This window comes from Methanogenium sp. MK-MG, assembly GCF_009914725.1.
GTDB lineage: Archaea > Halobacteriota > Methanomicrobia > Methanomicrobiales > Methanomicrobiaceae > Methanogenium.
In genome coordinates this window covers 1-57,671 of sequence record NZ_JAAAWJ010000003.1, presented here as the reverse complement: position 1 = coordinate 57,671, position 57,671 = coordinate 1, and the positions used below count along the sequence as shown (strand labels likewise).

At 48.1% G+C, this 57,671-nt stretch carries 57 protein-coding genes, 2 tRNA genes and 2 pseudogenes (1 of these 61 running past the window's edge); 41 read left to right on the top strand and 20 right to left on the bottom strand.

The window, feature by feature from the left end:
• The 3 genes from MKMG_RS00980 to MKMG_RS00970 form a co-directional block, all read left to right on the top strand.
• Window positions 1–427: the 3' portion of a thiamine pyrophosphate-dependent enzyme gene (locus MKMG_RS00980; protein WP_165074528.1), read on the top strand. The gene continues 422 nt to the left of window position 1, outside the view; 427 of the gene's 849 nt are visible here — the last part of the coding sequence; its start codon lies off the left edge, out of view; its stop codon occupies window positions 425–427.
• 78 nt (window positions 428–505) lie between these two features.
• Entirely contained in the window at window positions 506–1,024 is a 519-nt protein-coding gene (locus MKMG_RS00975) for a ferritin (protein ID WP_216842856.1), read from the top strand.
• A gap of 139 nt (window positions 1,025–1,163) precedes the next feature.
• Window positions 1,164–1,667, top strand: a complete 504-nt coding sequence (locus MKMG_RS00970; RefSeq protein WP_165074526.1) for a pyruvoyl-dependent arginine decarboxylase — start codon at window positions 1,164–1,166, stop codon at window positions 1,665–1,667.
• A 321-nt stretch (window positions 1,668–1,988) separates the two neighbouring features.
• Here the strand turns inward: MKMG_RS00970 and proS are convergent, their stop codons facing one another.
• From proS to MKMG_RS00955, 3 genes are all read right to left on the bottom strand, one after another.
• A complete protein-coding gene (gene proS / locus MKMG_RS00965; RefSeq protein ID WP_165074524.1) occupies window positions 1,989–3,422 on the bottom strand; it encodes a proline--tRNA ligase in 1,434 nt (477 codons plus the stop codon).
• A gap of 113 nt (window positions 3,423–3,535) precedes the next feature.
• Window positions 3,536–4,000, bottom strand: coding sequence for a stage II sporulation protein M (locus MKMG_RS00960; protein ID WP_165074522.1), 465 nt, complete (start codon window positions 3,998–4,000; stop codon window positions 3,536–3,538).
• On the bottom strand, window positions 3,993–4,838 hold the full coding sequence (locus MKMG_RS00955; RefSeq protein WP_165074520.1) for a DUF63 family protein: 846 nt from the start codon (window positions 4,836–4,838) through the stop codon (window positions 3,993–3,995). The genes MKMG_RS00960 and MKMG_RS00955 overlap by 8 nt, the downstream gene beginning before the upstream one ends.
• 13 nt (window positions 4,839–4,851) lie before the next feature.
• Between MKMG_RS00955 and MKMG_RS00950 the strand changes: the two genes are divergently transcribed.
• Together MKMG_RS00950 and MKMG_RS00945 are read left to right on the top strand one after the other, a co-directional pair.
• Entirely contained in the window at window positions 4,852–5,931 is a 1,080-nt protein-coding gene (locus MKMG_RS00950) for an NAD(P)-dependent glycerol-1-phosphate dehydrogenase (protein ID WP_165074518.1), read from the top strand.
• Window position 5,932: 1 nt separating this feature from the next.
• Entirely contained in the window at window positions 5,933–6,388 is a 456-nt protein-coding gene (locus MKMG_RS00945) for a UPF0179 family protein (RefSeq protein ID WP_165074516.1), read from the top strand.
• Here the strand turns inward: MKMG_RS00945 and MKMG_RS00940 are convergent, their stop codons facing one another.
• The gene (locus tag MKMG_RS00940) at window positions 6,389–7,276 is read right to left on the bottom strand and encodes an ADP-ribosylglycohydrolase family protein (protein ID WP_254059032.1); all 888 of its coding nucleotides are present in this window, start codon (window positions 7,274–7,276) and stop codon (window positions 6,389–6,391) included.
• Window positions 7,277–7,329: 53 nt separating this feature from the next.
• Between MKMG_RS00940 and MKMG_RS00935 the strand changes: the two genes are divergently transcribed.
• From MKMG_RS00935 to MKMG_RS00885, 11 genes are all read left to right on the top strand, one after another.
• On the top strand, window positions 7,330–7,596 hold the full coding sequence (locus tag MKMG_RS00935; protein WP_165074512.1) for a UPF0058 family protein: 267 nt from the start codon (window positions 7,330–7,332) through the stop codon (window positions 7,594–7,596).
• 5 nt (window positions 7,597–7,601) lie between these two features.
• Entirely contained in the window at window positions 7,602–9,185 is a 1,584-nt protein-coding gene (locus tag MKMG_RS00930; RefSeq protein WP_165074510.1) for a tRNA uridine(34) 5-carboxymethylaminomethyl modification radical SAM/GNAT enzyme Elp3, read from the top strand.
• Window positions 9,182–10,333 (top strand): DNA primase catalytic subunit PriS, encoded by a 1,152-nt coding sequence (priS, locus tag MKMG_RS00925; protein ID WP_165074508.1) that lies wholly within the window; start codon window positions 9,182–9,184, stop codon window positions 10,331–10,333. The genes MKMG_RS00930 and priS overlap by 4 nt, the downstream gene beginning before the upstream one ends.
• A gap of 29 nt (window positions 10,334–10,362) precedes the next feature.
• Window positions 10,363–11,034, top strand: coding sequence for a DNA replication complex GINS family protein (locus MKMG_RS00920; RefSeq protein ID WP_165074506.1), 672 nt, complete (start codon window positions 10,363–10,365; stop codon window positions 11,032–11,034).
• 37 nt (window positions 11,035–11,071) lie between these two features.
• The gene (locus MKMG_RS00915; protein ID WP_165074504.1) at window positions 11,072–11,350 is read left to right on the top strand and encodes a 50S ribosomal protein L44e; all 279 of its coding nucleotides are present in this window, start codon (window positions 11,072–11,074) and stop codon (window positions 11,348–11,350) included.
• A gap of 5 nt (window positions 11,351–11,355) precedes the next feature.
• A complete protein-coding gene (locus tag MKMG_RS00910) occupies window positions 11,356–11,547 on the top strand; it encodes a 30S ribosomal protein S27e (RefSeq protein ID WP_165074502.1) in 192 nt (63 codons plus the stop codon).
• 4 nt (window positions 11,548–11,551) lie between these two features.
• Complete coding sequence (locus MKMG_RS00905) at window positions 11,552–12,337, top strand: translation initiation factor IF-2 subunit alpha (protein WP_165074500.1); 786 nt, start codon at window positions 11,552–11,554, stop codon at window positions 12,335–12,337.
• Window positions 12,337–12,492 (top strand): RNA-protein complex protein Nop10, encoded by a 156-nt coding sequence (locus MKMG_RS00900; RefSeq protein WP_165074498.1) that lies wholly within the window; start codon window positions 12,337–12,339, stop codon window positions 12,490–12,492. Before MKMG_RS00905 ends, MKMG_RS00900 begins: the two co-directional genes overlap by 1 nt.
• Entirely contained in the window at window positions 12,485–13,231 is a 747-nt protein-coding gene (locus tag MKMG_RS00895; protein ID WP_165074496.1) for a proteasome assembly chaperone family protein, read from the top strand. The genes MKMG_RS00900 and MKMG_RS00895 overlap by 8 nt, the downstream gene beginning before the upstream one ends.
• 276 nt (window positions 13,232–13,507) lie before the next feature.
• Complete coding sequence (locus tag MKMG_RS00890; RefSeq protein ID WP_165074542.1) at window positions 13,508–13,687, top strand: 4Fe-4S binding protein; 180 nt, start codon at window positions 13,508–13,510, stop codon at window positions 13,685–13,687.
• Window positions 13,677–14,870, top strand: a complete 1,194-nt coding sequence (locus MKMG_RS00885; RefSeq protein WP_165074494.1) for an NAD(P)/FAD-dependent oxidoreductase — start codon at window positions 13,677–13,679, stop codon at window positions 14,868–14,870. Before MKMG_RS00890 ends, MKMG_RS00885 begins: the two co-directional genes overlap by 11 nt.
• Here MKMG_RS00885 and MKMG_RS00880 read toward each other — a convergent pair.
• Window positions 14,862–15,527, bottom strand: coding sequence for a TrkA family potassium uptake protein (locus MKMG_RS00880; RefSeq protein WP_165074493.1), 666 nt, complete (start codon window positions 15,525–15,527; stop codon window positions 14,862–14,864). The two genes, MKMG_RS00885 and MKMG_RS00880, sit on opposite strands and share 9 nt — an antisense overlap.
• A 50-nt stretch (window positions 15,528–15,577) precedes the next feature.
• Here MKMG_RS00880 and rnhB point away from each other — a divergent pair, with 50 nt between their 5' ends.
• From rnhB to MKMG_RS00865, 3 genes are all read left to right on the top strand, one after another.
• Window positions 15,578–16,222, top strand: coding sequence for a ribonuclease HII (rnhB, locus tag MKMG_RS00875; RefSeq protein ID WP_371415181.1), 645 nt, complete (start codon window positions 15,578–15,580; stop codon window positions 16,220–16,222).
• Between the two features lie 57 nt (window positions 16,223–16,279).
• A complete protein-coding gene (locus MKMG_RS00870; protein ID WP_165074490.1) occupies window positions 16,280–17,578 on the top strand; it encodes a site-2 protease family protein in 1,299 nt (432 codons plus the stop codon).
• Window positions 17,579–17,715: 137 nt separating this feature from the next.
• Window positions 17,716–18,444: a lipopolysaccharide assembly protein LapB gene (locus tag MKMG_RS00865; RefSeq protein WP_165074488.1), complete on the top strand. Its 729-nt coding sequence runs from the start codon at window positions 17,716–17,718 to the stop codon at window positions 18,442–18,444.
• A gap of 9 nt (window positions 18,445–18,453) precedes the next feature.
• On the opposite strand, the gene MKMG_RS00860 is transcribed toward MKMG_RS00865, so the two are convergent.
• The 6 genes from MKMG_RS00860 to MKMG_RS00835 form a co-directional block, all read right to left on the bottom strand.
• A complete protein-coding gene (locus tag MKMG_RS00860; RefSeq protein ID WP_165074486.1) occupies window positions 18,454–19,314 on the bottom strand; it encodes a DUF89 domain-containing protein in 861 nt (286 codons plus the stop codon).
• 21 nt (window positions 19,315–19,335) lie between these two features.
• Window positions 19,336–19,410: transfer RNA gene (locus MKMG_RS00855), tRNA-Pro, on the bottom strand.
• A 50-nt stretch (window positions 19,411–19,460) separates the two neighbouring features.
• Entirely contained in the window at window positions 19,461–19,667 is a 207-nt protein-coding gene (locus MKMG_RS00850) for a hypothetical protein (RefSeq protein WP_165074484.1), read from the bottom strand.
• Entirely contained in the window at window positions 19,664–20,455 is a 792-nt protein-coding gene (minD, locus tag MKMG_RS00845) for a cell division ATPase MinD (RefSeq protein ID WP_165074482.1), read from the bottom strand. Before minD ends, MKMG_RS00850 begins: the two co-directional genes overlap by 4 nt.
• A gap of 167 nt (window positions 20,456–20,622) precedes the next feature.
• Complete coding sequence (locus tag MKMG_RS00840) at window positions 20,623–21,183, bottom strand: hypothetical protein (RefSeq protein ID WP_165074480.1); 561 nt, start codon at window positions 21,181–21,183, stop codon at window positions 20,623–20,625.
• Window positions 21,176–22,339 (bottom strand): hypothetical protein, encoded by a 1,164-nt coding sequence (locus MKMG_RS00835; protein ID WP_165074478.1) that lies wholly within the window; start codon window positions 22,337–22,339, stop codon window positions 21,176–21,178. The genes MKMG_RS00840 and MKMG_RS00835 overlap by 8 nt, the downstream gene beginning before the upstream one ends.
• A gap of 237 nt (window positions 22,340–22,576) precedes the next feature.
• Between MKMG_RS00835 and MKMG_RS00830 the strand changes: the two genes are divergently transcribed.
• Window positions 22,577–22,894, top strand: a complete 318-nt coding sequence (locus tag MKMG_RS00830; protein WP_165074476.1) for a roadblock/LC7 domain-containing protein — start codon at window positions 22,577–22,579, stop codon at window positions 22,892–22,894.
• 2 nt (window positions 22,895–22,896) lie between these two features.
• A complete protein-coding gene (locus MKMG_RS00825) occupies window positions 22,897–23,526 on the top strand; it encodes a response regulator (protein ID WP_165074474.1) in 630 nt (209 codons plus the stop codon).
• A gap of 13 nt (window positions 23,527–23,539) precedes the next feature.
• Here the strand turns inward: MKMG_RS00825 and MKMG_RS00820 are convergent, their stop codons facing one another.
• Complete coding sequence (locus MKMG_RS00820) at window positions 23,540–23,968, bottom strand: phosphate-starvation-inducible PsiE family protein (protein ID WP_165074472.1); 429 nt, start codon at window positions 23,966–23,968, stop codon at window positions 23,540–23,542.
• A gap of 189 nt (window positions 23,969–24,157) precedes the next feature.
• On the opposite strand from MKMG_RS00820, the gene MKMG_RS00815 reads away from it, so the two are divergent.
• From MKMG_RS00815 to MKMG_RS00780, 8 genes are all read left to right on the top strand, one after another.
• Window positions 24,158–24,231 (top strand) — tRNA-Lys (locus MKMG_RS00815).
• A gap of 87 nt (window positions 24,232–24,318) precedes the next feature.
• A complete protein-coding gene (locus MKMG_RS00810) occupies window positions 24,319–24,573 on the top strand; it encodes a DNA-directed RNA polymerase subunit H (RefSeq protein WP_165074470.1) in 255 nt (84 codons plus the stop codon).
• Between the two features lie 11 nt (window positions 24,574–24,584).
• Window positions 24,585–26,153, top strand: coding sequence for a DNA-directed RNA polymerase subunit B'' (locus tag MKMG_RS00805; protein WP_371415180.1), 1,569 nt, complete (start codon window positions 24,585–24,587; stop codon window positions 26,151–26,153).
• On the top strand, window positions 26,150–27,976 hold the full coding sequence (gene rpoB / locus MKMG_RS00800; protein WP_165074468.1) for a DNA-directed RNA polymerase subunit B: 1,827 nt from the start codon (window positions 26,150–26,152) through the stop codon (window positions 27,974–27,976). Before MKMG_RS00805 ends, rpoB begins: the two co-directional genes overlap by 4 nt.
• 13 nt (window positions 27,977–27,989) lie before the next feature.
• A complete protein-coding gene (locus MKMG_RS00795; RefSeq protein ID WP_165074466.1) occupies window positions 27,990–30,632 on the top strand; it encodes a DNA-directed RNA polymerase subunit A' in 2,643 nt (880 codons plus the stop codon).
• On the top strand, window positions 30,632–31,795 hold the full coding sequence (rpoA2, locus tag MKMG_RS00790; RefSeq protein ID WP_165074464.1) for a DNA-directed RNA polymerase subunit A'': 1,164 nt from the start codon (window positions 30,632–30,634) through the stop codon (window positions 31,793–31,795). Before MKMG_RS00795 ends, rpoA2 begins: the two co-directional genes overlap by 1 nt.
• Window positions 31,796–31,805: 10 nt before the next feature.
• The gene (locus tag MKMG_RS00785) at window positions 31,806–32,096 is read left to right on the top strand and encodes a 50S ribosomal protein L30e (RefSeq protein WP_165074462.1); all 291 of its coding nucleotides are present in this window, start codon (window positions 31,806–31,808) and stop codon (window positions 32,094–32,096) included.
• A 1-nt stretch (window position 32,097) separates the two neighbouring features.
• Window positions 32,098–32,547: a NusA-like transcription termination signal-binding factor gene (locus tag MKMG_RS00780; RefSeq protein ID WP_165074460.1), complete on the top strand. Its 450-nt coding sequence runs from the start codon at window positions 32,098–32,100 to the stop codon at window positions 32,545–32,547.
• 164 nt (window positions 32,548–32,711) lie between these two features.
• On the opposite strand, the gene MKMG_RS00775 is transcribed toward MKMG_RS00780, so the two are convergent.
• Genes MKMG_RS00775 through MKMG_RS00765 form a run of 3 tightly spaced genes read right to left on the bottom strand, consistent with a single transcriptional unit; the run spans window position 32,712 to window position 36,252 of the window.
• Window positions 32,712–33,752, bottom strand: a complete 1,041-nt coding sequence (locus tag MKMG_RS00775) for a DUF1786 domain-containing protein (protein ID WP_165074458.1) — start codon at window positions 33,750–33,752, stop codon at window positions 32,712–32,714.
• A 27-nt stretch (window positions 33,753–33,779) separates the two neighbouring features.
• Complete coding sequence (nrdD, locus tag MKMG_RS00770; RefSeq protein WP_165074456.1) at window positions 33,780–35,981, bottom strand: anaerobic ribonucleoside-triphosphate reductase; 2,202 nt, start codon at window positions 35,979–35,981, stop codon at window positions 33,780–33,782.
• A 1-nt stretch (window position 35,982) separates the two neighbouring features.
• Entirely contained in the window at window positions 35,983–36,252 is a 270-nt protein-coding gene (locus MKMG_RS00765) for a glutaredoxin domain-containing protein (protein ID WP_165074454.1), read from the bottom strand.
• 122 nt (window positions 36,253–36,374) lie between these two features.
• Between MKMG_RS00765 and thpR the strand changes: the two genes are divergently transcribed.
• The 6 genes from thpR to MKMG_RS00735 all read left to right on the top strand — a co-directional run bounded on the left by thpR (window position 36,375) and on the right by MKMG_RS00735 (window position 42,500).
• Window positions 36,375–36,920, top strand: a complete 546-nt coding sequence (gene thpR, locus MKMG_RS00760; protein WP_165074452.1) for an RNA 2',3'-cyclic phosphodiesterase — start codon at window positions 36,375–36,377, stop codon at window positions 36,918–36,920.
• Entirely contained in the window at window positions 36,917–38,287 is a 1,371-nt protein-coding gene (gene cca, locus MKMG_RS00755; protein WP_165074450.1) for a CCA tRNA nucleotidyltransferase, read from the top strand. Before thpR ends, cca begins: the two co-directional genes overlap by 4 nt.
• A 129-nt stretch (window positions 38,288–38,416) precedes the next feature.
• Window positions 38,417–39,424, top strand: coding sequence for a phosphate uptake regulator PhoU (locus MKMG_RS00750; RefSeq protein ID WP_165074448.1), 1,008 nt, complete (start codon window positions 38,417–38,419; stop codon window positions 39,422–39,424).
• A gap of 105 nt (window positions 39,425–39,529) precedes the next feature.
• The gene (gene glnA / locus MKMG_RS00745; RefSeq protein ID WP_371415182.1) at window positions 39,530–40,858 is read left to right on the top strand and encodes a type I glutamate--ammonia ligase; all 1,329 of its coding nucleotides are present in this window, start codon (window positions 39,530–39,532) and stop codon (window positions 40,856–40,858) included.
• Window positions 40,859–40,979: 121 nt separating this feature from the next.
• The gene (locus MKMG_RS00740) at window positions 40,980–42,176 is read left to right on the top strand and encodes an ammonium transporter (RefSeq protein WP_165074444.1); all 1,197 of its coding nucleotides are present in this window, start codon (window positions 40,980–40,982) and stop codon (window positions 42,174–42,176) included.
• 3 nt (window positions 42,177–42,179) lie between these two features.
• Complete coding sequence (locus MKMG_RS00735; RefSeq protein ID WP_165074442.1) at window positions 42,180–42,500, top strand: P-II family nitrogen regulator; 321 nt, start codon at window positions 42,180–42,182, stop codon at window positions 42,498–42,500.
• A gap of 241 nt (window positions 42,501–42,741) precedes the next feature.
• Here MKMG_RS00735 and MKMG_RS00730 read toward each other — a convergent pair whose 3' ends face one another.
• Complete coding sequence (locus MKMG_RS00730) at window positions 42,742–44,334, bottom strand: FMN-binding glutamate synthase family protein (RefSeq protein WP_165074440.1); 1,593 nt, start codon at window positions 44,332–44,334, stop codon at window positions 42,742–42,744.
• A gap of 400 nt (window positions 44,335–44,734) precedes the next feature.
• Between MKMG_RS00730 and MKMG_RS00725 the strand changes: the two genes are divergently transcribed.
• Window positions 44,735–45,697 carry a DUF128 domain-containing protein gene (locus MKMG_RS00725; RefSeq protein ID WP_165074438.1) on the top strand — a complete coding sequence of 321 codons (963 nt, stop codon included), beginning with the start codon at window positions 44,735–44,737 and terminating at the stop codon, window positions 45,695–45,697.
• A gap of 181 nt (window positions 45,698–45,878) precedes the next feature.
• Complete coding sequence (locus tag MKMG_RS00720) at window positions 45,879–47,015, top strand: YhcG family protein (RefSeq protein WP_165074436.1); 1,137 nt, start codon at window positions 45,879–45,881, stop codon at window positions 47,013–47,015.
• 360 nt (window positions 47,016–47,375) lie between these two features.
• On the opposite strand, the gene MKMG_RS00715 is transcribed toward MKMG_RS00720, so the two are convergent.
• The 4 genes and pseudogenes from MKMG_RS00715 to MKMG_RS00700 all read right to left on the bottom strand — a co-directional run.
• On the bottom strand, window positions 47,376–48,695 hold the full coding sequence (locus tag MKMG_RS00715) for a tetratricopeptide repeat protein (RefSeq protein WP_165074434.1): 1,320 nt from the start codon (window positions 48,693–48,695) through the stop codon (window positions 47,376–47,378).
• Window position 48,696: 1 nt separating this feature from the next.
• A complete protein-coding gene (locus MKMG_RS00710) occupies window positions 48,697–50,049 on the bottom strand; it encodes an AAA family ATPase (RefSeq protein ID WP_165074432.1) in 1,353 nt (450 codons plus the stop codon).
• A 464-nt stretch (window positions 50,050–50,513) separates the two neighbouring features.
• On the bottom strand, window positions 50,514–52,526 hold the full coding sequence (locus MKMG_RS00705) for a hypothetical protein (protein WP_165074430.1): 2,013 nt from the start codon (window positions 52,524–52,526) through the stop codon (window positions 50,514–50,516).
• Window positions 52,527–53,117: 591 nt separating this feature from the next.
• Window positions 53,118–53,241 (bottom strand): annotated as a pseudogene (locus tag MKMG_RS00700) (IS5/IS1182 family transposase); the annotation flags it as partial.
• Between the two features lie 165 nt (window positions 53,242–53,406).
• Here MKMG_RS00700 and MKMG_RS00695 point away from each other — a divergent pair.
• The 4 genes and pseudogenes from MKMG_RS00695 to MKMG_RS00680 form a co-directional block, all read left to right on the top strand.
• Window positions 53,407–54,750, top strand: coding sequence for a PEGA domain-containing protein (locus MKMG_RS00695; RefSeq protein WP_165074428.1), 1,344 nt, complete (start codon window positions 53,407–53,409; stop codon window positions 54,748–54,750).
• 883 nt (window positions 54,751–55,633) lie between these two features.
• On the top strand, window positions 55,634–56,275 hold the full coding sequence (locus tag MKMG_RS00690) for a hypothetical protein (RefSeq protein ID WP_165074424.1): 642 nt from the start codon (window positions 55,634–55,636) through the stop codon (window positions 56,273–56,275).
• The gene (locus MKMG_RS00685) at window positions 56,265–56,621 is read left to right on the top strand and encodes a hypothetical protein (protein WP_165074426.1); all 357 of its coding nucleotides are present in this window, start codon (window positions 56,265–56,267) and stop codon (window positions 56,619–56,621) included. The genes MKMG_RS00690 and MKMG_RS00685 overlap by 11 nt, the downstream gene beginning before the upstream one ends.
• Before the next feature lie 38 nt (window positions 56,622–56,659).
• A pseudogene (locus MKMG_RS00680) lies at window positions 56,660–57,671 on the top strand (hypothetical protein); the annotation flags it as partial.

Sequence of the window (57,671 nt, the reverse complement as noted above, 5' to 3'; positions counted from 1 at the left end):
CAAATCAAACCCGTATGATACGGGTGAGATTGCATTTAATCCACCCGAACTGCTTCTTTCAGCCGGCTGCAGTTTCGTTGCACGGGGTTATTCCCGGCGGGGGAAAGAACTAACCGGGCTCATTTATGCTGGCATATCCCATTCCGGGTTTTCATATATTGACATCCTCCAGACCTGTAGAAGTTATATGGATAAAACAGAAGAGTATGACAGGCAGGTGTATGTGCCTGTTAACCATCATCCTGAAGACTTCGATGCAGCCTGCCGTCTTGTGCGGGAATACCGGTATGACGATTCCGGAAAGATTGCTCTTGGCATAATATTTCAGGAAAAACGGGACACATTCCATGCAGGGACCCCTCACCTGCAGCAGAAATATGCGGATAAAAAATCCTTTGTCATGCGCTTCATCAACGGGCGCAGGTGACCCCCGTCCATCCATAGTTTTTTTATATTGCACATTGTTAATGGGCAGTGTTGAGGTTGAACGAGGTGATGAAAAATAATGAATGGAAAAATTCTTGACGCAATCAATGAGCAGATAAAATGGGAACTGTATTCCTCCTATCTTTATCTTTCCATGTCAGCCTGGTATGATTCTGTCGGGCTGCGTGGTTTTGCAAACTGGGAACGGATTCAGGCAATGGAAGAGCGTGACCATGCAATGAAATTCTATGATTATGTCCTTTCCCGTGGCGGAATCATAGAACTTCAGGCTATTGACGCCCCGCCTTCCCTGTGGGAATCTCCTGAAAAGGCTTTTGAATATCAGTATGAGCATGAACAGTCAGTCACAGCAAAGATCAATAATCTTGTTGAGATTGCGCAGGAGGAGCATGATCATGCGACATATAATCTGCTTCAGTGGTTTGTGGACGAACAGGTTGAGGAGGAGGAGAACGCACGCACCATTCTTGAACAACTGAATATGACCAGTGATGAAACGGGAATGAGTATCCTCTTTATGGTCGATAAGGATCTTGCCGCGAGGGTATATCATCCGCCTGTGTCACAGGCGGAGTAAATCCACAGTTATACCCATCTCTGTTATTTTTTGGTTGATGAAAATAATGATCCATACCATCTGGAAATAATTCATCTGTCTCTTCAATTTCCTTTAAGTGAGCGCACAGCCATACGTATATACTTATCTGGTGGAGAATATGAGCGATAGATTTGTACCAAAACGTGTATTTTTTACCTGTGGTGCCGGCCGGAGTCCGGATGAACTGACTTCATTTGAGATGGCATTGCGGGACGCATCGATTGAATGCTATAATATTGTCACAGTCAGTTCAATACTCCCCCCGAAATGCAGAATCATATCAAAAGAGGAGGCGCTTCCGGATATGCATGCGGGCAGTATTGTTTTCACGGTGTTTTCGCGCCTCTCTTCAAATGAACCTCACCGGAGAATTTCAGCATCCATCGGGGTGGCAATTCCCGAGGATATGGAATCTCACTGGGGATACTTTACCGAGCATCATTCATTTGGCCAGGGGCCGGAACAGGCAGGAAGATATGCGGAGAAACTGGCAAAGGACATGTTTGGCAGTATATCCGAGAGTGCACTTAAGCAGACCATAAATGTGACAAAGAGTGCAGTCGTTGGTGATGACGGAGACTGGACATCCGTCATTGCAGCGGCCGTATTTCTGATGGACTGAAATCCGCCCGTCAGGAAATAAATAACTATATAACCCGGTTTTTCGTTTTTTACCCTAATCGGCGTGCATTTATGCATGCAACATACGTTATTAAATACTATAGGATGATATACAGAAAGGTCCTCTTTGGTGGCAGGGATTCCGGGTCACCGCAGTAATCTTTTTTTTGATAGTCTGATGTATCAGGTGTTGAAAGGCAGAGAGTGTATGCGCCTGACTGAGTGGCAGTGTATACCCTTACCATTGACAATGTCATCCGGTTCATACCTTTTACGGTCGTGGCAAAATCGCATCAGCCATTCCGTCAGGGAAAAAAGAGGACTAATATGTCCGTGCAATGATTGCCGGACGTGCTGGTTTGCCGCAGATGATGCAAGTACCTGCAGTATCTGCAATATATTTGCTCTGAACATCGGTGCCCAGCACACTGACGTCAATCTCTGTTTCAATGGTGGTGGCACATTCCCTGCATCCGCACCACTGGATGACGGCCACACCGGTAGCTGCTGCCTCACGTGCTGCTTCAAGGGAAGACACTGACACAATCTGTCCCTGCACCTTCTGTTCTGCCCGTTCCTTCAGGTGTCCCGTGAACGATTCCATGATGGCCCGTATATCAGGTATCAGTGCATCCCTCGTGACGGTCATCTTTTCTCCCAACCGCGTCACGGCCATTACCACACCGTTATCAATATCCCGCGGGCCGATCTCTATCCTGAGCGGCACACCGCGCATCTCCCAGTGATAATATTTGGCACCGGGACGCAGGCTCCTGAAGTCTGTCTTTACCCTGAACCCTGCCTCTTTGAGTTCGGTCTCAAGTGCTTCCGCTGCCGCACGAACTTCTTCTTCACGCTTTTTTATGATGATGGGGACAATAGCAATCTGTACGGGTGCGACAGCAGGCGGCAGAACAAGTCCCCTGTCATCACCATGCATACTGATGAGTGCCGCAATGCAGCGTTCCGATATACCATAGCAGGTCTGGTATGCGAGCTGCTGTTCTCCCTGTGCATCCTCGTATGTGATATCAAATGTGCGGGAGAAATGGTCACCCAGATGGTGAACGGTGCCGACCTGAAGGGTCTTCCCGTCGGGCATGATGGCATCGGTTGCAATGGTATAATCCGCACCGGGGAATTTATCCCATTCCGGACGGCGTGAGACGATGACCGGGACGCAGAGCCTGTCATAGAATGCACGATACAGGTCCACTGCATCATTCACCTGTGATTCAGCCTCTTCCCATGTGGCATGGACGGTATGTGCTTCTTCAAACGAGGTTATCTCTCTCAGGCGAATAAGAGGACGAGTATGTTTGGTCTCATAGCGGAAGGTATTCACAATCTGGTAGAGTTTTATCGGAAGATCCGCATGGGATCTGACCCACAGCGCATACATGGGGTATATCGCCGTCTCGGATGTCGGACGCAGGGCAAGCGGCACATCGAGTTCACTCGTACCGCCGTGGGTGACCCAGTATACCTCCTCCTCAAAGCCTTTGATATGCTCCGCTTCCTTCATGAATTCATTTTCCGGAATCAACAGCGGAAACAGGGTCTCATCATGGTCTTTATCCAGTAATTCCCTGAGGATCGCATAGGTTGCTTTTCGCATGGCAAATCCGTGAGGGAACCATACGTACACACCTTTCACCGGATACCTGACATCCATTATTTCTGCCTGCCAGAGAATGTCATTGTACCATTCACTGAACGTCTCTTTCGGCGGGAGTGCGCCTTTATCTTCCTGCATTACTCATTCACCTATATAAATAACTGTATGATTTCCGGCGTAATAAACCCCTCTATAATCGCTGCGATTCCAAGAAGAGGCAGAACATAGACGAGGAATTGTTTGCCCATCCGTTATGCCGCAGAGATGGCATCCCCGTTGCCATGCAGTTCTTTCCAGAGCTCCTCTCCGAGAAGTAAACCAAACATGCCGGCAAGCACCAGTGCGGGAATCTCAAATATGCCATGTGGCAGGATTCCTGCAAGAATGACATACAGTCCCTGTTCCTGCCGGACGTATTCGACCACCATACCGATAACAAACCCGTTAAAAGAGAGTATCAGTGTTGTTATCAGTCCAAACGATGCTCCGCCGATGAACAGGATGATGGATGTTTCCGTATTGTTTGCAAAGATGTTGAACGCAACAACCGCAGGATTCTCAGACTGAATATTTTCGAACACCTCCTCGTTCATCATGGCAATCAGTTCTTCTCCAACGGAAGGATCGGAATGCACGGCAAATCCGCCGATAACACCTGTCAGAATGAGGATTCCCACCGTGACAATTGCGGCTGTCCGGTAACTGCCATCAAACATAGAGTATCATCCTTACCATGTCCCTGATACCGGGTGCCATCCCGACAACGATCATTGCCAGAATAATGAGGTGCCACAACTGGCTGTTCCCTTCTTTCCTGTACATTTCAAGCACATATATTGCAGGAATGATCACCACCAGTTTCAGGGCGAACATGGAAAATGCGGTGCCGGTGGCTTCGATGAGATGGGAGCCGACAACATGCACCTCTACATAGGTCAGTTCATGGAGATCTATACCAAAACTTGTCGCGCTTGCATCCAGCAGGTGGCCAAAAATAAGCAGTTTATAGAGAATATCCTCCATAAATGTCCATCCCAGTCCATACCGGAGCAGACCCCAGACCGCAGCCGATGAGACTGCTGCCATCGTCAGAATTATTACGAGCACATCCAGGGCAATCCGTGTCTCGGTAATGCCAAAATATGCCAGAACAGCTGCTGTGATGATACAGGCGCATACACCGCCTGTGGCGTAGCCTTTGGTATATGATGCAATCAGACCCTTCTTCTCCAGTGTTCTTGCAATTACAAGTATGGCAATGGTGATGAAAAAAACCACAAAGAATATGATCGGAGTTACAAGAATGACATTCCAGGGCCGCGGGATCATTCCCGTATCCTCGACAACACGCAGCAGTCCTCCGAGAACGACGAAGGGAATTGTCGAGAGGATAAATTGCTGATCGATGTCAATGCCGGTCTTTTTCAGCCATCTGTATACGAGATATACGGCAAGAATGAGGATGATGGCATAGGTCAGTGTATCGACAATGGTATAGGGTTCTCCGTTTAGTGTCGGACCAACGTAATATTTGTATATAAAATCCCACATCATTTAATGATAGTACATGAGTCATGACAGTATAAAATTACTCAAAACAGACGTTTTGGATAAATCTAAATGGATGCAGCTGCCGCGTGATGTGATCATTGGTCATGATGTGCTTACGCAGCTGCCGAAGGTCTGCGAGGACCTCCATGTCTCGGGTTCAGTCGTCGTATTCAGCGGAAGAGGGACGATGGACGTCGCAGGCAACCAGGTTCTTTCACAGATAAAGGAGGTGGCCGAGGCTGAACTTTTTATTGTCGACACCATCACACCGGAAGTAATATCCGAGGCTGAAGAGGCGGGACGTGGTGCCGATGTCTTTATCGGTGTCGGCGGTGGCAGGGTCATTGATACGGCAAAGATTGTATCCTACAACTGTTGCCGTCCGTTTATCAGCGTCCCCACCGCAGCCTCCCATGACGGCATTGCGTCGTCACGTGCGTCGGTGCCGGTTGAAGGAGGGAGCGTATCGCTTGCGGCCAGTCCTCCCATTGCACTCATCGCCGATACCGGCATCATCGCCGCAGCACCCCACCGTCTGCTTGCAGCAGGGTGTGCGGATGTGATATCCAATTACACGGCCATCCTTGACTGGGAACTCTCTCACCGCCTCCGGGGTGAACCCATATCAGAGTATGCCATGGCACTTTCACGCATGACAGCGGAGATCATCAGTAAAAATGCCGACCTCATCAAACCCCATGCTGAAGAGAGCGCATGGACCGTCATCAAAGCACTGCTCTCTTCCGGTGTGGCGATGAGTATCGCGGGTTCGTCACGCCCTGCGTCTGGTGGAGAGCACAAATTCAGTCATGCCCTTGATCAGATTGCTCCGGGAAAAGGGCTTCATGGTGAGCAGTGCGGCATCGGTTCCATCATCACCATGTACCTGCATGGCGGTGACTGGAGAGGTATCCGAAACTCCCTGAGAACGATAGGGGCGCCGACGACGCCAAAGGAGATTGGAATTGATGACCATGTGGCAGCACAGGCCCTTATCCTTGCCCGCAGCATCCGCCCAGAACGGTTTACAATTCTGGACATGGGCATCACCGAAGAGGTGGCAGAGCAGCTGATCATGATGTTATATGAGGAATGATATGACCGATAAAGATGAACGCACAAAGATTACACTGATAGGAAAAGCGCTCGCACAGGAGGGCGCTGAATTTGTGTATGAGGGGGAAGTCCATGAATGTGAAGGCTGCAGGCTCAGGAAGGTCTGCCACAATCTGTTGCCCCACAGAAGATACCGCATTGTCGGGGTCCGGACTGCCACACTTCATTCCTGCCCCGTCCATATGGACGGCGCCTACACCGTGGAAGTGGTGGAGTCCGCAGTCCCTGCTGCCGTCTCTGCAGAGCGTGCCATTCTCAATTCAACCATTGTTTATGAGACAGGATGCACGCATAGTGACTGCGTCAGTTTTGCACTCTGCAATCCGGAAGGCATTGTGCCCGGTGAGGGATACCGCATTGCTGAGATTGATAATGAGTTTGTCGTCTCCTGCGAACTGGGGAAACGGATGAAACGGGTTCTTTTGAGCCCGTTTTGATCAATCTTTTCTCATCATCCACAGGCGTCTTGCGCAGGAGATGACCTCATCAATTCCTTCGGTATGCCTGAGCCATGCTTCAGGCAGTGCTTCAATGCCGTATTCTGCACCCTTCAGCGCGCCGGAGAGGGCGGCAATGGTGTCGGTATCCCCTCCCAGCATGACGGCCCCTGTAACTGCGTCTGCAAACGAATCCGTCATGAGAGCGATGGAAAGGGATGCGTGAAGGGTGTCAAGTGCATCCATGGACGGGTTCAGCGGGTATTTTTCAGGTGTAGCGATACGTTCGCAGACTTCAGCAATTTCACAGGCTTCAATGGCCCTGTCCATTGCACGGGCGAGGCGCTCCCCCCTTACCAGATATGATATGACGGTGTTGAATACTGCTGACGCTTCACAGGCAACCGGGTGAAAATGGGTGATGCGGGACGCCGCGAGGCTGCAGGCCCTGACATGCTCCGGCGGGTAGCATATGCCAATAGGGACGCCGCGCATCACACTGCCGTTCGTCCGGCAGCGACCTTCTCCTTCTTCAAAGAGTGTTCGTGCTGCTTCCAGTGGAGCGCATCCGTTTTTTACCATTGAAAAAACCCTCCCTGATGTCGGGCCATAGAACCGCGGGTCCCGATCATATTCCTCGATTAAAGCCATTATTGCATCAAAGGAGTCAAAACGCCCACATTTTAACAGCGATTTTGATATTGCGAGCGTCTGTTTTGTGTCATCCGTAAACTGCCAGCAAATTTCAGGATTTACCCCGAAACTGCCGGGTTCATGGATATTGTGTTCCGGTGGAGGCCCCCCCTCAAACGGGGCGCCGAATGCATCCCCCAGGGCAAGCCCTGCGAGTGCTCCGATTGCATGTGAAACCTGAGATATAAAGATCACCAATAAACTATATGCACTCCTGATTAGTAGTAATTCTAAGGATTGGTGATCTGGTGCAAAAAGAGGAACTCCTACATCTTCACATGCTCTTTGTCCATGTGAAAAAATACTACGAAGCGACGTACGGCGACGAGGTCTGCACAGCCGGATATGATGGATTCTCCATCTCCCCAGTGCATATTCATAAAAATAAATCCTGTCATAAGGAGGCAATTCTGACGCTGGGTGATGAACTTGTTTCATACCTGAAGTCCAGAGGTCTCGCTTCACTTGATTATCAGGAGTATTCGGCCCCTGATGAGATTATTGCCGGTAATTAGGCAGTATGCAGGACAATGATATTTTCCGGGAGATTATCTCCCGGCTCTCTTTTCCAGGAATTACATCGTCAGATGTGCAGAAGATAAAGATTCAGATTGCCAAAAAATACGGTCTCTCTGCCATTCCAAAAAATTCAGTCATACTTGCAGCTGCAACCGATGACGAATTTGAGTCAATGCGCACAATCCTTCAGGTAAAACCGACCCGGACGCTCTCCGGTGTGGCACCTGTTGCTGTCATGACGTCCCCCCACCCGTGCCCTCATGGCAAATGCCTGCCCTGTCCGGGCGGGCCGGACCATCCGTTCGGGTCACCCCAGAGTTATACCGGTGAAGAACCTGCGGCACTCCGCGGCCGCCAGTATGAATTTGATCCATACGTGCAGGTCCGTCAGCGACTGCTTCAGTTTGAACTACTCGGCCACCATATCGACAAGGTCGAGCTGATCGTCATGGGGGGCACCATGACGGCCCGTGACCCGGTCTACCAGGAATCGTTCATGGCTTCGTGTATACGTGCCATGAACGAGTACGGCGGTGACATCCTCCCGGATGACGGCGCCACGTATGAGGAGCTGTGCCGCAGAAATGAGACTGCCAGGGCACGCTGCATTGCCGCAACATTCGAGACACGCCCGGACTGGTGTACACAGGAACATATCAACCGTATGCTCTCGCTTGGTGTGACGAAGGTCGAACTCGGCGTGCAGCAGCTGAAAGATGATATTCTTGAATATAACCGCCGCGGGCACGGGATTGCAGAGACTATTGCTGCAAACACCCTGTTACGGGATGCCGGGATTAAGGTGGGTTTTCATGTCATGCCGAATCTTCCTTCAGCAACGATGGCTGATGACCGGTGGATGTTTGAAGAGCTCTTCTGCAACCCCTCATACCGGCCGGATTTCCTGAAGATTTATCCGACACTTGTCACACCGGGTTCGGAGATTGAAGCCCTGTGGCAGGCGGGAGGATATACGACCTATCCGGAGGACGACCTGATTGACCTGATTGCATTCGGTAAATCATGTATACCGGAATATGCCCGTCTCCAGCGTGTTCAGCGGGACATTCCGGCACGGCTGATCGTCGCCGGATCGCATCACAGCAATTTCCGGCAGCTTGCCCAGAAGAGACTGCATGAGACGGGCGGGAACTGCCGCTGCATTCGCTGCAGAGAAGCGGGCCGCGCTCCGGTGACCGGGGAGGAGGCGGTAATGAAGACGCTGACGTATGAGTGCTGCGGCGGCACCGAGCATTTCATATCGGTAACGGCATCTGACTCACTTATAGGATTTGTACGTCTGCGCTACCCCGGCAATCCCTGGCGGGCCGAATTAACAGAAAGTGCGATCATCCGTGAACTGCATGTATACGGCTCCCTTGTCCCCCTGAAAAAGACCGCTACAGAGTCAGGCGAGTGGCAGCACCGGCAGTATGGCACATGCCTCCTGAAAGCAGCAGAAGACTTGGCGGCATCAGACGGCTACCTCTCGGTTGCAGTCATGAGCGGCATCGGGGTGCGGCCGTATTATGCCAGACATGGATATGAACGATCAGGCCCATATATGATCAAGAGGCTTGGATGAATCCTGCCACTCGTGAATATATCAGACAGAAGTTTGCCGCCTATTACTCGCATGCTCAGGTATTTGTGCCGCCATCGCTTCGTCAGCGTGAATGGGGATTTATCTCCTTTGATGAGACGTCAAAGATACGGATGCGGCGGCATATGGCGTTTCAGTCGCGTGAAGAACTGGCATCCTACGTCCGGGTGACCGTGCCCCGTCACATGTATTTTTCCACTGCCTACTATGAACTCCCATCAGCTCCGACGATGAACGATAAGATCTGGTCCGGTGCGGACCTGATATTTGATCTGGATGCCGATCACATCGTCCGGAAGGTCCCCTACGATACGATGCTTGCCCGGGTAAAAGACGAGACCCTGAAACTGGTGGATATGCTCACCGATGAACTGGGGTTTTCAGCAAAGAGCATGTCGCTGGTCTTTTCAGGCGGGCGCGGGTATCACATTCATGTCCGGGATCCTGATATCCGGGAATGGGGCAGTTCGCAGCGGCGCGAGCTGGTGGATTATGTCTGCGGTATCGGCATTGACCCCGGTTTTATGCTCACCGCCCATGAAGGAACAAGCGGCGGGTGGCCGGCACGATATCGTGATTCTCTGCGCGAAGAACTGCAGCGTATACGTGATATGGGGAAAAAGGATGGGGTGAAGCATCTCTCTTCCCTGAAAGGCGTGGGCAAAGAATCTGCACGTTCCCTCGTTGAGGAAATCGACACGGTGATTGCATCGGCGGGCGACCTCTCCTCAGCGGCACCACTGATGAAGAATAATGCGCTTCGTGCCGTGATCAAAGAGGATTATGAACCGCTGAAACGTCTGATACTCTCAAAGGCCGCCCTTACCGATGAGCCGGTGACAACCGACATCAAACGGCTGATCCGTGCGCCGTGTTCCCTTCATGGCGGTTCCGGGTTTCGTGTCACCGAACTGGCTTCGGTGGCGGATCTTGAGCGTTTTGATCCCCTCGTTGATGCAGTCGTTGATTTTGGCACGGATGAGGTCTCCGTGGAATGCCTGTTCTCCCTGACAATGCCTATGAAGGGTCAGGTGTATACTATTGAGAAAGGGGTAAACAGGCTGCCTGATGAGATGGCAGTGTTTCTTTGCTGCAGGGGCATCGGAGAGATAACCGCCCCGGATGCCTGATCGGTCGAATATGGTGAGTGGATTTAAATATGGAACTTGAAGACCTGCGAATAGTAGTTCTGGATGAGCGTGAAAGCGGAAAACTCACAACGATATCCCGGGATATTTTTGAAAAAGGACAGGTCAGGTTACGGGAGCTCTACTCCGAGGCCCGGTCTGTCGACAATATCCTTACCGACCGTGGCCCGGGTCTCATGAATGAGATTGACAGTCTTACGGTAACCCTGAACGATATTTCACGTGAACGGTTTAAAAAGATCCTGAAGATGGCGATCAGCCAGATGGACACTCATCATGTGGATCCTCAGGACCTCCGGAAGATGATTCCTGAAGAGCGGGAGATGTATGACGAGATTCATGCAGCGATTGCAGCGTGCAGGCATGCTCTCATCGATGGCGCATCGGCTGAGAGAGCAACAGCCGTTCAGGCTGTCCTGCCTTCGGTTTCAGAGGAGATGGGGGCAGCACCGCATCCGGATGAAGAAATAACCCATGTTGATGCAGAATTGCCGGAGACTGCCGGTGCGGGGCATGACCTTGTTCATGTCCTTGTTCATGTCCTTGATGATATCGAACCTTTTATGGGGACTGACGGAAGAATATATACTCTTGTTAAAGATGACCTGGTCTCGCTTCCCCTCAGGAATGCGCAGGTACTTTATGAACGCAACATAGCCTTAAGTATTAAGGTAAGCAAATAATATTGGGATTCAATATCCACATAAAGGGGCTTATTCCATGAAAATGCCAACGAAATTTAAAACCTACTGTCCTTATTGCAGGAAGCATGAGATCCATGAAGTCGAAAAGGTGAAGACCGGGAAAAATATGCATCTTCACTGGATCGACAGACAGAAAGCACGCCGCGGAAAAGTCGGGAACATGGGTAAGTTCTCAAAGGTTCCTGGTGGCGACAAACCAACGAAGAGAATCAATGTACGCTACCGGTGCACAACGTGCGGTAAAGCACACCTGCGTCGTGGTGTAAAGGCTGGAAAATTTGAACTCACGGAGTGATTAGAATGGTACGGATTAATAGAGATAACCGAAGCGCTTTCTACAAAGTAAAGTGCCAGGACTGTGAAAATGAACAGATCATCTTCCAGCGGGCAAGCACAGTCGTTGACTGTGTTGTCTGCGGTAGTGTACTTGCAGAACCTTCCAGCGGGAACGCTAAGATTCATGCTGAGATTATCGAAAAGTTAAGTGAGTAATTCCATGCTAGAGAGAGAATGGCCCGACGAAGGTGAACTTGTTGTCTGCACGGTTTCAAATGTAAAGGATTTCGTTGCATTTGTAACCCTGGACGAATATGATGAACGTGAAGGCCTGATCCCTATCGCTGAGATAGCCCGGGGCTGGATTAAGCATATCAGGGATTATGTCCGTGAGGGTCAGAAGGTCGTATGCAAGATACTTCATGTTGACAGATCCAAAGGCCATATCGATCTCTCGCTGAAGGATGTAAATGATCATCAGCGCAAAGAGAAGATCCATGAATGGAAAAATGAGCAGAAAGCACTGAAATGGATCTCGTTTGTCTCACAGGCATCCGGCGCTGATGAAGAATCAATACAGAATGTATTTTACCGTGAATACGGGGCATTATTCCCGGTATTTGAAGATGTCATCACTGATGAAAAAGCAACACTTGAGCGTCTGAATCTGGATAAAAAGGTTGCAGATGCACTGGTCTCAGTTGCCCATGAAAATGTAAAATTATCTAAAGTTACCATCACCGGCCATCTGGTTCTGACATCTACAAAACCGGACGGGGTTAATGTGATCCGTCGGGCATTGCGCAGTGCTCAGCCCAGTATCGAAGGGGTTGAGATTGAACTGGTGTATGTTGGTGCCCCCAAATACCGTGTAAAAGTAACTGCACACGATTACAAATCCGCTGAAAAGGCCATCAACAAAGTTGCCAAAGCAGCAGTTGGTGTTGTTGAACGTGCCGGCGGTACCGGAGAATTTGTCCGGAAAGCACGTTCTGGTAAAAATTAATGGCCGGAAAAATTAGACGATGCCCGTCTGATGGAACATATACCCTCAATTTTTCCTGTCCGCAATGCGGAACTGAAACCCGGACTGCACATCCGGCCAGGTATTCCCCACAGGACCGGTTTGGAAAATATCGACGGAGAGTTCGTTATGGATGATATTCGTATAAAAATGCTCGCCGATGAGAAGTATCATGCTGATATTCTTATTGAAGGTCTTCCCGGTGTTGGCCAGGTCGGAAAACTTGTTGCCGAGCATATGATTGAAGAATTTGGTGCAGAGAAGATTGCAGAGATCACATCCATCTTCTTTCCTCCGCAGGTGCTTATTGATGAAAACGGTGTCGCCCGTCTTTCATGCAATGAAGTCTACCTGGTCAATACAGATAATTACTCGATTGCATTTCTTGTAGGGGATGTGCAGAGCACATCTGCAGAAGGACATTATCTGCTTGCAGATGCGTATCTTGACATTGCCGAGGAACTGGGAGTAAAACGCATCTATACTCTCGGAGGCTACGGGACAGGTCAGTTACAGGAAGAGACACAGGTCTTTGGTGCTGTCAGTGACGTTGCTCTGCGGGAGTCCGCTGAAGAAGCAGGAGTGGTTTTTTCAAGAGATGAACCGGGCGGCGGCATCATCGGCGCATCAGGACTTCTCCTGAGTCTTGGTGCCGAGCGCGGAATTGAAGGGATATGCCTGATGGGGGAGACCTCCGGCTACATTGTTGATCCAAAGAGTGCCCATGCGGTTCTTGGCGTTCTGAGTGCCCTGACAGGCCTTGATATCGACGACACGAAACTTGAAGAGCGTGCCGCTGAGATGGAAGGTATTGTTGAAAAGATCAGGGAACTTGAGAATGCAAAGGCCGAAGAAGAACTCAGCTATATTGGCTGAATGGATCTCAATACCGATCACAACATTCACTCCCTTTTTTTTCTACGGCTGTGTCAAAGGCCATGTGTATCCCTGTCCGCCTCTTTAAAGCGGGCCGGATGAACTTCCACAAAACTAAAATACTTCATGTGATAGTTCACCGGGTGCAATATTTCTGGTTCAGGAGTACGTTTTATGCGTTCTTCACCTGTTAATGTGAAGATCAGGGCATCTTTTTTAATCTCCCGCCTCTCCTGAAAGGAAGGGTTATACTCCGTAATGATCAAAGTATTCAAGATGCTTATCATCAAAAGGGAAGTGTGCGGCTACTGCGGTGCCTGTGTTTCGGTCTGCCCCGAAGGCGCACTCGAACTGGTAGATGCTTACCTTACTGTTGATCCTGAAACCTGTATAGAATGCGGTATATGTTCCCGGATATGTCCTCTCGGCGCTCTGGAGGTAAAGAATGCAGAGTAAATATAATGTTCTGATCATTGGAGGAGGGCCCGGAGGGGCGATGGCCGGAAAGGCTGTTGCAGAAGCAGGGCTTTCCTGCTGCATTATTGAAAAGCGCCCGGCGATTGGTGCACCTGTACGCTGTGCAGAGGGTGTGGGACAGGAGATCTCCAAGCTTGTGGATCTCGACCCCAAATGGATCTCGTCAAAGATCAATGGCGCCCAGCTTGTTGCTCCGGATGGCCAGGTGCTTGAACTGAACCCTGAAATGGCCGGAAATGAAGTTGGCTACGTACTTGACAGAAAAATCTTTGACCGTGAACTGGTCTGGAAAGCGGCAAATGCAGGCTGCGATGTATTTGTCAAGTCCCGGGCAAGCAGTGCAATCATTAAAGATGGCAAAGTCTGCGGTGCAATAATCGAGACCGGTGGCAAAACAGTCGAAGTATTTGCTGACATAGTGATTGCTGCAGACGGTGTCGAGTCCAAGTTTGCCCGCTGGTGCGGCATTGACACGACCGTTCCCATGGCAGAGATCGAGACCTGCGTCCAGTACCTGATGACAGATATTGACATTGACCCCGGTCTGAATGCCTTCTACCTTGGCCGTGAGGTGGCTCCCGAAGGATATATCTGGATCTTCTCCAAAGGCAAACGCACTGCCAATGTCGGTATCGGCATCTCCGGTAAGATGTGCAGTGAGGGAAAGCGTCCTAAAGACTACCTGGATGCCTTCATTGCAGAACATCTGCCGAATGGCAAGATCATTGAGTTAATGGCCGGCGGCGTTTCGGCGTGCAAGCCACTGGAATGCACGGTAGCAGACGGCCTCATCATCGTGGGCGATGCCGCAAGACTGAGTGACCCGATCACCGGCGGCGGCATCATCAATGCGATGTATACCGGAAAACTGGCAGGTTCGGTTGCGGCAGAATGCATTGCGGCAGGAGACTGCAGTAAAAAGGCCCTGATAAAATATGACACCGAGTGGCGATGTTCCAAGATGGGGAAAGGCCTGAAACGCAATTATCAGGTGAAGGAGATATTCATTAAACTCAAGGATGAAAAACTGAACTCCATCGTAAATTCTGTGAATAAACTTGATATGGAGATATTTGATACCAAATACCTCATTCGTGAACTGGTCAAATACAATCCGTGGTTACTAAAAGATATTAAAACTCTCAGACGGCTGTTAGACTGAATTTTTCAGCTGCCGGTTGAGAATATTCAGACACTCTTTTTCTGCATCCTTCTTGGTGAAGACAATGATATTGTCGCCTTTGCGTATGCGCACCTTGCCGCTTGGAATGATGATATCCCCTTTTTCTCTTTTTATTGCGATGAACACGAAGTCCGTTACATCAAGCTCTTTTATTTCATGATCGATCATCGGAGCACCATCATCCACATCAACTTCAAAGATGGACCCCCCCGGTATGGATGCAAGCTGATGAAGGTCGGTGTTTTCCGACCAGAAATAGAGTCGTTCAGCAACGAGTTCATCAGGATTTTCGCTGATGTGCACGCCAACCTCTTTGAACATATCAGAATGCTCATTCTGGTTTACGATGGAGACGACATTCGGCACAGCAAATTTTTTTGCCAGCCAGCAGGCCATCAGGTTCACCGCGTCGTCACTCGTTGTTGCAATCAGTGCCTGTGCGCGTTCAATTCCCGCATCCAGAAGAATGGATTTGTCTGTTGCATTCCCGGCAATAGCAAGGACATCATAATGGTCAATAATCTCGTTGCAGCGTCCCTCATCATGATCGATAACCGCCACTGAATTTCCATTTTCAACCGACATGGCTGCAAGTGCCCTGCCGATACCCCCGAGACCAATGATGATGATATACATCAAAATGCGTATCCGCCACACCCATTGATATAGGTTGTGGATTGAACCGTATGTACGTGATATGCGGTATTGATGAAGCCGGAAAAGGATCGGTGCTTGGTCCGATGGTTGTCGCCGGGGTATCCGCCCATGATATGGACGAAGTCGCGTTAACAGGCGTTGCTGATTCAAAAACAATCTCCCGTAAGCGCCGTGAATCACTCTATAGTGAGATCACGGAAAAATTTGTCACTGCCACTGCCATCATATCCGCAGAAGAGATTGACCGTCTCCGCGCAGAAATATCCATGAATGATATCGTTGCACGGGCACATGCGGAGGTAATCTGCAAGCTGCCCTGTGCCACTGCATTTGTGGATGCATGTGATGTTAATGCCGAACGATACGGGAGGACGGTTTCCCGGTATGCGGGTGGAAATTATTCGATTGTATCTGAACATAAGGCAGACGTACGCTTTCCGGTCGTCAGTGCCGCTTCAGTTGTTGCAAAGGTAACCCGGGACAGGTGCATTGAGAGTCTTCATGAAGAATTCGGCAATTTCGGGAGCGGTTACCCATCGGACTCCGTTACCATACGGTTTCTTGAGACGTATATCGCAGAATCCGGTCACCCCCCTGCCTGTGCACGTTCGTCCTGGGAAACGACACGGAGAATAATGAGTCGGTTGTCACAGGCATCTCTCTTCGATTTCTAATCAGATCATGATGCGATACAACGGTTTTTATAATCACCGAAGCTAACGGTATACTGAATGGATTGGCTTTTAATCGGCATTATTGCAGTTATTATCTATGCCCTTGTTGCTGGTTATATTAAGTATGCACACCTGTGGGAGGCACATGTCACTTTTTATGGGCCTATTCTTGCACTGAAGACTGAAAGAGTGGGATTTTTTGATTATTTCAGACGACAGACAGGATTCTGGCGTGGCTACGGGACACTCGGCGCCGTCCTTGTGGTCGTGATCTCCATACTGATGTCTGCCCTCCTCCTGCTTGCAGTCTACAACTCCATGATAAATCCCCCTTCACCGGAGGGGATTTATGAACCACAGAATATTCTCGCCATCCCCGGTGTCAATGATTTCATTCCGATCACGTTTGCAGTCATCATCGGTTTTTTCGTGACGCTTGTCGTCCATGAATTCGGACATGCGATTCTCTGCAGGGTTGAGGATATCAAAGTGAAGAGCACAGGCATACTCGTTGCCGTAATTCCCATCGGTGCCTTTGTGGAACCGGATGAAGAAGAGGTGGAAAATGCCCCACGCTCTTCAAAAATACGGATGTATGGAGCCGGCATCACCAACAATATCGTCGTTGCCCTGATCTGTTTTGCCGCCATTGTCCTGTTAATGGGTATGGCGACACCATCGGCCACGCCAATGATCCAGGGAGTGTATAAGGATTACCCGGCCGGTCTGGCGGGCATATCTCCTGATTCAGTTATTTATGCTGTCGACGGGATCCGTGTGGAATCCGTAACCGATGTATCAGACATGCTGCAGAAGACCGTTCCCGGGGATACGCTGACGGTAACGATGCTGAAGGGTGGTGCCACCTCTGACCATACCCTGACCCTGCAGGAATGGCCCGAAGAGTTCGGCAATAAATCAAGTGGATTTATGGGTGTTACATATTATTCACCTGAATCGGCCGAACTGGTATTCAATAATTTAATAAAAAGCCCTCTTGGCCCCCTGCTTCTGCTCTACGTACCGATCAACATGGTCATTGAGGACGACAGCCTGAACCTGGGTATCCTTGCTTTTGATGTGCCGTATATGGAGATGTGGGAGGTGCCCTTTACCGGATTCTGGGGAGTGATCCAGATATTGTTCTGGACATTCTGGTTCAATCTGGCAGTCGGGACATTTAATGCACTCCCGTTTATTCCACTGGATGGCGGGTATATCATGCGGGAGGGGGTAGCTGGATTCTTTGAAAAACGGAATCGCAGTGACCTTGTACCAATCGTTGTGTCTTTGATCAGTTCATTTATGATAGCAGTGATTCTGCTGCTGCTGATAATTCCATACATCTTTGGTTAATTAATATTTTTAATACTCATTTTAACAACAGGTCGTGATTCTTCCGCAGGAGAACCCCTGCTCGCCCGAAAAACGATGCTTATGTATAATAATTATGTAATACAGAAGTATCATCATAAGAACAGGTATCCTCAGACATGTCGCGAATTCCGGCAAATAAACTCTATGCCCTTGGCTGGTATAATGAAGGCATCGTACACCTGAAGATCAATCAGTTTGAAGAAGCGATGCAGTTTATCAATACTGCCCTTGATGCATTGCCGGAAAATCCGGATTTTTTAATCGGTAAAGGCAATGTGTATCTGTCTCTTGGAAATTATGAAGAGGCCTACTATTATTACCGGAGGGCTGCCGATAATGAACCCGGCAATTTTCGTGCATGGCTGAATATGGGGACAGCACTCATGCGCCTCGAAAATTATACCGATTCCCTCAAGTGCTTTCATCAGGCAAATAACATTAAAAATCCTGATGGAGAGGTATGGCTGGGAATCGGCATCTGCCTTCTGAACCTTGGCAAAACGGATGAAGCTTCAGATGCCCTGAAGGCTGCAATCCGGTTAAAACCAAATCAGCCGGCGCTCTGGTATCACCTTGGACGAATTGAGGATGATACCGGTAAAGCTCTGAAACTTCTTATGCGGGGTTACCGGATGGACCCTGACAATATTGATATCCTGCTTGAGATGACCCGGATTTATATCCAGATGGGCAATCAGGAAGAGGCAGGAAGGGTACTTGAACAGGCGTATGAATTATCTCCCAAAAATCAGCGTGTTGTCAGGATGATGGAATACTATGTGCTGGAGACGACATGGAATGAAGTATTCGACAAACCGTATCGCAATAATTCAGACAGTAAATAATTGTATGAATTATTGATATCTGAGCATTGCAATACGTGAACCTTTCTCTACACCAATCGAATCCGCAATCGGAACACATTTTACTGTCATGCAGTATGCAACAGGGGGCAGTCCCTCAATTTCGGTCAGGGATTCGTAATTGGCCATGCCTTTTGCAATGATGATGGTGGCACTATCGATTGCTCTCAGCAGCTCATTAGGTGCCAGTGCCGGATCATAACCAAGTTCAGCGATTCCATGGGTATTGGTCAGAAGCGCATCGCATATGGTATCTATTCCTGCTGTATGTGCATCTTCCAGTGTTGCGTCATTGATAATCGACCCGCCGCGAACGACCACCGTGACATGGGACCCCTGGTCTTTCAGGAATTGTATCAGGTATGAATCAAATATAATCTCGCCGCAGTTATCACAGAAGAAGACCACTCTGTCGGAAAGGGCCAGCATCTCATCCGTATCATCAACTGTCAGGCCTTTTTCAAATTCATTGCTAAAATGCGCAGCAATGTTGTCAGTCACCGTGTGTTCCCGTGAGCCATAGTCGAGTGTGTTTCCGATGATCGCTGCGAGGCAGAGATCGCGAAAACCCATGGCGGGAGTGATCAGTTGTTCACATGCATCGCGCGCATCTTCATTGTCTTTTACTTTTAATGAGTGATATGGATCAACGGACCCCATCTCTTCATATGCAAGCCTGTGAACCCTGCTTGAGATCTGAGGGGCTGCCCTTTCCTCTTTACACAGTTCTGTGAGAAGATTCCGGCATTTTTCGGCGATCTCCACTGTTTTTTTGGGATCTGTAGAGATCAGATCGCATTCATATGTGATGCGTGAAAGGAGGCATTCAAAACAGGTTTCAGTAATCTTCATAAAAATCTTCCAAAAATAAAATGGGGCCACTGCGATTCGAACGCAGGTCAGAAGACCCCCAGTCTCCTAGGATGGTCCAGGCTACCCTATGGCCCCGCTCCATAACCTCTGTTCGCCTTCTTTATCTAACTTCCTTTTTGAAAATATCAGAATTTAATATCTTTAAACTCCTTAACATTCTTCGTCAGCTCCTCAATCTCATTTGAGGTCAGGTTTACTTTTCCGTCAAGGTCGTTCATCTCCGCCAACAGCTGATTTATCCGGGTGTGCATCAGTTTTACTACAAAAAGGAGAAAAACGATCACTATCCCGAATAATATCAGCATCACCCCTTCTGCTGTCGTGCCTATCATTTATTTCCCCTGAATATTGAACGTGCCAGTCTGTCAATGAAACTTTCCCGTGATGTTTCAACATCGGGAGCGTCAGCATATGTGGTTCCGGCAAGGTTTGCTGCAATTCTTCTGTATGCCTTTGCCGCATCGGAGTTCGGATATTTGACCACTATGGGTGTTTTATATGCCGACGATCTGCGAATATTCGGATCCTCGGGCACTATCCCCATTACCTTCACTCCAAGCACCTCCTCCATTTTTTGCTTTGACACTTCAGTGTTTTCCATCGTGGCACGTGTAAGTATTGCGCCTTTTACACTCCCCCCCACAAGCTCGGTCAGTATCTTTGTCTTCAATGCATCCACCATAGACGATAATTCCGGATTAACAACCAGAATCACTTCGTCTGCAATGGCGAGCGGAATGACACCGTCCCTGCTGATTCCTGCGGGTGCGTCTATGATGAGAAATTCACATTTCCCAATAAGTTCACGCATCACATCCCGTAATTTGTCCGGATCAGCGTTCTGAAATCCTTTCAGTGATATACCGCTCGGAACAACTTTGACGCCAAATGGCCCTTCATAGACCGCTTCAGACACCGTTGCATTGCCTGCAAGCACTTCGTGAAGTGTTATCGGGACATCTTCCAGCCCCATGAGTATGCCAAGGTTCGCCATCCCCATGTCGGCATCCATCACATACGTCTCTTTTCCCAGTTCGGCAAGGCATGTACTAAGGTTAGCCGACGTCGTGGACTTACCCGTCCCCCCTTTCCCTGACGCTATTGTATAAACTTTAACCATGAATACCTCTCAAATTCGTGGATTGTACGCAATAATTTAGTGATTCTGTATACTTAATAGGTATGGATTATTGCAAACCAAAATAAATTGTTTAGGTGATCGCTGTAATTAAGTTTCCCCAAATTATTATATATCTTTTGGGTAGCACCCCAATAAGATTTAAATACTCACAGCCAATGGGAGAGGATTGACCTTCCATCCCGTATCATCATCTCCGCCCGCTCTTTTGTGACCTGTTGAGTGGTTCTGAATATTAAGAGAATCTCTTCACCCCGGTAACTGAGAGGGGTGATGTGCGTATCCCCAACCTCTGTCATGGCATTTTCCCGGTATCTTGCAGTAAGGTTTGCCGCTTCCCGTTCACTGTCCGCATGTGATGAGGCGATTAAAAACCCGTCCATTGATGCCAGAGTTGCTGAATCAAGGTGATATTTTATTGTGTAGCGTCTCATGCTTTCACTGATGTCAGAAATTCCTTCGGTGAGATTGATGTCGCGGATAACGGTATTTTTTGGTTCAGCAATCTTTTGTTCTTCCCTCTCTTCTTCCCTGTGTTCGATTTTTTGTTCCGTCTTTGTTTGTGCGGACTTTTCTTCAGGAATGTTCAGTTTATTTCCACCTGCCATTCGATGTTGAAGATCAAACACCTTGTAGGTCAGAATAAGCAATGCAATAAACAGGATGACAATTACCACACCCAGAATAATCAGATAACTATCTTCAGTCATTTATGTCCCCGGTCCGTTTTTTTTCAGATTTTGTGTCCGCAATCAGGTAATCGAGATCAAGTTCTTTAATCACATCTTTGAAATTATCTCTTATCTTGGACTCCATCAGTCCCAGATCCATATGTTCAAGTGTGTTGACCTCCCGTGCAAATTCATCAGGTTCTTCATCATCCTGTGTATCTGCAACTCCCCCACCGGCCCCTGATGTTTCAGCGATATCGGTCAGTTCTGACGTTTCAGCAGATGCTGTTTCCTTTTTGGAATCTGATCTGCTGACATCCTCTTCAATTATTTTTTGGTTTTCTTCAATAATTTCCTTTGATATTGATGTAATTGACACCCCCGTTCCTTTGGTCCAGTTATTGGCCCAGTAGCCTTCATTGAATTCCAGTGCAAGAACCATCTGCTGATGGGACAGGTCATACAGTTCGGCCGTCACCCTCTTTTCAAATTCCCGCTGGATATCCCTGACTGCCTCTTCTCCGTACCTGGGAGGGTAATCAATCATAATGCACATACCCCTGCGGTAGATAATGGAAACTTTTCGCACTCCGATATCGATGACCATGTATCCGGTGAAGTTCTTATCCTCAGCAGAACGGATCACATTCAGGAGCGGGACTGACTTTTGAATTGCGACAAATTTACCCCGGGGCAGCTGGAAATCACCCTTCGGTTTGATTATTTTTGGATTTACCGCAGGTCGAAATTCAAAAAAAGTGTCCACACCCTTTGCCGGGTCCGGCCCAACCGGTTCTTTGGAGAGTTGCTGCCTCTTCACTTCAGCCATTATTTTTGATTCGGGTATTGCACCCATCTCCCCTGTTTTTTCAGGCAGGGGTGATTTTTTTGGAAAAACCACTGTACAGTCAGCATTAAATTCTGTGCTCAGTCCAACCTGTGTATCAGTGAACGTATACAGTTCTGCAGAAACATCCGACGGGTCCAGTTCTATCCGTTTAAATGCTTCAAATCCGCAGAATTTTCCCGCTTTTGCCAGTATACATCTGCCCTTCCTGAATACGGTGGATGCGGTATCTGAGTTAAGGTATATGTTGCAGTATCCGGTAAATTTTTGTTCAGAAATTTCTTTGAACAGGATAGATGGCTGAATATCTTTCTTAACTGAATGCAGCGTCCCCCGAGGCAATTGCATACTGTCTAAAAGTTAAAATCCTGATGTAATAAATCTGTTGTCCGTTTCTGTTTTTTTTGACCGGCATCTGTTCTGATACAACGATGATGCCGGCCCGCACTGACACGCCGGAATATTGAATAGATATATGTGATATAGAATCCAATTTGAATTCGTCCGTTAAATTTACCCGGAGACATTGGCGTGAGTAATATATCTTCAGTTAAAAGGCAGATTGCAATATGTCTGGATAAATGCATGGCCCTTGATGGCGTATCAGGATGTGCGGTCATTTCACGCACAGGTGCTCTCATGGAAAAAAGAATCGACAGCAGTCTTTCTGTTCCTTCTTTTGCAGCCATGACTGCAACTGTTCTCGGCTCTGCCGAGGCAGCGGCAAGTATGCTGCATTTTTCACGTCCGGCTTCAGTTTTTGTTGATGGCGACGACGGGGGCATTATCATCCTGGGTGCCGGGAAGGCTGCGCTAATAACGGTAATTATTAATAAATCAGCTGATATAGAATTATTGAAAAGGGAACTGGCAGTTATTGCGAATAATATTGGGGAGGAATAGATATGTATACAATTCTAATCGTTGATGACAGCCCGATGATCGTTGATGTGTTTGTTGCGATGCTCGAGCGGGGGGGGTATCGACCCATTGCAGCATATAGCGGCAATGAATGTCTGGAAGTGCTGGAGGATGTCAGGCCGGATCTTATTCTTCTGGACATTATGATGGAGCCGATGGACGGCTGGGAAACACTTGAAAATATAAAGATGAATGCATCAACCGCCAATGTCCCGGTGATGATGCTCACGGCCAAACAGCTGACACCTGACGAAGCACAGGAATACGGCGCATATATTGAAGATTATATCATGAAGCCGACCACCCATCGTCAGCTTTATGATGCCATTGAATATGTACTGAAACGTCAGGAAAAAATTAATCAGGATATTGAAGAAGCAAAGGACAGGGGCACCGATTCGCAGATTATTGAAGAGTATGAACGGCTGAGCAAGAGCGCAGACGTCTCCCGCCGCCTTCTGAAAATTCTGGAATCCACCTACAATATCAATGATTCCAACGTTAAAGTCGGGGAAAATATTCAGCAGGCGATTGAGAGCATGGGCATGAGTATTAAATTCCAGGAAGAGCGTCTGGAACAGATATCAAAAGAGTATCTTCATCTGAAAAACTAAAAAAAAGAATAAATTATTTTTCAGCCTTTCCAAGGTAAACGATTGCTATTGTAAGAATCAGTACCGCGACTATTGCGAGGACCACCTCTCCAAGCAGGAGTGCGGACAATGGTTCCGTATCAAAAAACAGCAGCCGTCTGACCATGGCAGTAATTCCTGCAATCAGTATGGGACGAATCTGTATGGTATGTGTGCGCAGATAGCCGGTCACCGTCTCCAGAATCTCAATAATAATAATTGTCAGGAGTACTGCGTGCAGGGCGACCATCATGCCCGCCTCCTTTGATCCGGTCAGCATCACCCCGAATCCGGTAATGGCATCAAGGAGTGACAGCGCGGCGAGGATGAGCAGGATGACTGCTACGAGCACATAGATCAGGTATGTCCCCGAACCAAGAATGTCGACAATTTTTTCTTCAATTTGATCAGATTCTCTCTTCATTTCTGTCTATTCCCCCTGGTGATGATGCATTTTGAAGATTTAATGTATCATCCTATTTATACTAACGGTGTGCCGGCATGCGCGGGATTCGTCCTCTTCGGAAGGTAATGGCCAGATCTCTTATTTAAACAGGGAATAACTATTTATACATGGACGTTCCACTTAGTATACTGATTCGATCAGTAATTCGGGCCCATAGCTCAGCCAGGAAGAGCGCCTGGCTTTTAACCAGGTGGTCGGGGGTTCAAATCCCTCTGGGCCCGTCGCCACAAAGGCATGTGGCGCAATGTGTAATTTTTTGCGGTGATGCATCTGAAAATGAATCAGGTACTGATTATTAGGGGCGTTAGATGGACACCAAAGACTTTCCTGTAATTGAACATGTGATGGTTCCAGAACATCACGTAATGACCCGGGAGGAAGTAGACGATCTTCTGCATAAGTATAAGATCAACTATGACCAGCTGCCCAAAATCTATCATGACGATCCAGCTGTGAAGACGATTGGCGGAAGCGTCAATGATGTTATTCGAATTGTAAGAAACAGCCAGACGGCAGGCCGTGCGGAATCGTTCCGGATGGTTGTCAAGAGGCCGAAAAAATAAACCTATTGAGGGTGATCTCTCTGCTTGACACAAACGTATTATCTTCAGCCTATTTTTCACGGGAACATGTAGCACGTCATCAGCTGGATTCATACAACAATTTTCTGGATTTTAACCTCCAGAAAGTTGTTGATGAACAGCGGATTATTGAGACCGATATCGGCCAGCGTGGGAAAGACAACGATCCCGTGTGGGTTGAACTTGGAAAAATAGAAGTATTAAAACCAGTTGTCAGAGAAGCGGACGGTTCCCAGTCCGGTCTGTTTCCCTGTGAATCCCGGCTTAGAAATTTGACCTATGCAGCACCAATCCGGCTTGACATGACCCTGGTTCAGGGTGATGAGCGCCAGGAGCCCGTTATAACAACAATCGGCCAGCTTCCTGTCATGATCGGTTCGCAGAGCTGCAATCTGCATGGCATGTCTGACGAGGAACGGGTCTCTTATGGTGAGGATTCCCATGACCCCGGCGGTTATTTCATCGTTAACGGGTCGGAACGTGTCTTGATGACACTTGAGGATCTCGCCTCCAACAAGATCATGACCGAATACACGGAGCGATACAGCGAGAGAATCTATGTTGCAAAAGTATTCTCTCAGTTCCGTGGATATCGTGCTCTTGTCATCGTTGAAAGAAACCGTAAAAACCTGCTCGAGGTCTCCTTCCCGTCCGTTGCCGGCCATCTCAGGTATGTTGACCTGATGCGCGGGCTTGGACTGAGCAGTGACCTTGATGTTGTGCATGCGGTCTCTGACGATGAACAGATTCTTACCTTCATGATGCAGAACCTCGAAGAGAGCGAATGCGATGACACCGAAGAGGGGATTATGTATGTCGGCAAAAAGCTCGCACCGAACCAGACGCGGGATTACCAGCGCAAACGTGCAGAATTTGTGCTTGACAACTATCTCCTCCCCCATCTGAATTACCTGATGCCCGAAGGTCTGAAAGAAGAGGACCCCGGATATCAGCAGGCAACCGAGAGTGTCAGGCTTGCAAAGGGATATTTCCTTGGACGAATGGCAGAGGCATGCTTTGATCTTGTGCTTGAGAACCGGAGAATTGATGATAAGGATCACTACTCTAACAAGCGGCTCAAACTTGCCGGGGACCTGATGGAGGATCTCTTCAGGATATCATTAAACCGGCTGACCCGTGATGTCAAGTATCAGCTTGAGCGTGCAAGCATGCGGCACCGTGACCTCTCTATCGGCACTGCTGTCCGTGCAGACGTGCTGACAGAACGTCTGCTCCACCCTCTTGCCACAGGAAACTGGGTCGGCGGACGTACCGGTGTGTCACAGCTGCTCGACAGAATCGATCACATGGCAGTGGTGTCCCACCTGAGAAGGGTCATCTCCCCTCTGTCGCGGTCACAGCCTCATTTTGAGGCCCGTGATCTTCACCCGACACAATGGGGCCGGATCTGTCCATCCGAAACACCGGAAGGTCCGAACTGTGGTCTTGTAAAGAACTTCGCACAGATGGTAGAGATCTCAAAAGGGGTCCCCGATAATCAGGTGGTCAACAGGACGCTCTATAATCTTGGTGTTGAAGAACTGAAACGGGAGGTATTATGAGCAAGAGTCAGAAGAAGTCCCGTGTGTTTGTAGACGGTGCGCTGATCGGCCTTTCCGATTCGCCCAATGAGATGGTCTCACGGATCCGGAAGATGAGGCGGCGGGGCGAACTTTCGTCAGAGGTCAACGTCTCGTACAAGGGATACAACAGGGATATCATCATTCATACCGACCGGGGTCGTGCCCGTCGGCCTCTGATTGTGGTTGAAGAAGGCAAACCTCTGGTCACAGAAGAGGATATCGAGTGGCTGAAATCAGGTGAAATTGACTTTCAGGACCTCATCTCCCGTGGAATCGTCGAGTATATCGATGCGGAAGAAGAAGAGGATCTCTTCATCGCGATGAACGAGTCTGAAGTCACACCTGACCACACCCATCTTGAAATTGATCCGGCACTGATTCTTGGTATCGGAGCAGCACATGTTCCGTTCCCGGAACATAATGCATCACCCCGTGTCACCATGGGTGCAGGTATGATCAAACAGGCACTCGGATTCGGATGTTCAAATATGAAACTCCGTCCGGATACCCGTGGCCACCTGCTTCACTATGCACAAAAACCGCTCGTCCATACACAGACATCTGAAATAATCGGCTCTGACGACCGGCCGGCCGGCCAGAACCTGGTCGTTGCCATTCTGTCATACGAAGGGTTCAATATTGAAGATGCGCTCATCTTCAATCAGGCATCCCTTGACCGTGGTGTGGGACGTTCACACTTTTTACGAACGTATGACGGAGAAGAACGCCGCTACCCCGGAGGTCAGGTTGATAAAATCGAGGTGCCCGACGAGGAAGTGGCAGGAGCCCGTGGAGCGGAATACTATCAGAACCTGGACACCGACGGCATCATCAACCCCGAGACTGTCGTTCATGAAAAGGACGTCATTATCGGTAAGACATCACCGCCCCGGTTCCTTGAGGAACCGTCAGGCGAACTGATCACCGTTGAGAAGCGTCGTGATACCTCGGTTACCATGCGGAGCAATGAACGGGGTATTGTTGATACGGTCATCCTGACCGAGGGTGAAAACAGTTCCCGTCTTGTTAAGGTACGGACACGTGACCTCAGGGTTCCGGAAGTCGGTGACAAATTTGCTTCACGTCACGGACAGAAGGGTGTTGTGGGCCTGATCGTTCCCCAGGAAAATATGCCGTTTACCGAAGCAGGCATTGCACCCGATCTGGTTATTAACCCGCATGCAATCCCGTCACGTATGACCATAGGACATATGCTGGAGATGCTTGGCGGAAAGGTCGGGTCTATGGAAGGCCGGCGCATCAAGGCCACCGCATTCTCCGGAGAGCCGGAAGCGAGTCTGAGAGAATCGCTTGCGAATCTTGGATTTTCCCATAATGGCCGTGAAGTGATGCGGGACGGCATTACCGGCAGACAGTTCCATACTGACATTTATATCGGTGTCATCTATTACCAGAAGCTCTACCACATGGTATCCTCAAAGATGCACGCAAGGTCCCGCGGACCGGTGCAGGTGCTGACCCGCCAGCCAACCGAAGGACGTGCCCGTGAAGGTGGTCTCAGATTTGGTGAGATGGAACGTGATGTCATGATAGGCCATGGCGCGGCAATGGCTTTGAAAGAGAGACTGCTTGATGAGTCTGACAAGGTCGAACAGTTTGTCTGTGCCCAGTGCGGTATGATTGCCTTCCTCGACCGCAACAGAAATGTGACACGCTGCCTCGCGTGCGGAAATGAGATCGATATCTATCCGGTTGAGATGAGTTATGCATTTAAACTGCTCCTGGACGAGATGAAGAGTATGGGTATCGCACCCAGGATGCACCTGGAGGACCAGGTATAGGGGGTTAAAAAACATGCCAAGTCCAAAACGAGTGGGGAAGATCGAGTTCGGTCTTCTCTCACCAAAAGAGATCCGTAAGATGAGTGTACGGAAGATCATCTGGGCAGATACCTATGATGACGATGGTTTTCCCTATCCTCAGGGTCTGATGGATCTTCACCTCGGTGTTATTGACCCGGGGCTGCGCTGCAAAACATGTGGAAACAAGGCATCGGACTGTCCGGGGCATTTCGGCCATATTGAACTGGCCAAACCCGTCACCCATGTCGGATACACACGACTCATCCGGAAACTGCTCCGTGTCTCCTGTCGTGAATGCAGCCGCCTGCTTCTGAGTCCGGACGAAGTATACAAGATTCTGGGTCCTGAAGAAGAGCGCAATGCAGATGTTATCACAGAAAAGGACATCAAAAAAGAGCGGATATGCCCCCATTGCGGTGCCCAGCAGAACAAGGTAAACTTTGAGAAGCCGACAACATTTTCAGAGATATGGACTGACGAAAACGGTCGCAAGGTTGATCACAAGCTGACTCCTGCCGACATCCGGAGCCGTCTTGAGAAGATACCCGATGAAGACCTGCGTCTCCTTGGAATAAACCCTGATGTTGCCCGTCCGGAGTGGACGCTGATCACGGTGCTTCCTGTGCCTCCGGTTACGATGAGGCCGTCGATCATTCTTGAAAACGGACAGCGCTCTGAAGATGACCTGACCCACAAGCTTGTTGACATTATCCGTATTAATCAGCGGTTTAAAGAGAATCAGGATGCCGGTGCTCCGCAGCTGATCATTGAGGATCTCTGGGAACTGTTACAGTATCACGTAACAACCTATATGGACAACGAAGTGGCAGGTTGTCCGCCTGCAAGACACCGTTCCGGCAGACCTCTCAAGACCATCTCCCAGCGTCTTAAGGGTAAGGACGGTCGTTTCAGGGGTTCACTCTCCGGTAAACGTGTGAACTTCTCAGGACGTACCGTCATTTCACCCGATCCCAACATGAGTATCGGTGACGTGGGCATCCCTCTTGCGATTGCAAATGAGATGAGTGTGCCCATCCGGGTGACGCCATTCAATCTGGAAGAAGTCCGGGCAATGGTGCTCAAAGGTCCAATCCGGAAGACACTGACGGAACCATGCGGTGCGAATTATGCCATCCGGCCCGATAACAGAAGGGTTCGGCTGAATGAACTCACCTGTGAGACCGTTGCTGAACAGCTCGAACCGGGCTGGACTGTTGACCGTCATCTGAGAAACAATGACATTGTGCTCTTCAACCGTCAGCCGTCCCTTCACAGAATGTCCATTATGGCTCACCGGATCATTCTGATGAACGGAAGAACATTCCGTCTGAATCCTGCCGTATGTCCACCATACAATGCTGATTTTGATGGTGATGAGATGAACCTTCATGTTCCGCAGACCGAAGAGGCACGGGCTGAAGCCCATATGCTCTGTTCTGTCTATAAGAATATTCTCTCGCCGCGTTTTGGCGGACCGATCATCGGCGGTATCCACGACCACATATCGGGTATCTTCCTGTTGACACACACCCTGCGGTGGTTTACCAAAGAGGAAGTCATCTCATTAATTAAGTTTAATCCGCCTGAGCACCTCCCGAAACCCGGCAAGGTAGAGAATGGAACCGAATACTGGTCTAATAAACAGGTATTCTCGATGATTCTCGCTGACGACCTGAACCTGGTATACCGCGCCAGCTCCTGTAAGGACTGTGAGGTATGTAAAAAAGCTGACTGCGAGCGGGACGCGTATGTTCAGATCTTCAATGGACAACTGCTCACCGGCACCATTGATAAGAAATCGATTGGTGCGTTCAAGGGAAATATTCTTCAGCGGACTATCAGACAGTACGGACAGAGGCGGGGTGCACAGTTTATTGACGATTTCACCAGGCTCTCCATCCGGGCCATTATGTTTGACGGGTTTTCATTCGGTATTGATGATGAAGATCTCTCAAAGACCGAGTATAAACAGATCGATGAGGGTCTTGATGAGGCAACCCGTGATGTCGAGCGCCGTATTCAGATCTATGAAGAAGGCCAGCTTGAACCGATGCCGGGCCGTACGCTCGAAGAGACCCTTGAGATGCAGATCATGCAGGTGCTCGGAAAAGCCAGGGATAAAACCGGTGAAATTGCAGGACGTCACCTGGGTCTCTCCAACAGTGCAGTGGTCATGGCTGTCAGTGGGGCGCGTGGTTCAATGCTGAACCTGACCCAGATGGCCGGTTGTATCGGTCAGCAGGCAGTACGTGGTGAACGTATTACCCGTGGATATGAAGACCGGACACTGCCTCATTTCAAACGTGGAGACCGCGGGGCACCTGCCCATGGATTTGTGCGCAACAGTTACAAGAGCGGACTGACGCCGACCGAGTTCTTCTTCCACGCCATTGGTGGTCGTGAAGGTCTTGTCGATACTGCGGTTCGTACTTCACAGAGTGGATACCTGCAGCGCAGAATGATCAACGCACTTCAGGATCTGAAGGTGGCGTATGACCTGACTGTCCGGACAACAGGTGGACGAATTATCCAGTTCCAGTACGGTGAAGACAGTACCGATCCTTCAAAGGGTTGTTTTGGTGATCCGGTTGATGTCCGTGGTATTCTTGAAAACGTGCTAAAGGAGGAGATCTGATGGATTCCAACATGATTGAGGTGATTGATGCAGCAGAGATCCCGGAAAAAACGAAGACTGACCTGAAAAAATTAATGGAAGGTCATGAAATCTCCTCTGAACAGTTTGAAGAGATTATGCGGCAGGTATATGTTGAGTATAAGGCGACCCGTATTGAACCGTGTGAAGCGGTAGGCGTTATCGCAGCACAGTCCATCGGCGAACCCGGTACTCAGATGACCATGCGAACCTTCCACTATGCGGGTGTCGCTGAAATTAACGTCACCCTCGGTCTGCCTCGTTTAATCGAGATTATGGATGCACGTAAAAGTCCGTCCACACCGACCATGACCATCTACCTGAACGGGGAATACGCGAATAACCGTGACCGCGCCCGTGACGTGAGCTGGCAGATTGAGGCAACGCGCCTCAATGAGTTTGGCGATGTTTCAACGGATCTCGTTCAGATGATGGTGACGGTAAAGATTAACCGCGAAGTCTGTGATAAGCGTAAGGTCACAGTCGAGGAGATCATTGAACGGGCCCCCGATAAGATCAGGCATAAACGTCATTACCGCGACTTTGAAGCAGAACCGGATGTTGACAATCAGCTGCTGACCTTCTATCCAAAGGACCGTGAGAGTTACCAGAATCTCTTCCAGATGGCAAACCATGTGCGCGATGTCATCGTCCAGGGTATTGACGATATTGAGCGCGTTGTTGTCAGGAAGGAGAGCGGAGAGTATATACTTTATACCGAAGGCTCAAATCTTAAGGATGTATTCAACGTGCACGGTGTTGACACAACCCGTACACGGACAAATAACATTTCAGAGATATCAGAGGTTCTGGGAATCGAGGCTGGCAGAAACGCAATCATCGATGAATCTCTGAGCACACTACGTGAACAGGGTATCGATGTCGATGTGCGTCATATCATGCTTGTTGCAGATATGATGTGCATGGAAGGTGAAGTCAAACAGATTGGACGTCATGGTATTGCCGGTGAGAAAGAGAGTGTTCTTTCCCGTGCAGCATTTGAAGTCACAGTCAATCACCTGCTTGATGCAGCAGTAGCAAATGAAGAGGATATCCTTCAGGGTGTCACAGAGAATGTCATCGTCGGTCAGCCAATTCAGCTTGGAACCGGAGATGTGAAATTAATTGCAAAACCATTTAATTAGGAGCAAAATTATGGACTTCGAAAGCTCATTGCGCCGCGCAATAAAGACAGGAAAAGTATTCAGCGGCCAGAAATCAACCAAAGAATGCATTGAAAACAAGACAGCCCAGATGGTTGTTGTTGCGAAGAATTGTCCGGAAGAATATGTAAAATATCTGTCCGGTGTAGAGGACACCTTCATCTATACATTTGACGGTTCAAGTGTCATGCTTGGAAAATCATGCGGCCGACCCCACATGGTCAGCGCACTTGCAGTCGTTGATGCAGGTGAATCAGACATCCTTTCACTCAAGAGGGCATAATATGGGAGAAATCGTACTAAATGAACAGAGCCTTCAGCTGATGGCTGAGTTTGAACAGCTCACGGGTGCAGGCAGCAGAGACTGTATCATTGACGAGAGAAATGAACGTCTGATCTTCGTCATCAACCCCGGCGAGATGGGTCGTGCAATCGGCAAACAGGGTTCAAGCATCAAGAAAGCATCCGAGGAATTAGGACGGCGCATTGAAGTCGTTGAATTTTCCGATGATGCAGAGCAGTTCCTCAGGAATTGTTTCCTTCCGGCACGAGTCACATCCATTCTCTTTGAAGAGAATGAAGAGGATGAACTCGTCGCGTTTATCGATGTTGTTGAAGAAGACCGTGGCATTGCAATCGGCAAGGCCGGTAAGAATATCTTCAAGGCAAAGTGCCTTGCAGAACGTCAGCACGATATTGCGAATGTTCAGCTGGTCCAGGACGACGCTGAATAATTCCATCTTTTTTTAACAGTTATATCCGCTGAACGCATGCACTTTGCGTCAGGCGGTATGCGCCGGTTCATGACACACACTGTATGTCTGGATGAAGTAATACTGCACATATCTTAACCGCAGCCATGGCCACCCTGTATGGGTGATATACAAAATAAATAAAGTCAGGGGTTGTTGGTTCTGGTCTTCAGCCATGTTGAGAGGAGCCCGAAACAGCCTGTCAGCATCATGTCACCATAGGGTGCCGCCTGATACGCATCCGGAAGAATCTTTCTGCGGTTCGGGCCGGTGACGGCGACAAGGGACGGACTGCAGGCACGGTGAACGGCGGCCCCGTGGCCGTGGTCGTCAAAGACCTCCTCATTTGTCAGCGTGCCGTTCCGGAGTTTCGTCAGGTAGTGCTGACAGGTTCCGTTATTGATCAGGACACGCGAATGATGCTCAAACACACCGCATATCTCATCCCCCTCGATGGTAACGGCCAGCGTATGGCCGTTTCCTGCATTGATGATGGTGACGCCACGATCCCGTGCGTTCTGCACAACCGGGTCCTGGAGTGCACCAAGCACGGCGGCAGCGCCGGTATCCATGACGAGGGCATCAGGCGCTGTGTCCAGAATGGCCTGCATCCGGGTCATGGACGGGGCAGGAGGGTCCTGAATGAGCGAACTGATATTCCAGTCTCCTCTCTCAAGCGTCTCTCTCATATGGAGAAATCTGAACTTCCGGTTGCTCATATCCGGGCTGTAGCCGTGGTCCTGCACCGCCACCGCCAGATTTTTTGGATATTCTATACCAAACCGCGAACATGTCTCCTGCAGTTCGGCCTTCATATAATCCCCGGTATGGATGATGACGGCATCCTCCGGGGGCGTCTCTGTGACAGTAACGCCAATGCTCTTCACATAATCAAGATTGTCGCGAATGGATAACGCTGCCGAGGGTGTTGCAGAGAGTTGCAGACCTTTGGGCAGCCACTGTTTAATGGTCCGGGTATTCTTCCCCCCTCCCATCACCGGCCCTTCGAGATGGACAGGTCGTCCCTCTGCTGCCGCCTGCTCAATCGCCTGACCTGTGATCACATTGGGTGACGGCAGTACCATTTTGACAGAATTTTCAATAGGCTGGCCGGGTGTATAGAATAAGATGTCCTGTGTCCCCCTCCCGATGTCAAGGAGGAGGACCGGTTCAGATGGCCCTCTCATATAATTTCATATGGGGGGTAAAAATAGTTAAACTTCTACCCGTCTGTCAGCAACAGAGAGACATGATTCCGGATTCTTTTCAGACCGGAATTCCCTGAACTGTTTGAGGGATACCGTGAGGTCACGGGTAAAGGCAAAGTAGCCAACCTGAGTATTTCTGCAGAGGTTCATCGCCATATCCATGAGACCACGCGGGTCCGGCCGCGCCTCTCCCAGCCAGATATGGAAGATATTGCCCCCGTCGACAATGGGGAAGAATACGTGTTCAATCTCCATCCGTTTCGTGAGCGGTACATCCGCACCCGGCGTCACATGGGTGCCGTTGGTATAGTAGACCGGCAGATCAAATTTCTGTCCCAGTTCGGGAATGGCGGCCTCCAGATCGCCCTTGATCACCTGTTCGGCAGGGGACCGGAACCGCTGGTCAATTAGATCTGCAATAGCAAATCTCTGTCCGGTCGTCTCCGCGGGCGTCCGGGCCAGAGCGATGGTCATCCCTGTCTTACGGGAGATCTCCTTGGAGTAGAGATCCATCTCTGTCAGTGCCCGGATGGCGAAGTTGAATGCTTCGCGGCTCTCGTGCAGCTGGTATCCGGTATGGTGCTGGACCATCTCGTTAACGCCGACAATGCCGATGGTGTAGACCAGACCTTCAAAATCAACCGCGATGGGGCCACGCTCTTCCATATCGGGATCATTCGGGTCCTTTGGCCGCTGCATGGCAAACGGCATCCGTCCGGTTGACCGGATCTGATTCATCCAGCGCCGTTTGATCCGGAATATTTCAACAGAGACGTCCATTAACTTTTTGAGTTCTGCAAAGAGCCGTTCATCATCTCCCTCCGCCTTATATGCCGCACGGGGGCAGTTGATGGAGAGTACCTGCCATGAACCCATTGAAAAGTGCTTTCCGTCGGTAAACAGCATCTTGTCATCAAATTGATCGTCTTCGTCTGCAAGAGACGAGAACTGATACGCACAGCACTGGTAACAGGAGATGCCCTCTCCTGAACCACGGTATGCCGGAATCTGGTTGTCATAATACGGCGTGCCGTACTTTGATGCGAGTTCGAATGTCATCAGGTAAAGTTCGTGGTATGTGGGCAGATCGGGATTGGCCCGGTTAAATTCCTCATCCTCAGTCAGGAAGTCAGGTTCAATACTGATCTCGGGCTTGGGGAAATTGAATGGTTTACCCCAGTAATCCCCTTCCAGCATCACTTCCATGAGGGCCTTAAAGAGCAGCCGCACTTCCCGTTCAAACTCACTATACTTTCGTTCGGGAGCCTGGACGCCGTTCCATACCTTGCCTTTATAGACGCAGGGTTTCTCCTTCCAGAGCGAAGGCACTCCCGGCGAGAGCTGGACCGATGAGAAGACGACCTGACCACCGCGGGCCACCATCATCTGCGTCATCTCGTATACAAACATCTGCATGAGCTGCATGATATCAGGATACGACAGCCCTTCAAAATACGGGGCGAGGAATGTCAGGAAGTTGTAATATCCCTGTCCGCCTGCAAAGTTAGTCTGGGCGCTGCCGAGTGCCTTCACTGCGTGGAGAACGGCAACCTCGGCACGCTTGGCAGGGCCCGCGACAGATGCCTTTGTCCCGCTCCCGTCCGGCATCAGGCCATAATAAAAGAAATACCGCAGGTCCCAGTCCTGGCAGAAGGGCCGGGTTCCGAAATATTCGAGATCATGGATGTGGAGGTCTCCGGCCAGATGGTAATCAGCCAGTTCCGGGGGCAGCTGAAGCAGATACTGTTCTTTACTGATTTTATCCGCTTTCTTCTTGTGCGATGTCTCGGCATTTTCCTGGAGATTGGCATTATCATGCGACTCAAATCCCCTGCCCACATCGATTAAATGTGCATCAAATACCGGCGTACCGACGCGTGTACAGACATTCCGGTATTTGATCAGATCCCGTTCCAGGAGAGTGATATTAAGAATTTCACGGATTAAGGGGCCGGACAGGGATTTTAGTCTGAGCTTTTTTATTCTGGTCTCGACTTCAAGCGCAATGTCGCGTGCAAGTTCTTCATCCGCGCCCTTGCCTCCATAAAAAGTCTCAACGAGTTGCGTCTCTTTAAGTATCTGGGTGACAATTTTTTCCCTGTCCCATTCTAAGATATGGCCCCTCGATGTTCTGACTTTGGGAAGTGTTGGTACAAAAAAGCCATCGAGAGTCTGCTGATTCTCTGCATGACGGGGATTTGCCGGCATATCAATCTCCCCGGAGCAATGAATCAACGACTGTCTCACGCACTCCTTCGGCACCAAAGAGATCCTTTGATGTCAGAAATGTTGTTCCGACCTGAAGGACCGGCGCTTCACGTACAAATACATTATTAATTCTGAGTTCCGTCAGCGCCTCTGCATCCATCATATTGAGGATGGTATACGGCATACCTGCCGCATTCAGGTATTCCTTTAACAGTTCACAGTTCGGGCAGTTTTCAAGGGTATAAACATTGATCTTGGTTGCGTCTGTCACAGAAAGAAATCCCCCATGGATTTTGTATATCAGTGTTGTGTCCGAACTAAAAATAATTCTTCTTTCCTGTCCCGGTGATGAGTGGGCATGGGTAACCCTATGTGATAAAAAGTTCAATAGATATGTATATGGTCCGGGCCTTTTTTGCTGTTGAACTCACTGATGATATCAGGAACCAGTGCGATGCCGTGCAGGATATGCTCCGGCACAGTGATGCGAAACTGAACTGGGTGAATCCTGCTCTCGCGCATATCACCCTGAAGTTTCTGGGAGATATTTCTGATGACCTGCTGCGTTCTGTACAGGAAATAATGTCTGAATTCTCATTTAAACCGACTGAGATCACCGTGTCGGGTGTTCAGCTTCATCCGAAAAAACGGCCGAGGATCGTCTGGGCCGATGTATCCGATAACGGATGGGGTGAGGCAACGGTTGCTGAACTGGACAGACTTCTTGCACCGCTGGGCATCACATCCGAGACCCGGATATTTACCCCGCACGTAACACTCGGGCGTATCAAACGGTATGACCCTTCATTGCGCGCCGCATTAGAGAAGGTGGCCGGGCATGCATTCGGACAGATGTCGGTTGATACCATCACCCTGAAAAAGAGCAGCCTCACCCCGCTCGGGCCGGTGTATGAGGATGTCATGGAGATTACGGCATGAATACGAGAACGGAAACAGAGGAAGCGGTGCTGTCGTCTGTTCGCCCGCAAAGAGATGAAATAGACGATATATGTGCCGTGGCAGAGATGCTTCTCAAAGCGGTGAATGAGAGCGGGACTGCAAAGGGCATGGTCGTCGGTTCTGTCGCACGGAATACCTGGATCAGCGGCGACCGAGATATTGATGTCTTTATGCTCTACCCGCCCGACATGTCCCGGGAAGCACTCGAAGAAGAGGGCATTATCCTCGGCAGGTCGATTGCATCGCGGTTTGGCGGTCAGTTTGTTGAAAAGTATGCTGAACACCCGTATGTTAATGCGACGGTATCCGGGTTTGACGTGGACCTGGTGCCCTGTTATGCCGTGACCGATGCTGCATGCATTCAGAGCGCTGTTGACAGGACGCCGTTTCACACCCGGTATATCCAGTCCCATATCGGCGGTCTTGAGGACGACGTACTGCTCATGAAACAGTTCTCAAAGGCGGGCGGCGTGTATGGCTCGGACCTGATGACGGAAGGCTTTGCAGGATACCTGTGTGAACTGCTCGTCCTGACATACGGTGGATTCGGCCCGCTCATTAAGGCCTGCCGGTCCTGGCAGACCGGGCAGACGATTGACATTGCGGGCCATCAGGGAAAACAATTTGACGATCCGCTGGTTGTCATCGATCCGGTCGATCCCAACAGGAATGTGGCCGCCTCGGTCTCACGGGCAAAGATGGGGGAGTTTATTGAGCTCTGCCGGGGTTATTGTAAATCCCCAGCGAGGGACTATTTCTTACTGCCTGCAGCACGGGGCATCACCCGGAGCGACTTTGAACGGATGCTCTCGGAGCGCGGGACCGGACTGTATGGTATCAGTTTTGCAACCCCGCACCAGATTCCCGATATCGTTGTCCCGCAGCTGAGGAGAACGACGGCAGGCATTGCCTCCCTCCTTGAACGGAACGGATTTGTCATCAACCGCTACGATGCGGCGATGGGTGATGAACGCTGTTATCTCCTCTTTGAGATGCTTGTCGACCGGCTCCCCCCCCTCTACACGCATACGGGCCCTCCCGTTGATAATGCGGCGAATGCAGGAAAGTTCAGGGACAAGTATCTTCATCAGGATGTATTTTCAGGCCCGTTCATTAATGAGGACGGCAGGTATGCCGTTGAGATGCAGAGGAAACGGGTGAATGTATCCGCACTCCTCAGATCAGATGACCTCTTCTCAGCGAGAATGGGTAAGCATGTGATGAAGTCCATGAAAAATGACTGTGAAATCAGAACAGGTGCGGACTGCTGGGATGAAGAGTTTAAGGATTTCCTGGGCACATTCTTCAATAAGATATCATCCGCTGTTGCCCTGAAGAGACAGTAACTTTTTTTTATATTTCCGACGGGGTTTTCGGATTATGTTTCCTGCGGATATATATTATTATATATCTCCGTGCTCAATCAGTTATCATACTCGGGCCCGGGTATTGTTTTTTGTCGGGTGATTTGTGTTATGGAAATCCGGAAAGTTCAGGTAACAGGTGGTTCGTCTTTTATTGTTTCACTGCCCAAGGAGTGGATAAAGACTTCCGGCATTCATAAAAATGATCCCGTGGGTCTGATCATTCAGCCCGACGGGTCGCTTACGGTAACGCCGGGCATATCGGGTAAGGCGTCAGAACGGGTGAAAATATTTGACCTGAACCGTTTTGATGGTGCGGACATTCTGTTTCGCTCGCTTATCGGTGCCTATGTGGCGGGATATAATATTATTGAAATAGTCTCACCGGGGAGAATCCCTTCCTGGGTGCACAAATCCGTGAGAAAATTTACGCAGAGGACGGTGGGCCAGGAAGTCTCTGATCAGACGGATAAAAAAATTGTGATCCGCGATCTCTTAAACCCCGGTGAGATGCCGTTTGCCAGTACGCTCAGGAGGATGGGGGTGATCGTTGCCGGTATGCAGCGGGATGCCGTCTTTGCCCTGAAGACCCGTGATGAGGAGCTTGTTGAGGATGTGATCCTGCGTGATCGTGATGTGAACCGCCTCTACTGGCTCGTTTCCCGTCAGTTCAATCTGCTGTTACGGAATGTTTCATTGTCCCGCGAGATGGGCGTTGACATTGAACTCGCCCTGATTTATCTGCAGATATCAAGGGTGATTGAACTGGTGGGTGATCATGTCGTCAAGGTCGCGGAGAGCATCAGGAGTCTGATGTATACGTCTCTGGAGAAGAAGATGATCGATCTCATCGAGGTTAAAAGCCGGGAATCTCTGGATATCTTTGAGGGAAGTCTTGAATCATTCTTTGAAAAAGACATTCTGAAGGCCAATACACTGATCTCTGATGTACATGATTTTGTAGAGAAATGCAATGACGTCTCCGGCTGGTTGTTTGATCTGGGTGTGTCAGGCGTTGTCTCAATCGGCTACTGTGTGGAGAACTTCCGCAGGGTGGGGGAGTATGCAGGAGTGATCTCTGAGAATGCGATCAATTACCTGGTAAATGAGAACCCCTGATCTTTTTTGATCGTTACTATATTGACCTATATAGTATATGGACGATATCCGGTAGGTTGAGTGCTATCTATAAATACTTTATTTGAGTCATGACTACCCATGACACTGTCAGCTGATGTGACAAAAACACTGGAGAGAATTGAGGCAGACAATGTGAAGTTTGTCCGCCTGCAGTTCTCCGACATACAGGGACTGCCAAAGAATGTTGCCATCCCGGCATGGCAGGCGGAAAAAGCTCTCACAGAGGGGATATCCTTTGATGGTTCTTCCATTGAGGGGTTCGCACGGATTGAAGAGTCTGACATGGTCCTGAAACCGGACATTTCAACATACGCCCTTCTTCCATGGAGGAGAGAGGAATGCCCGGTTGCACGGTTCATCTGTGATGTCCACATGCCTGACGGCACGCCGTTTGAAGGTGACCCGAGATATATCCTCAAGAAGGCACTCGCTGAAGCAAAGGAGATGGGCTATACCTTTAACACCGGTCCTGAACTGGAGTTCTTCCTCTTCAAACTTGATGAAGAGGGCATGCCCACAATTGTCCCGCAGGACAGGGGCAGTTACTTTGACCTGGCACCGACAGACCTTGCAGAAGATGTGCGTTCAGAGATTGTCCTTGCACTGACAGACATGGGTTTTGAGATTGAGGCATCCCACCACGAGGTGGCGGAGAGTCAGCATGAAATTGACTTTAAGTATGGCGATGCGTTAAAAACAGCCGATAATGTCATCACCTTCAAGTATGCGACAAAGTCCATCGCACTCCAGAACGGGTTGAATGCAACCTTTATGGCCAAGCCGAAATCCGGAATATGCGGAAGCGGCATGCATGTCAATGCCTCGCTCTTCAGAGACGGGGAGAATGTGTTTTATGATCCGGAGGCACCGCTTCAGCTCTCTGAAACCGCCCTGCATTTCATCGCCGGTGTGCTGGAGCATGCAAAGAGTATCACCCGGATTGCCAATCCGACGGTCAACTCCTACAAGCGGCTGGTGCCCGGGTATGAAGCGCCGGTGTATGTGAGCTGGAGCGCACAGAACCGTACGGCCCTGGTGCGTGTCCCCTCCCCCCGCGGAAAGAGCACACGTATGGAACTGAGGAGCCCTGACCCGACCTGCAATCCCTACCTGACCTTTGCTGCCATTCTGGCCGCAGGTCTGGACGGTATAAAAAAGCAGCTCGTTCCCCCCGCAGGTGTGAACCAGAACATCTTCGAGATGACCGATGAAGAGCGCAGCAGATCACATATTGACACACTTCCGGGCGACCTGATCACGGCCAACCGGCACCTCTTAGAGGATACGCTCATCTGTAATACGCTCGGGAGTCATGTTATCGACGGACTCAACAGTATTGCACAGATGGAGTGGGATTCATTCCGGACTGCGGTGCATCCCTGGGAGATTGAACAGTACCTGACAAGGTTCTGATAAAAAAAACGGGGGGAGAGATGGTACCTCTCCCCCCGTTAGAATGTTCCCGCATCACAGAAGACACATGAGAAATTCCGAATATTATTTTCGGAGTGATCAGTTAAAAATGGTTTGATACATGGCAATCGATAGCGGAGATACCGCATTTATCATCATATGTACGGCGATGGTCATGCTTATGGCCCCTGCCGTGGGGCTGTTCTATGGCGGAATGGTCAGGAGGAAGAATATCATCTCGATGATCGGTCTTGCCTTTGTGGCATTTGCAGTGGTGAGTATCCAGTGGGTGGTCGTCGGCTACAGCCTTGCGTTCGGCCCGGATATCTGTGGGTTCATCGGCGGTCTGGACCATGTCATGCTCGCCGGTGTCGGACTCGGGGGTGATGGCATACCTGATATACTGTTCATGGTCTTCCAGCTCGTATTCGCCGCCCTGGCCCTTGCGATCATCACGTCAGGTGCGGCTGAACGGGTAAAACTCAGTTCGTTTATCGTATTCGGTCTGTTGTGGACGACGCTCGTCTATGATCCGCTTGCACACTGGGCATGGGGAGGGGGCTGGGCTTCGCAGCTCGGTGCACTTGATTTCGCAGGGGGGACGGTGGTGCACATCAGTTCGGGTTTCGGCGCTCTTGCTCTCTGCCTGGTCCTGGGTGTCCGCAAGGGTTTCGGGAAGTATGGGATGGAGCCATACAATGTTCCGATGACCCTCCTGGGTGCGGCACTGCTGTGGTTTGGCTGGTTCGGGTTCAATGCCGGCAGTGCACTGGCAGCAGACGGCATTGCAGCGAATGCGTTTGTGGTGACGAACACCGCGGCGGCGGCCGGTGCCCTGGCCTGGATGGTGGCATCATGGATACAGGGGAAACCCGCCACACTGGGCATTGTCTCCGGTGCAGTGGCGGGGCTTGTTGCAATCACACCGGCGGCAGGGTTTGTTGACGTGAAGGCATCCCTGGTCATCGGTGCACTGGCAGGAATGATATGTTACTCTGCCCTTTTGTGGAGGCAGAAGAAGGGTATTGATGAGTCGCTGGATGCCTGGGCCATCCACGGTGTCGGCGGGTTGTTTGGCGCTCTGGCGACAGGTATCTTTGCAACGGCTGCCATCGGCGGGGTAGACGGCCTCTTATATGGCAACGCGAGCCAGTTCCTCATACAGGTGCTGGACGTAGTGGTGGCAATGGGCTATGCCTTTGTTGTGACCTACATTATTGCAAGGGTTGTTGACAAAGTGATGGGTCTCCGTGTCGATGAGAAGGAGGAGTATGTCGGCCTGGATATATCCCAGCACGGCGAGACGGTGGAGGCATAAAAGATGAAGAAGGTAGAAGCAATCATACGGCCTGAAAAGGTGGAGGATGTGAAGGCGGCCCTTGATGAAGGGGGATTTTTTGCCATGACTGTCACAAATGTGCATGGCAGGGGGGTGCAGCGCGGTATATCCCTTCAGTTTCGCGGAAGGAAAATAAATGTCGACCTGATACCCAAGGTAAAAATTGAGATGGTCGTCGAGGATGAGGAGGTGGCGGAGATCATATCAATCATCCAAAGAGTGGCGGTGACGGGCGAGGCAGGTGATGGCAAGATCTTTGTCATCCCTGTTGATATGTCTGTACGCGTCAGGGAAAAATTATAAGAGAATTATTTTAAACGCATAATTTTCCAAACCTTCTTTTCTCTCTGAAGATTTTTACGAAAAAAGCAGGCAGGAAGCCCATGACTTTAGTCGTGAATAGTTGACTCTGTGCTCAGCTCTGTCGCATTGATCTGAATTCCTCTTGCTCATTTCTTTTTGAGGGTGGAAGAAACCGGATGAATGTGCCTGAATTTCTATTGTCAGGTTGGATTGCAGGAATAAAATGTTGAGAAAAAAGGGATTATTCGAGAAGGATATCGAGCGCTTCGTCCCTGTATGATTCCATGAGGTAGGGGATGCCCGATACTTCTGCTGCTTCAGGTGTAAGTGCCATCAGGTCGTTTCTTGAAACTGAACTGAAACTGAAGTTGCGACTTCCTGCCATAACCTGCTGCATTCCTGTTCTGAAACGCTGTGCGTAGGTGTAAATACCGACTGCGCCAAGAGGAATTTCGTCGATTCTTCCATCGAACTTTTCTTTGAGCTCCTGGTAGGATACAAAGATCTCTTCAACTGAAGAACCGTATTTTGAAACGCTCTTCGGCAGTTCGTCATTCTCAAGCCATTTGGCGATGTTCTTTCCGACCATGCCCGGGATCATGAGTGCACGACCCATGCAGACTGCCTTAAAGTACGGTGCACCCATGCAGAGCGCCTTGAACGCATTTGCTTCATCTGCGAATCCGCCTGCGATTGCAAGGTCCGGCACGCGGTAGCCCTTCTGTTCAAGCTGGGTTGCAAAGTCGTATGCAAGAGACTGGAGATAGAATGTCGGGATACCCCATTCGTTCATCATTGGCCATGGGCTCATTCCTGTTCCGCCCGGTGCGCCGTCTATGGTAAGCAGGTCAATTTTTGCTTCGGCTGAATAGCGTATTGCCATCGCAAGTTCCTTCATTGAGTAGGCGCCGGTCTTGAGTGTCACGCGCTTGAAACCAATGTCGCGGAGGCGATCCACTTCTTCCAGGAATCCTTCTTTTGAAACAAATCCGAGGCGGGAATGGCGTTCGAATTCCTTAATTGCACCGTCTTCAAAGGCCTTCTGAACGTCGTGGCGTGTGGGATCAGGAAGGACGATGTATCCGCGCTCTTTCAGTTCGGTTGCACGTGAAAGGGAACCGACTTTTATTTCACCGCCGATACATTTCGCACCCTGTCCCCACTTCAGTTCGATTGTTTCGAGGTTGTGTTTGCTGGATACATATTCTGCTGTACCAAGTCGCGTGTCCTCAACGTTGAGCTGGACAAGAAGTTCTCCATATCCCTCATGGAATTTCTTATATGTTTCAATTCTTCTGTCCATCTCAGGTGAACTGATCACCTTTCCGTTTTGGTCAAGCTTAAGATCGGGGTCGACACCGCAGACATTTTCACCACAGACAAGGGTAATCCCTGCAATTGCCGCACCGATTGCGAAGTGTTCCCAGTTTTTGCGTGCAATATCGGTTGATCCGAGTGCTCCGGTAAAGATAGGAACTTTCATCGGGACCTTAATGTCCCATCCATACTCCACTTCAGTGTCTACATCTTCGAAGACTGCTGTATCGGAGTTGGCTTTTACGCCTTTGGGAAGTCCGCGTGCACCGACTGCGTATCCATGGATATTGAGATGTGAGTAGTCAATCGGGTAATCTTTATCCGCCCCTGCTGTTACTTCCCCGAATGGTCCGGGGTAGAGTACTTCACGGCCTCTGAAAGATGAAAGCCAGATATCACAATTTCCCTTGCATCCGTCAATACATCGTGAACACATACCCGACATAGGTACGACATTTTTTGAACGTGTGAATGTGTGAAGAGCCTCATCCGAATTGGGTGTTTTAAGGTTTGCCATAATTTACCTCCAGATATTTTGGTATTGCAGGAATCTTAGTTTCATTCACAAATATCCTGCAATACGTATCATTTTTGAAATTACAGGAGTTATACTCCTGATATGTGGCATGTCACCAGACATGCCATTATCATCCATATTTCTATGAATGCTTACAAGAATCTTCTTTCCTACGCGTATAAATATTTCCATATAGATTATAGGAATGATGTTGTCGCAAAAGATTATATTGTCAACTGCCCACGACTGAATTCGTGGACTTCCTGCCTGTCTTCACTGTGAAACCTAACGGTTGCATGCTCTTTTTTTCAAAACATAGATATGAACGAATCCTCAATTATCATACTGATGAATTGTTCTCATTTCTGCAATGCCGCAATTGGTATAGGGTGGTTGTGAAATGACCTTTGAGCGTTCTGAGAGAAGATCTGTTGAGATATTGCGTATTCTTTCAGAACAGCAGCAAGGGCCTCTCGGCGCGAAGCGGCTCAGTGAGCTGATGGCTGAACGCGGATTTTCGATGTCTGACCGGGCAGTACAGTATTATCTTCAGTACCTTGATGAGCAGGGATTTACCCGCAAAGTGGGTAATAAAGGCCGGGTTCTTACGACAGACGGTCATTCTGAGGCAGGGGATGCCCTGGTTGATGATCGTATGGGGTATGTGATATCCCGGCTTGAACAGCTTTCATTTAATGTATCGTTTGACCCGAAGACGCTGACCGGGGATATTGCCTACAACCTGACCTATGTACCGTATGATGAGATTGAACATGTTACGCGGGCATATGATGAGGTGATAAACCGTGGTTACAGTTTCTTCAGGGGCTACTCTATAACCGATAACGATCCCCGTCTCCCGCCGGATACGGTCGGGTTTATATCCGCCTGTTCTATAACGATGGACGGCGTGCTCCAGAATAACGGGATTGGTGTTGATATTGTATATGGGGGGAGGTTCCGTATTACTGATAATCAGCCGGTCTGTTTTGATGACCTGATCCGCTACCGGGGCACAACAATAGATCCTCTGTCTCTTTTTATTAATGCAGGTCTGACCTCGGTTGATAGTCTGGTTCATACCGGGAGCGGGGTGGCGCTTGTGAATGTCAGGGAGGTGACTGTTCAGGCAAGAGAAAAGGTCGAGGGTATTATTGATGATATGGCAGGCTGCGGGTTTGTCCGTCCGGTCGGTATGGGTACGAGCCCGTTTAATCTGAGGCCCGATCCCTACCGTCTCTCGATTGTCTTCTTCAGCGGTCTGAATCTGGTGGCGAATGCCATTGAGCAGGGATGCAATGTGACGACGGATATTGGTGCGGGGATTATACCGTTTTCGAAGATTGCGGGGGAGGGGAGGTAGTTGTGAGGAAAACCGTTACGAATGATCTAAAACGGGTCATTTTCAGAATGATATAATCCTCTACTTTTTCTCTGGTTCATGCAGTACTCGATTGGGATAAAGAGAACCGTGACAGGCGAAAAATGAATGCACACGGTGTTGAGGATTTCAGAACAGTATGATGGTGCAGATGGTGTTTTACATGGCTGAAGACAAGAACCGGAAAATTATACAAAATAAAAACGATGAAATCCTGCCACTTTTAAGTGAAGTCCGAAATCTCATACTAACGGCCAGAAAAAATGCCGCACAAAATATCAATACATTACAGGTGCTCACAAACTTTGAGATTGGAAAGCTTATCGTTGAAAACGAGCAGTTGGGAGATAACAGGGCAGAATACGGAAAACAGACGCTCAAAGATTTATCTGAAAGCCTGACAAGAGAGTTTGGACGGGGATTTTCAAGAAGCAATCTTGAGTATATGCGCAGGTTTTTTATTGAGTATCGGATTTGTGCTCCTGCAATATCCCAGACAGCGTCTGGGAAATTGGGCAATGAAACATACTGTTCCTCTGCAATTGCGCAGACAGTGTCTGCCCAATCGTCGCATTTTACCCTAAGCTGGTCTCATTATGTATTCCTGATGGGAATAAAATCCAGGGATGAACGCCAATTTTACGAGATTGAATCAACAGAAAACAGTTGGTCGCTTGCAGAACTAAAGCGTCAGTCTAACTCCGGGTTATATGAAAGACTTGCACTGAGCAGGGATAAAGAAGGAGTCCGGGACTTGTCATACAACGGGCAGAGAATCACAAAACCGGAGGATATGATAAAAAATCCGCTTGTTCTTGAATTCCTTGGACTTGATGAGAAGGAAAAATATTCGGAAAACGATCTTGAATCTGCAATAATTGACAAATTGGAACACTTTCTTCTCGAACTCGGCAAGGGATTTCTATTTGAAGCACGTCAGAAGAGATTTACATTTGACTCCGACAACTATTATGTGGATTTAGTCTTCTACAACAGATTACTGCGTTGTTACGTCCTGATTGACCTTAAAATAGGAAAGCTTACCCATGAAAACCTTGGACAGATGCAGATGTACGTCAATTATTTTGACCGGCATGTTAAACTGGACGATGAAAACCTGACGATCGGTATCATCCTCTGTAAAACAAACAACGACGCCCTCGTACAGCTCACACTTCCTGAAAATACAAATGTGTATGCCTCCCGCTACCAGCTCTATCTCCCTTCAAAAGAAGAGCTCCGGCAAAAGCTCATAGAATGGTCTGATGAAAGCATGGAAGAAATAGAATATGATTTCTGATATGATGCGATTCTCATTCGATGTGAACCTAATATTTCAGCTCAATGGAATACATTCCATTGTAGGGCTCTTTACCGGGCAGAATTAAAATCGAAGTGAAGATAGGATTAACCTCAATCCCATTACTGAGTCAAAAGGTCAGGCACCCATACATAAATAACCCGGATTCGGAAACGAGCTCACAATAAACGGTGATAACATCAATCAAAACCTCAAAAAAATCAGGACGAAAACAACGTCTTCTCAAAAGAAACGATTGAAACAAGAGGTGATCTATTGATTAAAACATATTTCAAAAAAACAAACGATCAGAGATCCACACCAAAATCTACAATCGTTACATTCTTTGCGACAGGGCGTTCAAATAGAATTTCTCCCCTCTTCTGACCTTCTTTTTACTTCCTGAATAACAAACACTGACAGCTCGTCTCCCTGGAATGCCTCATTCACTGCCGCGGTAAACGGTTCTTCACCCATTTGATCATGAACTATTTTTAGATTGAAGAGAATTTGATCGGACACTGGCATCTGATTGGGTACGGCAATGGAGAGAGCATTGCAAAAATGATAGACACAATCATCAAATTTGGACATGTCCCCGAATAATCTGCCCATTTGATCTAAGGTAAAAACTTCACCGGCACGGTTACCAAGTTCCCGTTTGATCGCCAGACTCTGATTATAGTAATCCAGTGCATCATCAGATCGGTTTTTGTCTTGGTAGACCATCCCGATCTGGTGGAGGGTTAAGGCCTCACCAGCACGGTTACCAAGTTCCCGTTTGATCGCCAGACTCTGATTATAGTAATCCAGTGCATCATCAGATCGGTTTTTGTCTTGGTAGACCATCCCGATCTGGTGGAGGGTTAAGGCCTCACCAGCACGGTTACCAAGTTCCCGTTTGATCGCCAGACTCTGATTATAGTAATCCAGTGCATCATCAGATCGGTTTTTGTCTTGGTAGACCTTCCCGATCTGGTGGAGGGTTGAGGCCTCACCAGCACGGTTACCGAGTTCCTGGCTGATCGCCAAGCTCTGATTATAGTAATCCAGTGCATCATCAGATCGGTTTTTGTCTTGGTAGACCATCCCGATCTGGTGGAGGGTTGAGGCCTCACCAGCACGGTTACCAAGTTCCCGTTTGATCTTCAGGCTCTGCTTATAGTAATCCAGTGCCTCAGCATACCGATTTGTGTCCTGGTAGATCATCCCAATCTGGTGGAGGGTAGAAGATGCACCGGATCGGTTGCCAAGTTCCTGTTCGATCGCCAAGCTCTGCTTATAGTAATCCAGTGCTCCATCAGGCTGGTTTGCTTTATGGTATACCATTCCCATCTGGTGAAGAATTAGAGCCTCATCCCCCCGATTACCTAATTCCTGACTGATCGCCAGGCTCTGTTTGTAATTTTTAAGCGATTTTGGGTAATCGTATAGTTCTTGGAGTATCTTGCCAGTGCGTTGATATGCTACTGCCATACTTCTTCTGTCATTCAATGATTCTGCCGATATTTTCGCCCGATTCATCAATTCAAGAGCGGTTGAGTAATTATAGTGGTCATAATACATATCCCCCAATCTTAAATTGAGATCAAATGCAGTTTGATAATCTTTTCCATGAAAAGCATGCTCGGCAAGAGAAAGAATCTCATATTGTTTATCCGGCAATTCATAAATGCTCATATTAGTTATCTCCTAATCTGGAATTGAGATCAAATGCTGGTTCAGAATATTTTTCATGAGTAGCATGCTTGGCAAGAGAACGGTTCTCATATTGTTCGTCTGACAATTTGTCTATGCGATTTTTGAAACATTTTGCTGCAATAGCGTGAAATGCTTCTAAATCCTCATCTGGCAATTGATCCTTTCGATACTCACGGAGTGAGGGATGTGAAAACTCATATAACTCCTTTCCGATTTTTGTAATGACATAACTTTTTTTCAAGTCATCTTGTAACTGGATTATTTTACCCGGCTGGTAGTGTAACATGCAGGCCATAATTGTCAGTGGCATCGGCTGATTGAGCACACAGAAACAATTAGCCCATTTTGCCTGAATCTCATCTAAACACCGGTAAATTACCTCAGCAGGGTCTTCGATCGCCGCATGCATATTTGCTTGAATGTTTTCAACGGTTACGGGTAATTTTTCCTTTTGCAACAGGTTCATGCATGCAATTAAACAGAGTGGATCTCCGATGTTTTCTTTAAGAAAATCGGCAGTTATTTCATCGATATTTAGCCCGTAGCGAAGCTTCAATAACTCCGTAATGCAATCTGATTGCATGCTATCTAGCTTAATTTCCTGATGACTATGTCGCAGCAGTTCAAGCTGAAGTTCTTCATATTTTTGTTGTGTCTTTGTCTCCAAACAATAGGTAAATATTAGCGCAATGCCCGGAGGGATATTCCGTATTAAATCCTTCAACAGACAAAAATCGATATCGGATGACCATTGTGCTTCATCTAGGAAGATCGCTATAAAACCATCTGTTTGCGAAATTTCTTCACTTAATTTTCTGAAAACATCAAGAAACGCTGTCAGAACTTGATCGTGTCCGATAGGACGCGACGGAAGGTATGCTTCAGCCAACTTCTCACCGGTTCTTGCCGCCACACCAATTGGGTCTATTGGAGTTGTATAATCTTTTACGATACCAATTAATGCAGTGATCCCTTTCTGCACTGATTCATTTTGTACGATGTTTTTAAACCATCCAAACGTTGTATGGCCCTGAATATCTGCCAGCAATTTTCCATAGCTGACCATAATCATTCCGGGAGTTTCTAAAAAGGTCTCTTTGAAAGCCGGGCTTTTCAGCCCACCATCTGGTCTCTGGATCTCATTCTCAACCCAGTCCAGTAACGAGCTTTTACCGGATCCACGGGCACCGGATATCATTATCACCTGTCCGCGCTCTTTGACGTGGAATAGGGCATCTGATATTATCTTACGCTCATCATACCTACCGGAAAATTCCTTTGGGGGGCACCGATTCACCGAAACCTGAACCATCTCTCCGGGCATTTCTGTCATGGCCTGGCACCAATCCCTGATAATTTAATATTGAAAAATGAGACTGGAGTTGAATTGTTGGAAAATCCAGGGGCCTTGCGGTTTCCAGACGAATTAACTGGAATCCGGGCGGTCGAGCGCCCTGCATTATAAAATATTTTGAATTCTATGGGGGGCATTAAAAATAGATTGAAATATAACCAAATAAATGAGTTAGTTTGGAATTTCACTCCTCAGCTGCAATCATTCAGATCGTTTGAATCCTGCATTCTCTTACATTATTTTTGACAGGAGTGCTGATGGATTTTTCCAAAAAAAACAGGAACATGATTCCGTGATTTGGATCAGTTAATACAACGCCCCAGTCTTCAGCTTTTTTTGCTAACCAGCTATCTGCTTCTTCTTTTGTTGGAAATTCATCGCGAAGGGTAAACGGTCAAATTCTATTCTGCCACAATCTAAGAAATTTGAGTGGAGTGGCAAATTTAGGATCCAATCATTCCCAAAATTAAATCCATAATTCCAATTAAATAGCTCAAATCCTGGTGAGTGTTCTTTATAGTTTTTATTTTACTCAAACTGGATTCTATCCATTTTTTAAGTTGAATTTTTGTACTTATTTTATCATTAGGTATTTCTAAAATATCATTTTCTAATAGGGATTTTTCCAGAATTTCCTCCATTAAAAGATTAAATTGATTTAATATTTTAGAATCAACTTGAGAATTAAATTCAAAATTATAATTAGAATAATAATTATGTGTAATATTTGTTATATTTACGGTATTTTTCTTTTTTGAAATAGCTATATTTTCCTCTTTTTCCTCTTTTAATAATTTTATTAAACGATCTTTATCTTTTTGCAAGTTTATTTTTTCGTCATCGGATTTAATTACCTGATCAATTTTTTCTTGAAATGCATTAGATTGTACAAAATTTATAATCGAATCATCAGCATTGAATTCATTGTTTTCCCGTAAGGCCTTGTTTATTTCATCAATCAGTGGAGTTTCGACTATTACTCTTTTCAGTACCTCAATATTTTTTGATTCCAAACCAGTCCTTACTGAAAATAGTTTTAAATATTCATCCAATGTCAACTGAGAGTGTTGAAGTCTGGCAGTATATCTCAATAAGGCAGAACCCACCTTTTCTTGATTTTTCTCATCAATTTTGAGAGGACTAAAAGCTAATATGTAATTTAATACTGATCTAGGTTGTATTATCACTCCAAATTTATCAGATTCGTTCAAAATTTCATTGATTTTTGCTAATCTGTTATCATAGGTTAAGAATAATGGACCAATTCTCTCTGAATTATAGTGCACGAATTTACAATGATAAACTAGACCAACACAATATCCATCATGTTCATTTGAAAAAGGACTTCGTATCCTATATTCATGTTGAGGATTTAGTTTTTGTTTCCTTTCCTCTTCCAAAGAGTCTATTAATCTTAAATTTTCTGTTACTTTCTTTGAAACATTCTGATTAACTATAATTTTATCATTACTCTTTATTTCAGAGATCCCCCTCAATTCAAGTTCTTTTTTCCAATAAGAAATTCCCGTGAAATATTCTTCCCAACTGATTCCTTCTTCTGATTGTTTCAAAAAATCTTGAATAAATTGATTATCCAATGAAGATCTTTGATTTGCTCTTTTGTGAGGATTATTTAAATTTAAAATTAAGCTGTTCAATTCTGTTTTTGTTTTTTCAGAGAAGAAGATATTCACATTTTTATCTCTGCAAAATTCAATTATTGTATATGAAAGAGTATGTTTGGGATCTGTTTGACATAACAAAGGAATAATAAAACTCGTATCTAAAAGAAAGAATTTGATCTCGTTACAAAAATCAAGATCAGGAATATCTTGCTCTGTTTTAATTATATGGATATTAATAAGGCTATAGTAGCAATCAAAAATAAATTTGTGCAATTCCTCATTGTTTTCATCCGAAGACAGATATTCAATTACAGATCTTTTTAAGGGATTTTCTAAAAATTTCTGAAAAATGTTAGATCTTATTTTTTCATCAATAACAGGTTCAATATTTTCCATTGGAAGTGCATCTGATTGATTATTTACTGGCAAATCATCTATTGAAAACCTTTGCAAAATTTCCAGTATCAGATCTTCCAAAAATGTTCTAACATTTTTATGGAGATACGGATCAAAATCGGAATAATGCTTTTTTAAAAAATTGGATGCAAATTCATTCCATACAAAATCAAATCTATTGTCAAAGCTTACATATTCTATTTCTGATTTTAGACAATATCGTTTCCCTGTTTGATGGAAAATAGTATCATCAAGGATTAAATCATCCAATATATTTACAATATCATTTTCGCTAAAACTAAGGCCAGTTTTATTTAGCAATGAATTTTTAATACCAGATACATCAAATACATCATCCATTGAATAAGTGGCAAGAGTGGCAAGAACAAGCTCTTTTCGAATGACTTTTCTACGATCTCTTATATCAGGATTCACAATTATCCGCGAAACCTGGTAAAGCAAATTCACGTCTTTTTGATTATATGAATCCATATACTATTTTGATGATTTAAATTTAAATATCAATTTCGTTTCTTAACCAAAATTCCACAATATGGACCACAGTTGAGACATTGACCGACCCTTGGCCTGAACTCACCTGAACCAGTGTATGAATGACAAAAAAGCGGCAACTGCCACCCACATCTTTCCCACCCCAGTTTTTGCGAAAATATGCCCGGAATGAACCCCTTTCACCCCGATTATTACTCCCAGAAATATACGACAGTAATGCAGTTTATTTCCGAAAAAACCCACATATCACAGACCAATAAGACCCTTTCCTCAGGAAATATTTTGAGAGGATGGAATGTATGCCTCCCCCGAAGATCAGCCTGCTCCGGCCGTCTGTGGGGATGCATTCATTCAAAACGAAATCCCGGCCCTGGGCGCATTTAAGCGCAATTTGAGCGCAATAGCATCCCAAATCCACCATTCAACCCATTCCCCACGTGTTATTCATCAATATCAGATATGGGCATCCCTCTTCTCCTATGCACAGGAAATCATTTCCATGAACGGAATGAAGAGAAACGCCAGATCACAATAATCCGTAGCAATGGGCTTCACGAAAGAGAAGAATAGCCATGAGTTGGTGCTGAGGATATATTTTCCCTGAATATTTGCAGGAATAGAACGGCAAATGAGATGATCCTGGGTTAGTTTATACACATCCATCATTTTTTTAAATCAAATGAATGGGATTTATCGTAAAAAAATAGTAATTATAATATTGGATATTATGTCAAACCAATGCAAATTACCGATAGGATTTTTTCTAATATTAATTTTGGTTTGTGCTGTGTGTATCAATTGTGTGAGTGCAGAAATGGGGAATCCAAATCTGGTTGTGTATCCAGACTCCCCTACCATTGAACGAGGGAGTACCTCGACATTATCTGTTTCAGTACAGGAGATATCCGGTTTGGATTATGCCTATGGAGTTGTTGTCACCCCAACAATTGCATCATCGAGCAGGTGTTCAATCTCACCAATAAGCAGAACCACGTCAAGGATTAGCGAATATTCTTCATCAACCTTCTATTTTACGATATCAGCACCAGCTGATGCTTTGACCGGAACTTATACCGGAAGTATTCGGGTCAAATATTATGAAACCGGAGCGATGGGTCTGGGAAATTATGGTCCCTATTATGAATCCGGCACATTTTCATTCACTTTAATAAAAGGAACGGGTGATTTATCAATAACCTCAAATCCCTCTCAGGCATCAGTATACCTTGATGGAAATTCTCGCGGAAAAACTCCTCTGAAAATTTCAGATATTAAAGAGGGTACGCATACTGTCTCAATGAAAAAATCCGGTTATAAAGACTATTCTACACAAATTTCAATTGCTCCCGGGTCTCTGAAGACATTAGCTACAACTTTAGCAAAGTCCACCGCCGACATTAAAGTATCCTCAACACCTGGTCCTGCAAATGTATTCCTTGATGACATCTATAAAGGGATATCACCAGTAACAATCACCGGAGTATCTCCGGGCAAACATAATGTGAAACTGGTGTATGAAGGATATGATGACTATCTGAAAGAAGTTAGTGTTACCGCGGGTGATGTAATCTCAGTTGATGCCAGCCTTGAAAAATCCTTGCCGATTCCCATACCAAAAATACCCGGATTAAGTAACGAGATGGTAATTGGGATAATTGGAATGCTTTTACTCATCGGTATTGCGATTCCTGTTGTACTAAAAAGAAAACCAAATAGATCACATTACAGAGACAATGCTGCTGCTTCAGCCAGAAGGCATCAAAATCCGATCGATCCCGATGTTTCAGATAAGAGAGATCATGAAGAGGAGATTGGTGTATTTGAATACGAAAAGATCAAGATTTTGACAGATATTGAAGGGCTCAAAGATACATTAGCTAAAAGTAGAAATGGAGAGGAGACCCGGAAATTACAAAAAGATATTATGGACAAATCGATAAACCTGGCTCAGGTTAATGTCCAACTTCAGGATAAAGCAGGATTGCTAGAATCTCTTGAGGCAATTAAAAGAAATTCTCCCGTTCATCTTGATGAATTAATTCATTTCATTGTTCAAACGGAGCATATGATAAAGTATGAAATGCCAATGACCCCTAAATTCAGTGAAAGCTTATCGGAATTACTGAACCAGATAATTCAAAGATAGGTTTCTCAGATAAATTTCTTTTTTTGAAAATTAGACCTATATTCTTCAAAGGATTCAACAGGGAGGATAAGGCTGAAACAATTCTCAATATGAAGGACGATCTCATCATGTTCTCGGAGAGGTATTTCTCAGCCTTTAATCCTCAAATGTCTATGGCATCGTTTTGCTAAATTCCCGTGTTTGCAACCATCCGTAATCATCCAGGACTCGAATATTGTATTGTTAACAGGATTCTGGCACACATCTCCGTAGCTATTTCGAATAACAGAAGAACATCGTGCAGTCAAATAGTAAAGGGCCTGAAGATCTGCCAATTTCCGCAGCATTCATCTGCGAAACATTGTCCGAATCTACCGGATATGACGGTGACAAATGATCAAATACAATCTCAGCCCCTCCCTCATCGCCCGATACTTTTACCACAACTGTGATCGGTGTGGTAGTGTGACGAAAGTTCTGTAAAATTGAAGATGCCCTGTATCCAACATTGATTTGGAACAAGGAGATACAGCCTAAGTTTGCCAGTTTGAGTTTAATCATGTTTCCCCCAATTTTTGGCGAAAATACGCCCGGAATGGACCCCTTTCACCCCGATCATTACCACCAATAATATACGGCAGTAATGCAAGTTATTCCCAAAACAACCCACATATCACAGACCAATAAGGCCCCTCCCTCACCGAATATTCTGAGAGGCTGTAGAGCATGCCTCCCCCACCAAACATCCCACCCCGTCTGAAAGTAAGGGCATGTTTTTTCGGGGAAACGAACCCCGCCCCGAGCGTTTAATCACCATCCCGGCGCAAGGCAAACCCCGACACCACCCAATCCCCCTTTCACGACGCGTTATTCTTCTATATCACCTCTGACCGCCCCTCTTCTCATGTGCACAGCATTTCTTGCACAGGAGACTACCTCCATGAACGAGATCAAAGAAAGCAAAAAAATCAAGACAGAAATCGAGACAAAAACCGAAAGAAAACCCGAAACAAAAGCAAAGACCGTAACCAAAATCAGAACAGACAGGCAACCCGCAGACGCAAAACAACCCGCAGACGCAGAAACAATAGATGGCAGCCCCACCACAAAACCATGCGCCAACAGTGTTTCGAACGGAACCGCCAATGAACAGTCGGCGGCAGACTCTATAAACGCTACGGTCGATGCGGTCGATGCGGTCGCCACGGTCAGTGCTGCTCATGCGGTCAGTACTGTCGGTGCTGCTGATGCTGCTGGTGCGGTCGGCGGTGGAAAACCGATCTCCGGCAGGAAACAGATCCCTAACGGGAAACCAAACCCCAACGGGAGACAGATCACCGCCGGGTCCGTCCCGCTCTACCTCATCCCGCAGGCAGTCTCCAGAGAAGTCCACACCCATAAAGGCAGGATCTCCGAGATCGTCATCCGGCGCACCGGCAGGCACGACTATGCGATCACCCTCACCACCCTCGCCGCCCTCTCCCCACGAGGCGGCCCCTCCCCGAAGGCTGGCCACTCCCCGCGAGGTGAACCGCATGCAGACTGAACCCGGCACCCTGGCCCTCGGGAGAGGCGAAACCCTCTTTCTCACCATCGCAGAGGAGACCTACCAACTCAGTCGGGACGACATCCGCACCCTCTTATTCTACGGGCAGAGCGTCCCCCTCACCCGGAACGATGAGGAGCATGTCCAGCCCGACGGGTCAGTCATCGTCACAGCGATCATCGACGGCCACATCACCGTCCACGCATCCGGCCGGTCTGTCCTCGTCGCAACGCGGGCGGGCCACTTTGCGATACCCTTCGCAGGTTTCCGGCAGGTGGCCCGCGGTGAGGCGGTCTCCGCACCCCTCTTCCCGACGATGCCCGACTGCATGGGGGGATGCCTGTGAATCCTGATCGGACACCCGCAACCTCTGATCGGGCACCTGTGACTCCTGACCCCACCGGCATCCGGGACTCACTCTCCCTCCTCTTTTCCGACGGTGACGTCGTCGAACTCCGTGCCCTCGGCGATGTCGGCGTCCACAGCGGCTACTTCACCGACTTTGACCTCCTTGCAGAGAAGGCGGGAGCAATGGACGCATTCCGCGATGTGCACGGCATCTACGTCACACTCAACGAGGTGAACCCGGCCCTCCTCTCCCGGCGGGCCAACCGCGTCAAGCAGCGCCTCTCCCGGAGCGACGCCACCACCGCCGACACCGACATCTGCCGCCGCCGGTGGCTCCCCGTTGACCTTGACCCCGTCCGGCCCAGCGGCGTCTCCGCAAACGAAGCAGAGCACCTCGCTGCCCTCAAACGGGCCGAAACAATTGACGAATGGCTGGCAGGGAAGGGCTTTCCCGCACCCGTCCTTGCCGACTCCGGCAACGGGGCACACCTCCTCTACCGCATCGACCTCCCGAACGACAATGATGCCACCCAACTCATAAAGGCCTGCCTTGCGGTCCTCGACACCTTCTTCTCAGACGAGGTTGTCCACTGCGACACCGCGAACTTCAACGCCGGACGCATATGGAAACTCTACGGCACCACCGCCCGAAAGGGGGACCACACCGCAGAACGCCCGCACCGGCAGGCCCAAATCATCACGGCCCCGGACGAACCGCAGGTCGTCCCGGATGCCACACTCCGCGGCCTCGCCGCCCTCCTGCCCTGCTCTGCACCAGCAGAAGATCAACCCCGGCGCCGCGGCTCGTTCGACCTGGGACACTGGCTCAATACCAAAGGCATCGCCGTCAGGTCTGAAAAACCCTGGCACGGAGGAACGCTCTTTGTCCTCGCCGAATGCCCCTTCTCCTCCGCACACAAAGACGGGGCGTTTGCCATCCAGTTTGCCAACGGCGCCCTCTTTGCCGGATGCCATCACGCATCCTGCGGCGGCGGCAGCCAGCGCTGGCAGGAGCTGAAGGCACGGTTTGAACCGGAGCGGGCTGCCG

What these genes read in the sequence shown, in the direction of transcription:
- MKMG_RS00885 (WP_165074494.1), top strand. Translation starts at nt 13,677, where the DNA reads ATGCAGAGTAAATATAATGTTCTGATCATTGGAGGAGGGCCCGGAGGG.
- thpR (WP_165074452.1), top strand. Translation starts at nt 36,375, where the DNA reads ATGTATATGGTCCGGGCCTTTTTTGCTGTTGAACTCACTGATGATATC.
- MKMG_RS00905 (WP_165074500.1), top strand. Translation starts at nt 11,552, where the DNA reads ATGCTAGAGAGAGAATGGCCCGACGAAGGTGAACTTGTTGTCTGCACG.
- MKMG_RS00930 (WP_165074510.1), top strand. Translation starts at nt 7,602, where the DNA reads ATGCAGGACAATGATATTTTCCGGGAGATTATCTCCCGGCTCTCTTTT.
- MKMG_RS00970 (WP_165074526.1), top strand. Translation starts at nt 1,164, where the DNA reads ATGAGCGATAGATTTGTACCAAAACGTGTATTTTTTACCTGTGGTGCC.
- MKMG_RS00825 (WP_165074474.1), top strand. Translation starts at nt 22,897, where the DNA reads ATGTATACAATTCTAATCGTTGATGACAGCCCGATGATCGTTGATGTG.
- proS (WP_165074524.1), bottom strand. Translation starts at nt 3,422, where the DNA reads ATGCAGGAAGATAAAGGCGCACTCCCGCCGAAAGAGACGTTCAGTGAA.
- MKMG_RS00860 (WP_165074486.1), bottom strand. Translation starts at nt 19,314, where the DNA reads ATGAAGATTACTGAAACCTGTTTTGAATGCCTCCTTTCACGCATCACA.
- MKMG_RS00750 (WP_165074448.1), top strand. Translation starts at nt 38,417, where the DNA reads ATGGAAATCCGGAAAGTTCAGGTAACAGGTGGTTCGTCTTTTATTGTT.
- MKMG_RS00840 (WP_165074480.1), bottom strand. Translation starts at nt 21,183, where the DNA reads ATGACTGAAGATAGTTATCTGATTATTCTGGGTGTGGTAATTGTCATC.
- MKMG_RS00850 (WP_165074484.1), bottom strand. Translation starts at nt 19,667, where the DNA reads ATGATAGGCACGACAGCAGAAGGGGTGATGCTGATATTATTCGGGATA.
- MKMG_RS00950 (WP_165074518.1), top strand. Translation starts at nt 4,852, where the DNA reads ATGAGTCATGACAGTATAAAATTACTCAAAACAGACGTTTTGGATAAA.
- MKMG_RS00810 (WP_165074470.1), top strand. Translation starts at nt 24,319, where the DNA reads ATGGACACCAAAGACTTTCCTGTAATTGAACATGTGATGGTTCCAGAA.
- MKMG_RS00780 (WP_165074460.1), top strand. Translation starts at nt 32,098, where the DNA reads ATGGGAGAAATCGTACTAAATGAACAGAGCCTTCAGCTGATGGCTGAG.
- MKMG_RS00785 (WP_165074462.1), top strand. Translation starts at nt 31,806, where the DNA reads ATGGACTTCGAAAGCTCATTGCGCCGCGCAATAAAGACAGGAAAAGTA.
- MKMG_RS00900 (WP_165074498.1), top strand. Translation starts at nt 12,337, where the DNA reads ATGGCCGGAAAAATTAGACGATGCCCGTCTGATGGAACATATACCCTC.
- MKMG_RS00975 (WP_216842856.1), top strand. Translation starts at nt 506, where the DNA reads ATGAATGGAAAAATTCTTGACGCAATCAATGAGCAGATAAAATGGGAA.
- MKMG_RS00960 (WP_165074522.1), bottom strand. Translation starts at nt 4,000, where the DNA reads ATGTTTGATGGCAGTTACCGGACAGCCGCAATTGTCACGGTGGGAATC.
- MKMG_RS00910 (WP_165074502.1), top strand. Translation starts at nt 11,356, where the DNA reads ATGGTACGGATTAATAGAGATAACCGAAGCGCTTTCTACAAAGTAAAG.
- rnhB (WP_371415181.1), top strand. Translation starts at nt 15,578, where the DNA reads ATGTACGTGATATGCGGTATTGATGAAGCCGGAAAAGGATCGGTGCTT.
- MKMG_RS00865 (WP_165074488.1), top strand. Translation starts at nt 17,716, where the DNA reads ATGTCGCGAATTCCGGCAAATAAACTCTATGCCCTTGGCTGGTATAAT.
- rpoA2 (WP_165074464.1), top strand. Translation starts at nt 30,632, where the DNA reads ATGGATTCCAACATGATTGAGGTGATTGATGCAGCAGAGATCCCGGAA.
- MKMG_RS00725 (WP_165074438.1), top strand. Translation starts at nt 44,735, where the DNA reads ATGACCTTTGAGCGTTCTGAGAGAAGATCTGTTGAGATATTGCGTATT.
- priS (WP_165074508.1), top strand. Translation starts at nt 9,182, where the DNA reads ATGAATCCTGCCACTCGTGAATATATCAGACAGAAGTTTGCCGCCTAT.
- cca (WP_165074450.1), top strand. Translation starts at nt 36,917, where the DNA reads ATGAATACGAGAACGGAAACAGAGGAAGCGGTGCTGTCGTCTGTTCGC.
- minD (WP_165074482.1), bottom strand. Translation starts at nt 20,455, where the DNA reads ATGGTTAAAGTTTATACAATAGCGTCAGGGAAAGGGGGGACGGGTAAG.
- MKMG_RS00775 (WP_165074458.1), bottom strand. Translation starts at nt 33,752, where the DNA reads ATGAGAGGGCCATCTGAACCGGTCCTCCTCCTTGACATCGGGAGGGGG.
- MKMG_RS00715 (WP_165074434.1), bottom strand. Translation starts at nt 48,695, where the DNA reads ATGAGCATTTATGAATTGCCGGATAAACAATATGAGATTCTTTCTCTT.
- MKMG_RS00870 (WP_165074490.1), top strand. Translation starts at nt 16,280, where the DNA reads ATGGATTGGCTTTTAATCGGCATTATTGCAGTTATTATCTATGCCCTT.
- MKMG_RS00895 (WP_165074496.1), top strand. Translation starts at nt 12,485, where the DNA reads ATGGATGATATTCGTATAAAAATGCTCGCCGATGAGAAGTATCATGCT.
- MKMG_RS00720 (WP_165074436.1), top strand. Translation starts at nt 45,879, where the DNA reads ATGGCTGAAGACAAGAACCGGAAAATTATACAAAATAAAAACGATGAA.
- rpoB (WP_165074468.1), top strand. Translation starts at nt 26,150, where the DNA reads ATGAGCAAGAGTCAGAAGAAGTCCCGTGTGTTTGTAGACGGTGCGCTG.
- MKMG_RS00835 (WP_165074478.1), bottom strand. Translation starts at nt 22,339, where the DNA reads ATGCAATTGCCTCGGGGGACGCTGCATTCAGTTAAGAAAGATATTCAG.
- MKMG_RS00880 (WP_165074493.1), bottom strand. Translation starts at nt 15,527, where the DNA reads ATGTATATCATCATCATTGGTCTCGGGGGTATCGGCAGGGCACTTGCA.
- MKMG_RS00690 (WP_165074424.1), top strand. Translation starts at nt 55,634, where the DNA reads ATGTGCACAGCATTTCTTGCACAGGAGACTACCTCCATGAACGAGATC.
- MKMG_RS00915 (WP_165074504.1), top strand. Translation starts at nt 11,072, where the DNA reads ATGAAAATGCCAACGAAATTTAAAACCTACTGTCCTTATTGCAGGAAG.
- MKMG_RS00945 (WP_165074516.1), top strand. Translation starts at nt 5,933, where the DNA reads ATGACCGATAAAGATGAACGCACAAAGATTACACTGATAGGAAAAGCG.
- MKMG_RS00735 (WP_165074442.1), top strand. Translation starts at nt 42,180, where the DNA reads ATGAAGAAGGTAGAAGCAATCATACGGCCTGAAAAGGTGGAGGATGTG.
- MKMG_RS00685 (WP_165074426.1), top strand. Translation starts at nt 56,265, where the DNA reads ATGCAGACTGAACCCGGCACCCTGGCCCTCGGGAGAGGCGAAACCCTC.
- MKMG_RS00795 (WP_165074466.1), top strand. Translation starts at nt 27,990, where the DNA reads ATGCCAAGTCCAAAACGAGTGGGGAAGATCGAGTTCGGTCTTCTCTCA.
- MKMG_RS00730 (WP_165074440.1), bottom strand. Translation starts at nt 44,334, where the DNA reads ATGGCAAACCTTAAAACACCCAATTCGGATGAGGCTCTTCACACATTC.
- MKMG_RS00955 (WP_165074520.1), bottom strand. Translation starts at nt 4,838, where the DNA reads ATGATGTGGGATTTTATATACAAATATTACGTTGGTCCGACACTAAAC.
- MKMG_RS00710 (WP_165074432.1), bottom strand. Translation starts at nt 50,049, where the DNA reads ATGACAGAAATGCCCGGAGAGATGGTTCAGGTTTCGGTGAATCGGTGC.
- MKMG_RS00920 (WP_165074506.1), top strand. Translation starts at nt 10,363, where the DNA reads ATGGAACTTGAAGACCTGCGAATAGTAGTTCTGGATGAGCGTGAAAGC.
- MKMG_RS00740 (WP_165074444.1), top strand. Translation starts at nt 40,980, where the DNA reads ATGGCAATCGATAGCGGAGATACCGCATTTATCATCATATGTACGGCG.
- MKMG_RS00890 (WP_165074542.1), top strand. Translation starts at nt 13,508, where the DNA reads ATGCTTATCATCAAAAGGGAAGTGTGCGGCTACTGCGGTGCCTGTGTT.
- MKMG_RS00820 (WP_165074472.1), bottom strand. Translation starts at nt 23,968, where the DNA reads ATGAAGAGAGAATCTGATCAAATTGAAGAAAAAATTGTCGACATTCTT.
- nrdD (WP_165074456.1), bottom strand. Translation starts at nt 35,981, where the DNA reads ATGCCGGCAAATCCCCGTCATGCAGAGAATCAGCAGACTCTCGATGGC.
- MKMG_RS00830 (WP_165074476.1), top strand. Translation starts at nt 22,577, where the DNA reads ATGGCCCTTGATGGCGTATCAGGATGTGCGGTCATTTCACGCACAGGT.